The sequence below is a fragment of the Prosthecobacter sp. genome (assembly GCF_044227185.1).
Classification (GTDB): Bacteria; Verrucomicrobiota; Verrucomicrobiia; order Verrucomicrobiales; family Verrucomicrobiaceae; genus Prosthecobacter.
This window is the reverse complement of the sequence record NZ_JBGAFO010000012.1, coordinates 57,672-112,995: the sequence shown is the minus strand read 5'-3', so window position 1 is coordinate 112,995 and position 55,324 is coordinate 57,672. Positions and strand designations below refer to the sequence as shown.

Sequence of the window (55,324 nt, the reverse complement as noted above, 5' to 3'; positions counted from 1 at the left end):
ACCGTTGTTCAACGAATTCAGCCAAGGCAGGATTGTCGTCAGGAGTGTCGTCCATCACATCTTTCCAAAGCTCTGCCATCAGAGTCATTTTATCCTCATCGGGCAGTTGCGCGAGTCCAGGAAAGCGTTCGGCGATCATGACCGAATGTTATGGCGTCGAGTCCGGCACGTCAACTCAGGACGGATCGAATGAACTGGAGCCCGCCCGGCTGCGGTGCCGCCGGGTTGCCATATCCAAGAGTCTTAGTGATTGAACAGGAACGCCGGGGAATTGATCAGCGCCCAGGCAAGATCCTGCGCGGCCGTGAGCCGCTTGTTGCCAAGCTGCTTCTGGCTCAGGTCGGCGTCGCGGCGGAGCTGGACGAGCTTGGGATCAAGCGCGATGGGCTTCTGGCTGTCGCTGTAGGAGGCTTCAAGCGCAACGAGCTGGGGATCGACCGGCAGAGGACGGCGGGCATTGGCCAGCACTTTCTGCTGGGTCTGGAACTCCTTGAACTGGTTGAGGAAGTGCTGGGCCAGCAGCGCCTTCTGCTCCGGTTTACGGGCGGCGGCGGGAGTCTTGAGGGCGGCAATCACTGTGGCGGGAGCACCAAAGCGCACGGTGGGGCTGGTGGTGACCCAGAGGCGGAAGCGGCCGGGGTTGTACTTGCCGTTCTGGAAGTTGGAGGTCATCACGATGGTGAACTGGGAACCGCCTTCGTTGGACACCGGCTTGGCGAATTCAAAGGTGGCCTCGTGGCGGAAGCCGCCCTGCGGGCTGACAGCCCAGCCGCGGTCGCGATTGCCTTTTTTGAGGGCTTCGATGACGGAGAACTTATCCTGCTCGAAGTCAGCCTTCGGATTCTTCAGCAACTGTTCCTCGCCACCACGCTTGCTGCGCTTGGCGTCGATGGGGTCCGTGCGCACGGTGATTTCGCCCAGCACAAAGTTGCCGTCGGGAGCGAGGCCCGGCCCGTTGCTGGGCAGACGCTCGTCCGGGAGCATTTCCAGCTTGATGGCGGTGATGTTGCTCAGTGTCGTCTTGCCGATGAGCACGTAGGAGCCCGTGGATTCACGGCCCGCGGGCATGGCGGTGGCAAACAGGCTGCCGTCCGGCTGAAGCTCGAGTTTTTCCACACCGCCCGCACGCTGCACCTTGATGTTGTCAAAGGGCTGCCACTCGGTGGTGAGGTCGAGGTAGTTTTCCCAGGCAGGCTGGTTCGCGGCAGCCGTGTCCTTCACCGTTTTTGACCTGGCTTCAGCAGCCGTGACGGCAGCTTTGCGTGCGGCCTCCTTCTTGGCAACCTCGGGAGCGATTTTCGCTTTGTAAGCCTCCAGTTCCTTCCTGGCCGCGTCGATGGCAGCCAGACGTTCCTGCTCCGCTTTTGCAATGAGCGGCTTCTGCTCCGCTTCCTTGACCTGAAGCGTGGCTGCAAGCTGCTTGTTCTGCGGATCAAGCTCCTGCATGGATGCCAGCGCCGCATTGATTTCTTTCTCGGTCGCGTGGCTGTTGAGGACGCGGAGGAAGATGGCATCGACGAGCTGGCGATCGTCCTTGATCTCGTTCGTCAGCTTGGCGATGGCGTTGTTCGGGTCGCTGATGGCATCGCCCACGGTCGGGCCGCTCATCAAGGCCATCACGGGGCCAAGGTTCACCTCATTGCTGCGCTCGCACTCGCACACAGACTCACGCGCGGGCTTGCCGAAGTTCGCCAGGAAGCCGTCCTGCAGCTTGATCTGGCCGTCAGCGAGGGCGGCGGCGCGGGTGCCCTTGGGCACGCCGGGGATGTTGGGCATGCTGCCGGTGACGGCAAAGACGGAATCAAACAGCACCTCGGCCGGCAGGCGGCGCGCCTTGGCATGGCTGTAGTTCGTCTTGTCGTCTTCGTTCCACTTGTTGGTGCCGAGGCTCAGATTGTAGGTGCGGCTGTTGGCGATGATCTTCATCAGGTGGCGCACATTGAAGCCGCTCTGGATGAACTCGTTCGTCAGATACTGCAGCAGCTCGGGATTGCTCGGCGGATTGCCGGCGCGGATGTCATCCAGCGGCTCGATGACGCCGGTGCCCGTGAGGTAGCCCCAGATGCGGTTGGCATAGCTCATGGCGAAGTAGTCGTTCTGCGGGCTGGTCATCCAGGTGGCGAACTGCTCACGGCGGGTGTTCGCGGTCTTGCTCACGAGCTCGGTTTCATACGGCACGCGGGGGGCCACAGGCTTGTTGGTGCGCAGATGCAGCACGTCACCGTCTTTCTTGTCGCTGACGATTTCATACAGCGGCTTGGCGCCCTCAACGGCGGTACCACCGATGGTCTGCCCCTTGGCGGCGGGGTCGCCCTTCAGATCGATCTGCGCGAAGTAGGAGGCCGTTTCATAATACTGGTCCATCGTCCAGCGCTCGAAGGGATGGTCGTGGCACTTGTTGCAGTTGAAGCGGGTGGCGAGGAAGAGGTGTGTGGTGTTTTCGCTGATCTCCTCCGCCGTGCGCACGGTCTTGAAGTAGGCGGCGGCGGGGTTCTCCTTGTTCGAGCCCGTGGCGGTGATGATGCGATAGGCAAAGCGGTCATACGGCGTGTTGTCAGCCACCTGCTGCTTGATCCAGGTACGCAGGCCCATGGCACCTTCGGCACCGAGGAATTTGGAGTTCACCTGCAGCATGTCGGCCCACTTGTTGGCCCAGTGCTCCACAAAGTCAGGGTTGCCGATGAGCTTGTCGATCAGCTCGCTGCGCTTGGTGCGGGTGTCGCGCTTGTCAGCCAGGAAGGCGGTCACTTCCTCGGGCTTCGGCGGCAGGCCGGTGAGGTCCAGATGGATGCGGCGCACGAAGTCTTCATCGCTGCACAGGCCGCTCGGCTCGATCTTCATGCGCTGCCACTTCTGCGCCACGAGTTCGTCGATCTTGTTCCACTTTTCGGGCTCCTTCCAGGCGAAGCCGGTGCGGTCACCCATCACCGTGATGGTCGTCGCTGCATAGGCTCCTTCAAAGCGGGCCAGGATGGGTGCCTCGCCGCGGCGCAGGCTGGTCATGAGCCCCTTCTTGTCCGCTTCAATCACATCGCCATTGCCGCTTTCCAGGAAGGCTTCAGCGGTGACATCCTTCACATAGCCATCCGCATAATGGGCGATGACACGGAGCTGCTGGCGGCCACCGATGCGCTCGATGACCGGGTTCTTTGGAGACAGCTCGATGCTGGCCACGCGCGGCGTTTTGAGGTCCAGCTTCGCACCCTGGCCGATCCAGGCCTTCAGAGACTCATAGTAAAGCTCTCCCGGCACGGTGAGCTGGCCGCCTTCATGCGGCACGCTGCCGCTGGCCTTCAGCAGCATCAGCGAATGCTCGGGAGAGGCCACATTCGCGCGACGGCTGGCCAGGTCATCGGTAAAGGCCAGCACGTCATAGACGGGATCATAACCACGCAGAGAGAGCTTGAAGCCCGCTTTGCCTTCCTTGGCACCGTGGCAGGTGCCCTGGTTGCAGCCCAGCTTCGACATGATGGGCATCACATCCCGCACGTAGTCGGGTTTCAGGGCCACGTTCATGCCGGCCACGGTGACAGGAATGTTCGCGGTCTTGCCCTGGAAGGAGATTTTCACATTCGTGGCGCCGTCCTTGTCCGGGCGTACCATGCCGCGTGTGTTCACGTCCACCACGTCCGCGTTTTCAGAGGTGATCTTCGCCATGCGCGTCACATCGGCGCGGGTGCCATCGCTCATGCGTGCCGTCACCAGAAGCTGGGCATATTCCGTCGGCTTGCCGATCTTGATGGTCATCGGCTCGACGTCGATGGAAACCACCGTCGGGCCTGTGTGCAGGGTTTCGACCTTGCTGCTCTTTTCCACCACGGCGCGCACGCTGTCATCCACGATCACGTCCGTGGCCGCGAGCACCTGCTCCTTCACCAGCGGCACGGAGACAAACTCCTTCGAGATCGCGCCATTCGCCGCGTCGATCAGGCGAATCTGCCCGTCCTGCCCCGCCACGGCCACGGTCTTGCCGTCCGGGCTGAAGGTCACGCTGAAGATGCCGCATGGCACCGGCGTGCTGCTGAGCTGCTTCACGCCTTTCACCACCCACTCGTCCAGTTCCGGGCCTTTGCCGTTCACCGTCTCCACGATCTTCTTCACGCCCTCGGGCATGGTGCTGTCGTAGTCACTGGCGTAGATGTTCACCATGCCGGCGCCTTCATTGGAGGAGCCCGCGGCGATGCGCTTGCCATCCGGAGCGAAATCCACGCCAAAGATACGGCCCTGCATCGCGGGGAATTTGCGGATGAGGTTCGCGTTGTCGCCGATCACGCGCTTCGTGATGCGCTCCATGCGGTAGATCGCCGGCACGCCATCTGTGCCGCCGATGAGCACTTCATTGCGCAGCGGATGCCGCGCCAGCACCTGCACACCGCCTTTCAGGGCACCAGGCGTGATGGAAGTGATGTTGTCCACAAAGCGCTGCGTGGCCACCTCGGTGAGCTTCACGCTCATGTCACGGCCACAGGAGGCCACATGCTTGCCATCCACGCCCCACACCGTGTCCAGCACCCAGTCGCTGTGGCCGCCCATGAAGAGCGTTTCCTTGCCGGTGGCCGCCTCAATCGCACGCACGGCATTGTCTCCACAGCCGAAGGCCAGGTATTTGCCATCCGGCGACCAGCTCGCGCCATACAGGGTGTCAAAGGTCAGCGACTTGGAGAGCTCCAGCTTCTTGCCCGCCACGTCCCAGATCTGGATTTCTCCCATGCGCGCCGGGCTGCCGCCCGTGACCGCGATCTTCTTGCCATCCGGCGACCAGGCCAGCTTCTGGATGCGCTCCGCCAGACCCACCAGACGCGCCACGATGCCGCTGCCATCGGCTTTGTGGACGAGAACTTCGTGGTAACCCGCGACGGCGATCATGCTGCCATCCGGCGAATACTCGATGGAGGTGATGGCCGGAGCCTTCACATACACCGGCGGGTGGGCCATGTCGTATTGTGCTTTCGCAGATGCAGGCGTGTCATCCTTCGCCCCTTCGGCGATCCAGCGCTCAATCAGAGCGATCTGCGTCTCATGCAGCGGGTCCGCCTTCTGCGGCATCTCCACCTTGCCCTTTTCGTCCGGCTTGATCAGCTTCAGCAGGTTCGACTCCGCAGGTTTTCCCGGCACCACCGCGTGACCTTCCTCGCCCCCTTTGAGCAGGGCAATGAAATCCGTCATGATGTAGTCGCCCTTCTTTTTGGCGGGCTGGTGGCAACCATTGCACTGGGCCTGAAAAATGGGGCGGATGTGCTTGTAGAAAGAGACCGGCTTGTTCGGGTCGATGCCTTCCTCCTTCTTCGGCGGTGCGGCATGCACGGCGGCGGCGAGGAAGAGCGCAGGGATGAGGAGACGTGTCTTCATGGGGTGGGCTGGGGCGTTTTTGGCAAAATTAGGGCAGCCTTGCACAACGCAGTGTCACCGGCACCTCTTGCGCACCCGCCGCCCAGGGCGGAATCGTCCATGCCCTAGAGTAGTCATCCCCATGTCACATCCGGCGGCGGCTCCGCCGGAAGGCCAGAAGGCCCAGGGAAAGCAGCAGAAAGGCCATGCGCCCAGGCTCGGGCACCACCACCAGCGCGCCATAGCTCAGGAAAAGACTGGTATCCCAGGCATAGCCGGCAGCGAGGGAGGGAAGGATGAGATCACCTCCTGAGACTGAGGCGTTGAAGCCATTGTTGATCAGCGTGCCCCAGTCGAGCACGTTAAAAACGTCTCCAAAAACCGGCGTGTAGCCCGAGGAAGTCACGCTGATGACTCCACCCGCATTGAGGGTCAGCGTACCCGTGACGCTGATCTGGTCATGATTGCCCGCGCTGCCCGTGAGCAGGCCGGCATTGGTGGTAGGCAGTGCCGCGATCCACGCAGCAAGATCGCCGCCGTAACTGCCTGCAGCGTTCCCCGTGCTGCCGGTGATGGTGAGGTCCAGGCGGGTCGCTCCTGTGGCGAGCGTCAGATTGTTGGCAAAAGTAAGCGTGCCATTTTGGTCGCCCGCTGTGCCCAGAGTGGCGGGGTCGCTGCTGCCGCCGGCGTGGATGGTGCCGGTGCCGCTCGCCGCGCCAATCCCATCGGTGATGGTAAAATTGCCGCTCACCGTGCCGCTGCCGGAGAGCGTGCCGTCATAGGAGTAGGTGCTGCCGGTGCTGTTCTGAAAGGTGGCGCCGCTGGCGACATCCACCCACGCGGAATCATTGATGGCACCTGTGATCGTGGTGGCGGTCGGAGTGGTGGCTATGGTGGTGGTGCCCAGGCGCAGCGTTCCGGCCTGCACGGTGGTCTTGCCCGTGTAGGTGTTGTTTTCATTGAGCACGAGAACGCCCGCGCCCGTCTTGTTGATCCCGCCTGCGGTGACCGTGGTCGTGGTGGTGGCGATGGTGTCCTCAAGGTTGTTGCTGACGATGTTGAGGTTCACGGTCGTGGTGCCGCCCGTGACGTCAAAAATACGCTCGGCTCCGTTAAGGTTCAGATTGGTGACACCGATCGTCGAAGTGTCCCGCGTGATGGTCGTTGTCCCGGAGGAGGTAAGCGTGCCCTTGAGGACAAATTCACTGCCCTGATTCCCCGCCGTGGAGGCGCGGTTGAAGGTGAGCGTGTTTCCCTGCAGCGTGATGCCGCCGCTGCCGACGACAAACCGGGTGATGCGGGTGGCTCCGTTGCCGCCCACCAGCAGAGCACTGGTGCCCGCACCGACAAACGTCACCGTATTCGCAGTCGTGACACCGTTGGAATTGATGGTGTAGCGGTTCCCCGTCTCAGTGAGTGTGGCTGAGTTGCTGCCGCCACCCGTCACCGTCATGGTGCCGTTGATGGTGATCAAGCCCCCGGTGCTCTGCACGGTGCCGCCGGTCTTGGTGAAGTTGTTGAAGGTTTCGGACTTGCTGTTGAAGTCCAGGTAGCCGCCCGTGGCGATGATGATGTCGGAACTTGCATCATTGAGCTGATTGTTCTGCGACCACTGCACGTAGCCACCGCTGTTGACGTAGAGATCGCCGGCCAGCGCATCGCTGCCGGCGGTCTTGTTCAAGTACAGGCGGCCGGCGTTGACGTTGGTGTCACCCGTGTAGGTGTTGGAATTCACGCCCGTGAAAACCAAATTTCCCGCCCCCGCCTTCGTGATGCCGCCGCTGCCGCTGATGACCAGATTGATGGTCGTTGCATCGCTTGAGTCACCGGTGGTGGGCGGAAGAGTGGGCGTCGGGTCGTTGAGAGTAAACGTGCGTGTGGTGGAGCCCAGGTTCAGCGTTCCCACGGAGCCCGCCACCAGGGTGCCGTCCGAGGTCTGGTAGCTGATCAAGTTGGTGCCGCTGGCCGTGAAATCACCGCCCAGATTGATGCTGGCGCCAAACTGCCCGGCCGCAGCACGGCTCATGTTGATGGTCTGTCCGCTCATGATCAGCCCGCCGGAGCCGATGTTGAACTGGCTGACGCTGACCGTGCCCACGCCACCGATCAGAACCGCGACTCCTGTGGCACCGGTCAGATCCACCGATGCCGCGCTGAGACTGGAACTGGAGCTGATCGTAATGGCGGAGGTGGTGTAGCCATTCCCGGAGACCTTGAGAGCACCGGTCAAAGTAACATTGCCACCAATGCCGGTGAGCAGACCCGTGGTAAGGCTGGTGGGACTGGCCGTGGTGGTGGTCTGCGTGTAGGAGGCCAGGGTTTCAGTCTTGGCGTTGAAATTCATCTGGCCGCCGCTGTTGGTCATGACCATCGTGTCCTGCAGCTGCTCGTTCGTGCTCAGGGTCACAGTGCCGCCCGTGATGCTGAAATTGGCCAGCTTGATGGCATTCGTTCCCGCGGTGACATTGAAAGTCAGCGTGCCCGTGCCGCTCTTCACCGTGGTGCCCGTGCCGAGCACGGTGAGTGAGTTGCTGAAGGTGAGCGTGCCCGCGGTGATGTCGAGAATGCGGTCCGCTCCCAGATCGACCTGGGTCACGCTGCCCGAAAGGGTCGCGCCGGTGGAGTCCGCCTGGATCACACTGCTCCCGCCCGTGTTCGTCAGCGTGCCCTGCAGGTTGAGACTGTCTCCCTTGCGCCCAGCGGTCGTGGTGAGGTTCAGCTGAATGGTCCGGCCGTTCAACGTAAGACCTCCGCTTCCGATGTTCACATTGGTGACCACCGTACCATTTCCTCCCACCAGCAGGCCGCTGCCTCCGGTCAGGCTCATGCTGCCAACGCTGAGCTGGCCGCCGCTGTTGATGGTGAACTGATTGCCACCAGTGATATTAAAGGCCCCGGTCACGGTGATGCTTCCGGCGTTGGTGCCCGTGTAGCCTCCGGCGCTTTGAGTGTAGGTGGCAAAGGTTTCGCTGAAGTTGTTGAAGTTCACCAGGCCGCCGGAGACAACCACGTCTGCTGCATTGGCGATCTGGTTGCTCGCGTTCCACACCACGCTGCCGCCCGCGATCGTCAGGTCGTCTGCGATGGCATCGATCCCCGCCGTCTTGTTCAGAGTCAGGGTGCCCGCATTGACCGAGGTGGTTCCCGTCACGCTGTTGGCACCGCTGCCCCCCAGTGTGAGTGCGCCCGCCCCGGCTTTCGTCATGCCCAGAGTTCCGGTGAGGGCGCTATTGATCACCGCCGTGGCGCTGTTCACGGTGATGGTGGGACTGGTGCCATCCAGCGTGATGGTGCCGCCACTGAGCGTGTAACTCCCGGCATTCGGCGTGTTGAAGGTGATCCCATTGGCCAGCACGGAACCCACGGTGACCGTGCCCGCTGTTCCCGCTCCTCCACCCGCGGTTCCACCGCCAAAGATCGCAATGTCCGTGTTTCCGCCGGGCCAGGCGCTCAGGCTGCTGCCGTCATTCCACACAGCATTGGTGCCATTCCAGCCTGTCGTTCCCTCCGTAATCACTCCGCTGACCGTGCCGTCGGTGTCATAGGTGTAGGTGGCAGCCATGGCCACGCCCAGGCTGTGCACGATGAGCGCAGGCACCAGCAGCTTTCGCAGCCGCTTGAAAATAAAATTTGGGATCATCATCAAAGAAAAGAGCTCCGCTTGGACGCTCTGGGGGGCGCGTATGTTGAAAGCGCCCGCCGCTCACGCAACCGGCGTTCTCCTTTTTCATCTAAGCCTTTCCTTTATCAGCAGGCCCGCTCGCATACGCGAAAAGTTGCCCCCACCGTGTTGGAGAGCGGTGCAGGACGGGCAGTTGCCTCCACGTGAAGTCTCCGCATGGTGGGCGGCTCCCCCCATGTCCGAACTCCTTTCCACCAGCCTCTACCGCGAAGTGCGCGATCCCGCGTTCTTCCGTGTGCTGGCGGGAAAAAACGCCCCCACCTACGTGGATGTGCTGGACGCCCTGGACCGCGAGTGCGGGGAGCAGCCAGACGGCCTGGAGCGCAGCGACGCCATCGAGATCATCGCCGAGGTGCTGGCCCGGCACCCGGAGTTCCAGCCGGAAGAAGACGAGCAGCCTCTGGAAGGCGAGCAGTCCGCCGGCTCCCTGCCTCCCCGTGAAACCTCCCGCCGCGTGCTGGACCACCTGGCCCGCTGCCGCTGGCTGGAGGAGCCCCCGCGCAAAGACTGGCGCCGTCGTTTATATTTTGACGCCCACGGCTCCACGCTGATTGCCGCACTGCGGCAGATCGCCCACCCGGAGGCCGCCGTGTTTACAGACAAGCTCACCGCCGTCTGCGCCGCCCTGGCGAATGAGCCCGAGCTCATCGAGCGCCCGCTGCAAACCGTGGACGTCTGCCTGGCCAACACCCGCCAGGGCCTGGGTGAGCTGCGCACCATGCAGAAGTCCGTGCAGCGTCTCACCCGGCGGCAGCTTGAGGAGGACACACTCAAAGGAAACCTTGCGCTGGTGTTTGAGGACTACGCGGAGCAAATCGCCCACGGAGCCTATGCCGAGCTGATCCGCGCCCGCCTGCCCGCCCGCCTGCCTGAAGCCGTTCGCCGCATCAGCGACCGCCTGCAGGACGACTCCAGCGTCATCGCCGAAATGCAGACGGAGCTGCTGCGCCGCGAACCCACCCTGAGCGCCGAAACCGCCCGCGCCCGCGTGCGCCAGCGTCTGGATGATCTCTCGCACCTGCTGGAGCTCGTGCAGCCCATGGCGGATGAAATCGACCGCCGCACCGCCGACTTCACCCGCCGTTCGCTGGCCCGCTTCCGCTACCTGCAGGACGTCACCGGTGAGCGCCGCAGCGAGATCCGCGACTTCTTCCAGACCATCAATGGCCTTCTCTCAGGCAAGCGCCTCTCCAGCGCCTGGGAGGTTCCCGAGTTGCCCGCCCTGCGCCTGCCCGAAACCAAACTGCCCGCCGGCCTTGACACTCTCTATGTGCAGTACACCCGCCGCACCGCCACCGAGCAGGCCGCCCTGGACGATGAGGTCACCGATGCCGAACGCGACGAAGGCCTGCGCGGCATGGCGCGTGCCTTGCGCGATTCACTCTCCGTGCGCCGCGCGAACGAATTCGTGCAGCGCATCCCCGGTGAAAAGGGCGCGCGCATTTCCAGCGCCGACCTGCCCGTGGCCTCTGAGGCCGACCTGACGGAGCTCATCGCCCTGCTGCTGCACGCGGAATCCAGCGAGGCCTCCTACAAAATCGAAAGCACCCGCGCCAAAGCCCGCGACGCCGCAGACGGCATCCCTCTGGACGATCTGCCCGGCGCGCGCGTGGAGCACTTTGACCTCATCAAGAAATGACCCCGACCGCATGAGCGAAGCCGAACCCAACCTTCACGAACCCTCCGCACCCGAGCCTCTGCTGCGGCTGCAGGAGCAGGATCGCAACCGCCTCGCGGAGGCGCTGCAGGAGCTGCTGGCTCACGGTTCTCTGCTTGGGCTCGAAAGCGGCCAAAGCGGCCTCTACACCTGGTGCCGGCAGAACTTCGAGTGGCTGCGTGAAACCGCCGCTCTGGTGGGCCTGGACGTGGCGCTGCTGCATGAGGAGCGCATGGTGCAGGCCATCCCGCGCGTGCCTTCCATGGTGCTGCACCTGAAGCAGGACGCCACACTCGTGTGGCTTGCCCTCTGGTATGCTGGCGATGTGCGCTGGCGTGATGAAGGTGAAACCCAGGCCTTCCTCACCGTGGCGGAGCTGAACGCCCTCATGAAGGACCAACTGCTTCCAGATGCTGTGGGCCAGATCTCACGCAACCGCCTGCGTGAAATCCTGCGCCAGGCCGCCCGCTTCAATCTCATCAAGTTTCAATCCGCCGAATCCTTCGAAGACTCCGGCATCGAAGTCCTGCCCGCCATCCGCCGCGTGGTTCCCTTCCGCGAGCTGGCGGAGTGGACGGAGTCGGCCAATGCGCTGAAACGCGGTGAATCGGCATTGGTGGAACCCCCAGAGGACTCATGAACACGGGTTGTCATTACCATCCACCCAGCTAGCATAATAAACATGATTTCCAGTTTGAAGCTCACCAACCTTGGCCCCGTAACACCGGCTTTGGACATGCAGTTCACTCCGCGACTGAACATGATCACCGGGGACAATGGCCTGGGGAAGAGTCTCATTCTGGACACAGCGTGGTATGCACTCACCCGGACATGGCCGCATGACGATGCGCCAAAAGCCGAGGGAAAGCCTGTCTTGCACGGGGAGCCTGCTCTGCCGAATCACGATGCATCGCCGAATGAGGCAAAGATTGAAGCGATGGTGTTCGGAGCGTCGCCAGGCAGCAAAAGCTTCGAAGCAAGCTATGAGGCCAAATTGCAAAATTGGAAAAACTCACGCGGAGCTCCTGTAAAGCCGGGACTTGTGGTTTATGCGCAAGTGGATGGCGCTTTCAGCATATGGGATCCTGCCCGCGATTACGGCACCGAAAATAATGACGGCGATGTCCCGGACGCCCTGCGCTTAACGACCCAGAACCTGTGGACAGGCCGCGGAGTGTGCCCTGGACTGATTGTTGACTGGGAAAATTGGCGGTCGAACAACAATGGAGCATGGAAGCTCTTTTGTTCGGTTTTGAGGGAGTTTGCGCCCTTAAAAGCGCCTGGAAGTCAGGATGCACTCGGCTTTTTGGCACCGCTGCCTGCCAGGCGTATTCGCGTGCGCGATGCTTCTCCGACTCCCATGGTTCGGACAATCATCGGCGAAGTGCCCATCACCCAGCTCTCAGCCGGGGCCAAACGCATTTTGTCCCTGGCATACGCCCTTGTCTGGACCTGGCTGCGTCATCGGGAAGATGCTAAGATTGTCGGCCAGCCACCAGCAAAAAACCTTGTGCTACTTTGGGACGAAGTCGAATGCCACCTGCATCCCACTTGGCAGCGCTTGATCCTTCCGGCGTTGATGAGGGTTCTGTCCTCTGAACTGCTGACAGCCAGTGGCAGTGACTTTCAAATCATTGCCACCACTCATGCCCCCCTCGTGATGGCCTCCATCGAAACCACGGTTAATGAACAGTACGACCGCCTGTTTGACCTCGATTTGGAAGCAGAGACAGGCAAAGTTGTCATGACAGTGCGCCCCTGGGCAAAATTTGGTGATGCCAACGGCTGGCTGCAGTCACCCATCTTTGACGAGATGTCAGGAGGCTATTCAGTAGAGGCCAGCCGGGCGATGCAGGCCGCCGATGATTTTATGGCAGGTAAAATAGATAGTCTTCCTGCGGGACTAGGCACGGCAGAGGATATTCATCAAGCTTTGTTGAAATCTCTTGGCGGCTCCGACCCTTGGTGGCCTTTTTGGATGAGTTTCTACCGTGAGAAAACAGGACAGTTATGATCCGAGTCCTCCAAACACCAGCACCAGAGAACTTTGAGTTAAATTGTGCTCAGCCAGGAGCAGATTGGCTTCGATCTCCTCATAATGACAACAAAGATCCGCATGAGCAGGCGGCTTGGTGGCAGGCATATAAACCCCATTTGGCGGAAGCTTTTCATCAACGCTGTGGTTATCTGGCCATGTTCATCACCGACGGCGATGTGGATCATTTCCTCGCATGCGGGCACCGCCAAGGGCAGCCATCGCCGCATCGTCATCGTGCTTTTGACTGGACGAACTACCGCTACGCCGACGGAGCTACCAATGTCCGCAAAGGAACACTGGATGATCAAATTTTGGATCCGTTCGAAATCGAAGAAGGATGGTTCGAGGCCGATTTGCATTCGTTCCAGATCATTTGCACGGAACTTGTTCCTGAAGCACTCAGAAACAAAGCGCAGAAGACCATCACTGAACTGTGCTTGAACACGGACCGCCGGATCAGGCTTCTTCGTCGGCACTTTTATGAGTGTTATTGGGAAGACCCCACGCAGAAAGCATTCGTTCGATTGGAAAAAGATGCTCCTCTGATCGCGTTGGCGGTTAAAAAAAGGCTTCAGGCTGGTCTGCCGTTGCCTGACCCAAATCTTTACCCGGTTCCGCTTGATCCCGTGCCAGACCGCCAGCGAACCTACGCCCCCCGTCCGCGACGTGCCAGAGCCCCATGAGCACCAAAAGCCGCGCCATCCGCCTCTCCCGCCTCCATGCCATAAACTGGTATGGCTACCAGGACACGCTTCCCGTGCAGGGAAATCTGGTGCTCGCCGGCGTCACCGGTTCGGGCAAATCCATCCTGATGGACCTCCTCATGCTCGTGCTCGTGGGCCCGGAGCGTGCCCGGCACCACTTCAACCGCAGCGCCACCGGCGCACAGTCAGACCGCACTTTGAAAGGCTACTGCCTGCTGGACACCAAGCAGCAGTCCGAAAGCGGCCAGCCGCAGTTTTTCCATGACAAAGGCGTGACCACCTACGTCGCCGCGGAGTTTGCCTGGCCCGGCAGCAAACGCGTGGAAACCTGGGGCCTGCGCATCGAATTTCGCAACACCGCAGAAAGCGACGGCCACATCACGCCTTTTTTCTACCCCGGCTGTTTGGAGAAAAACGACTTCATCCAGGTCTCGGCCGAAGATGGCAAACGCCGCACGCTCGACATCCTCGGTTTCCGCCAGCTTGTGGAAGGGCGCGAGGGCCGCGTCTTCGCCTCATCGCGTGAATACCTGCGCGACATGAGCAGCGGCGCGCATCTGAACTTCAACCGCGAGGTGCTGGACCGCCTGCTGCCCAGCGCCATGTCCTTCACCAACCTCAAGAGCTTCGACGACTTCTGCCGCCGCTTCGTGCTCCCGGGTGAAGCCGTTCCGGTGGATGATGTGGTGGCCAGCTACCGCGACTTTGAATCCTACGAGAACGAGCTGCGTCTCCTTCGTGGCCAGCTCACTCGGTTGCAGACCATCCGCCAGCTTTCCGAGACACGTGTAAACGCCCAGCGTGACCGTGATGTAGCCAAATTCCTCGCCACCGAGCTCCAGCACGAGCATGCCCAGGGCCTGGTCACCAGCATGGAAAAGCGGCTGGCAGAACTGCGCGAACGCTTCTCCGTGGACGAGCAGCGCCTGCTGGAGCTGGAGAGCGAAATCGCCCGCTGCCGCAGTGAGCGCGAGCGCCTGCTGGGGCTGATGCACGAGTCCTCCGAAGGCCGCCTCTACCACCAGCTCACCGAGCAGGGGCGCAAGCTGGAGACCGAGCTGCTGCGCCTGCGCGAACTAGGCACCAAGCTCAGCGACCGCCTGCGCAAACGAGTCAAGGATGCCAAGGCCTGGCTCAAGGACGTGAAGCACGCGCCGCTGCCGCGCCCGGTGGACACCCAGCGCTTTGAAACTGCCCTCGAACTCCTGGAAGGCTGCGACGAAGCCGCCACAGCCAACGCTCTCAGCCTCCTGCGCGATGCCGCTGATCAAGTGTGCAAAAACCTGCGCCAGGGCTTTGCCGCCGATGCCGAGGAACTGCGCCGCCTGCGCTCAGAACGCACCGACCTCGAGGCTCAGATCAACACACTCAAGGCCGGACTGCCCCCCATCGAGCAGCCGCTGCTGCATGAGCTGAACAGCAAGCTCCTGCATCTTCAGGGCCGCCCCGCTGCACGCGCTCTGCGCGAGCTTTGCGAAGTGGCTGATGAATCCTGGCGCGAAGCCGTCGAGGTCGCATTCACTGAAAAGTTTGCCGTGCTGGTGAGCGAAGAACACCACGCCGAGGCGCTGCGCCATTTCCACGAACTGAAAGCCGGAAGCCAGGGCCCCAAGGCCGCGCTGGAGTCTCTCGTACATCCAGCGCGCATGCTCGCGCTCAAGTCCAAAGCCACCAAGGGATCGCTGGCCGAAAAGATCGAGACCGAGGACCCTGTGGCACGCGCCTGCGTCGATCATTGGTTTGGCCACGTAAAGTGCGTGCAAAAACTGGCAGACTTCGAGAAGCACGATGCCGCGATTTTGCCCGACGGCCTCATGCTGAGCGATGGCGTCACGCACCGCGCGCGCCGCTATGATGGCGTCCCCTTCGTGGGCAAACGCGGCCTGCAGCGCCAGCAGGAGATCAAGCAGGCGCAGCTCCAGGAAATCGTCGCAGGCATCCGCCGCCTGGAGCCGCTGGAGACGGAGATCAACGCCCTCATCGCCGACAAAGACACGAAGCTCCCGGATCACGGCACGCTGGCTCAGGACCTCGTACGCGTGGAGTCGCTGCCCAAGCTGGAGCAGGACCACGAAGAGCTCATGAAGCGCCTGCAGGAGATCGACACCGGCTCCCTGCACGAGCTGGAGGCACAGGCACACGAGCTGAGCACTCAGGCCGAGTCCTTCGAGAAAGAGCGCCTCGAAATCGCCCGCAAAGGTTTGCAGCGCGAAATCGAGCAGATCGAAAAAACGCTCACCACTCGCCGCGAAGAAGCCTCCAAGCGCGAAGACGAACTGCTGCGCGTGCGGCGGGAGATCGACATTTCCGCACACCTGGAGCGTTACCAGTCCTGGAAGCAGGACATGCTGGAAAAATACCTCACCGCCGATGTGGTGGCCCGCGAATTTGAAAAAGAACAAAGCAAGGCCGCTGTGAGCGCCGCCCAGGCCGAAGGCGACCTCAAGGCTGCCATGGTGGAGTTCAAAAAAACCTTCTCCCCGCGCTTCGACGACCTGCCGGAAGATGGCCGCAGCACGAAAGACTACGAGAAGCTGCTGCTGCGTATCGACGGCCAGGGCATTCCCGAATTCGAAAAGAAGGCCGAGGCCGAGCGCAAACGCTGGGAGGGACTCTTCCGCACGCAAGTGCTCAGCCGCATGCAAAAGGCGCTGAAGGAGATCGACAACATCATCTTCCTTCTCAACAAGCAGCTCAAGCGGCAGATCGGTAATGATGTGTATCACATCAAGAAGGACCCCAATCCCGAGTTCCGCTTCTACCGCCATCTCATCGATCTCAACTCCACCCGCGATCCAGACGACCTCTTCTTCTCCAGCCTGGAAGGCGATCTACGCACCGCGCTCGATCACTTCCTGCAGACCCTCGTCAAACAAGGCAGCAGCCCCGAGGCCGCGCGCCTGCTGGACTACCGCCAGTACTTCGACTACGACCTTCTCGTCTCCGATGTCCGCCACCCGGACGCAAAGCCGGTGAGCGTGGACAAGCAGAGCGGCAAGATGAGCGGCGGCGAAAACCAGAGCCCCTACTTCGTGGCCATCCTCGCCAGCTACCTCCACGCCTACAACCGCCACGAAACGCGCTGGAAAGAGCCCAGCCTTGCTCTCGTCCCCATCGATGAAGCCTTCAGCAAGCTCAGCGGCGAGCGCATCCAGGACTGTCTCGCCGCCATGCAGGAGCTCGATCTCCAGGGCGTCTTCAGCATGTCCAGCGGCAACATCCCCTTCGCCTTCAGCCTGTGCGACGAACTCATCGTGGTGACAAAAACGGAAAAACGCGAAGGCGGCAAAACCCGCATCCGCAACATCCCCGCCGTCCTCTTCCGCGACACCCCCGAAGGCCGCGAATGGATGGACAAGCATGGCTCGTGAACATCCAGACATCCTGAAGGTCTTCGCCGACCGTTACCGGGCTTCTCAAGCCGGGCGCACCGGCGTCAGCAGCGGCGACTTCACGCTGGATTATCTGGACCTAATCAAAGCAGCCGGCATCGAGAAGAGCGCTGATGGACGTCGTCTCGCTGAAGACCGCCTTTGTGTGGCAAGGCGGGTGTCGCAGGGCTTGCTGGGCCTCAAAACACATCCACACGATGAACGAATCATCGAGCTGGTGCGCCTCGCGCGCGATGGCGGCGAGCCATGGCTCTTCACGCACCTCGGCGAAACTTCGCCCACCGAAGAGCGCCATCAACTGGCGTCCTTGTTCGAGTCCTTTTCCGATGCCGAAGTCCCCGCCGCATGGCAGGAGCCGTGGCGTCAATGGTGTGCTCTCCTCGTCTCCCAGGCCCGGCAAGGCACCACCGTTTTGCCCTTCGTGCGCAATGATCCTGCCGCCTGCCGCGAGCTCATGAGCGTAACCGCCCGTGTGCTCAACTGGCAGCAGGGCGAATCCCTTCTCCGTTTCGCGAGCTGCCTTATCTGCGGAAACTCCAAACGGCTCGAACAACTGGAGAAGAGTCTGGAGAAAACGCTCTCTCAAATCACCGGCGGTGCCATCCAGTCGCTCAAAGACCTGGGCCTTCTGGAAAAGCCGCGACGTGTTCTGCTGCACGGCCCGCTTCGCCTGGAACTGCCCGCCGGTGCTCTCGATCTCGGTTTGCTCTCCGGACCGCTCACGCTTTCAGAGACCGACATCCATCTCGCCTCCGCCATTCACACCGCAGCACAACGCGTACTCACGGTGGAAAACGAAACCACCTTCTGGGAGCTCACGAAAACAAACCACGACACCCTGCTCATCCACACCAGCTTTCCCGGCCGCGCCGTGCTGGCCCTCATCACACGCCTTCCATCGGACATCCCGCTCTATCACTTCGGCGACACCGATCCCGCGGGCTTCGACATTCTCCGCGATCTGCGCGAGCGCTCCGGCCGCACCATCCAGCCTCTGCACATGAGCCTGCGCGCCAAAGGAAGCTCGGAAACACTCACGGCCAGTGAATTGCGAATGCTGAAATCTCTCCTGTCACATCCGCTCATGCATGACTGTCGTGAGCAGCTTCAGGCCATGCTGGATGCAGGCACAAAATGCGACTTTGAGCAGGAAACTCTGGGAGTGCCCCCGCTGAAAGAATGGCCCTTTTATCGCACGGCATGAGTTGACCTAAAGCCTGCGAGCGCGGACCATGCCCCACCATGGCCGCCCCCACCACCGACCGCACTCACACCATCGCCGTTTTCTGCGACTTTGAAAACCTGGCCATCGGCGTGAAGGACGCGCAGTACGACAAATTTGACATGACCAAGGTCCTCGACCGCCTGCTGCTCAAGGGCAGCACTGTCGTCAAGAAAGCCTACTGCGACTGGGACAGGTACAAAAGCTTCAAGGCCGCCATGCACGAGGCCTCCTTCGAGCTCATCGAGATCCCGCACGTGCGGCAGAGCGGCAAAAACTCCGCGGACATCCGCATGGTCGTGGACGCGCTCGATCTCTGCTACACCAAGCCCCACGTGGACACCTTTGCCATCGTCAGCGGCGACTCCGATTTTTCCCCTCTCGTGAGCAAGCTGCGCGAAAACAACAAGACCGTCATCGGCGTCGGTGTGAAGCAGTCCACCAGCGGCCTCTTCATCGACAACTGCGACGAATTCATCTTCTACGACGACCTCGTGCGCGAGGAGGAAAAGACACGGAAGCGCCTCGCCCGTGCCAAGCCCGCTCCCGCAGCCGCCAAACCCGCCGCCCAGGAAAAGAAAGCCGGCGGTGATCCTGAGAAGGCCATTCAGATCGTCGTGGAAACCGTCGAAGCCATGCTCGCCCGCAGCGGCAGCGACACCGTGTGGGCCGGCCCCGTCAAGCAGGCCATCCGCCGCCGCCAGCCGCAGTTTGACGAGCGCTTCTACGGCTTCAGCTCCTTCAGCGCCCTGCTGGAGGCCGCGGCGGATCTCGGCCTCATCAAGCTCGAGAAAAACGAAAACGGCTACCGCATCAAGATGTCCTCCTCCGAGGAATGATAAAAACGACGGCACTGCCGGCCCTTCACTGCGCACTCCTCTCAAACGCACCCGCCCTGTTCTCCAGCAGCGCCAGCGTTTCCCCCGCCAGATAGAGCGACCCCGCCACCAGCACACGCGCATTCTTTTCCACAGCGCCCAAAGCATCCGCAATGCGCGCATGCACGCTCACAGGCCGTTCGTTCAGCCCCAGGCCGTTCCAAATCTCACGCAGTGTCTCCGCACCCAGCGCACGCGGAGATTCAAAACCGGTGAAATGCCATGCTGCCGCGATGGGCGCGAGCTCCCTCAGCACCCCGGCCGTGTCCTTGCCCGCCACCGCGCCGAAAATGATCTCCGCCTTTTCATTCGGAAACTGCTCCTGCCACGTCTGCGCCAGCACACATGCCGCATCAAGGTTGTGCGCCCCATCAATGATGCAGCCGCCCGCTTTTTGAAACCGCGCAGGCCACTGCACCTCCCGCAATCCACGTGCGATCACCGCATCATCCAGCTCAAAGGCCGCCGCTCGCAGCGCCGCCACGGCCAGCGCCGCATTCCAGCGCTGGTGCGGTCCTGCAAGCCCCAGCTTTCCATCCCAGGGAACATCGATCACCGTCAGCGCCGCGCCGCGTTCCTCCGCAGTGCGCGCAATCACCTGCATCACCTCTTCGCTCTGCCGCATCGTCACCACCGGCACCCCCGGTTTGATGATCCCGGCTTTCTCCGCCGCAATCTTTGCGAGCGTGTCTCCCAGCATCTCCATGTGGTCCCAGCCGATCGGGGTGATGACACTCACCGCGGGCGTGATGGCATTCGTCGCATCCAGCCGCCCACCAAGCCCGGTCTCCAGGACCACCCACGGATTCCCACGCTGCGCAAACCACTCAAGAGCCAGCGCCAGCGTCAGCTCAAAAAACGTGGGATGTGGCTCCCACCCCGCCACGCGCGCGCGCAGCCGGTTCACACCCGCCGCAATTTCATCCGGCGTGATCATCCGCTCCGCATCACAAATCCGCTCCCCAAAATGAACCAGATGAGGTGAGGTAAACAGCCCCGCGTTGACGCCCGCCGCCTTCAAAATCGAATGCATGAAGGCGCAGGTGGAGCCCTTGCCGTTCGTGCCCGCCACATGGACGAGCCTCTGCCCCGCCCTGGGCAGCTTCATCTCTTCCAGCAGCCGTCGCACGTTGTCGAGCCCCAGCTTGATGCCGAAGAGCTGCGTACTGTAGAGCCACTCGATTTCTTTTTGCGCCGTGTCGTTGGTCATTCCTTGGGCGCACGGTGCCTGCGCCGCAGCAGCGTGCAAGCCCCGAGCAGCAGCAGCAGGGCACGCGAAGGCTCGGGCACGGCGGAGAAGTCGATGCCGTCCGCCGTCATGTCATCGAGATACAGCGGCATGAAGGTGTCGATGGAATAGGGCACGCCGCCGATCGTCGTGGTGCCGGAGTGGGTGCCCAGCAGCGCCAGGCTGCCATGCCAGGGCACGAAAGTCGGGCTGCTGGAGTCTCCACCTTCAAACATGGAGTCCCCCTGCTGGTTGCTGTGGTAGCTGTAGCCGATCCCGTAGTTGTCAGCGATGGTGTCGCCGCTCAAATCATACGCACCGTAGGCGTCCACCACATTGGCTCCCAGCCGCGGACTGCCGCCCCCGTGGCCGTAAAGCAGCACCGGCAGCCCCAGATAATCCTGGATGGTGGGCAGGTCGAGCACCGGATAGCTTGCGATCCCGTCCGCCGGATCGATGGCCGAGGTGAGCATGCCCACGGAAAAGTCGCTCGTCTGCCCGTTGTAGGTGAAGTGGTAGCTCGTGGCGCTGACCCCATAGCTCACCACCGTTCCCAGCGCCGGGCTGTAAAAGTCCATCGTGGACCCCGGCCCATAGTGGCCGGAGTACACAAAATACTGGTCGCTGATCATGGCAAAGCTTTGCGTCACATTCGCCGGGTTCCAGCCCACGCCGGAGAGATCATATCCCGCGCCCAGAAACGAGGCGGAGCCGTTCACCACCGGGCTGTCCGGGTAGCCCGAGCTGAAACGGTCGTTGGTGGCGGCGTCGTAGCCCACAATCGTCAGCGCCCTGGCCGCCGGGGCGGACAGAAGAAGAAGCGTGAAGATGATCCGTTGCAGGGACACGGGGGCAGCATGGTGTCTTTTTACAGGCTGCCAAGAAACAAGAATAACAGATTGGATTCCCGTTTCCCACCCCGCCGTCACGGCTATCATGCCCGGGCATGGCTGTGATTTCCGCTCCCGACTCCTCAATCTGGATCAAACGTTTCTGGTGGCTCCTGGCCGCCGTGTTCATCGCGCGGATGGGGATCATGCTGTTCTTTGTGCAGAATGCGGACCTCATCGGAGATGAGGCCTACTACTGGGACTGGGGCCGCAGGCCGGACTGGTGCTACTACAGCAAGCCGCCGATGATCGGCTGGATGATGGGCCTCATCGGCTGGCTCACGGGCGATGCGGAGTGGGGCATCCGCTTTGCCTCCCTGCTCCTGGGCACGGCCACCCTGGTCATCATTCACCGCATCGCCCTGCTGCTGTTTGATGCCCGCACCGCCTTCCTCACCGCCGTGCTCGTGCTCGTCACCCTGGCCAATGCGGCCCTGAACCTCCTCCTCACCATCGATGCCCCCCTCCTGCTGTTCTGGACGCTCGGCCTGCTCCTCTTCTGGTGCGCCGCGGAAAGGCCGGAGAGCGTTTTGCCCTGGCTCGCTCTGACCCTCGTCATCGGCCTGGGTACTCTGAGCAAGCAGATGATGCTGGCCTTTCCCGCCCTCATGCTGGTCTTCGCCCTGGTCTCGCCCCAGGACCGCCCCCTGCTGCAAAATCCGCGCATGTGGCTGGCCATCCTCTGCGGCATGACCTTCATCATTCCCGTGCTTCTCTGGAACCAGGAGCATGGCTGGATCACCCTGGAGCACACCAAGCACCACTTCGACGCCAGAAAGGACCTCGAATTCGACGACTGGCTGGGCCGCACCTTTGAAAACCTCGGCCTCCAGGCTCTCATCTACACTCCGGTGATCTTTGCCGCGCTGGTGGCCGCCATGCTCGCGGCCTGGAAGCTGCGCCGGCAGCTCACGCGCCCCGTGTGGTTCGTCATGCTGGCCTCCGCCCCGGGCCTCGCCTGTTTTGCGCTGCTCGCTCTGCGCCAGCGCATCAATCCAAACTGGCCCGCCGTCTTCTTTGTCCCCGCTTTCGTTCTCGCTGCCGCGTGGCTGCGGGGCCTCCCTCCCTTCACCGCGCATCCCGGCTGGGAGCGCTGGTCCCTGCGGGTGGGAAAGACCCTCACCTTCACCTCCTACCTGCTCCTCATCGGCATCCTGTCGGCCCCCGTTTCATTCTGGGATGCCACCTTCCAGCATTCCCGCTCCTGGTTCGGCGACAAAGCCACCGAAAAAGCTCTGGGCTCCATTCACAAGCTCGCAGACATGCTCGGCTGGCGCGAGGCCGGCATCGAGGCCCAGGAATATCTGGAACTCGTCCCCGATCCGCAGAACACTTTCGTCATGGCGCTCGGCCACCGCTACACCGCCGCCGAGATGGGCTTCTACATGCCCTCCCATCCCCACGCCTATCGCTGGGAGCCCAGCGGCACGGTGCAGTCCCAGTATGAAATCTGGTCCGGGCCCGAGGAGCGCATTGGCTTCGACGCCCTCATCCTTGATCCCGGTCCCGCCGAGGTCCTGCTGCAAAACCCCGTCTTCACCACCGCCTTCGAAAAACTCGAGTACCGCGGCAACATCCGCATCCCCCTCGGCCTGGTCACGCGCGAGCTCAGCGTCTATCTCGGGCGAAATCTCAAAAGCTGGAAGCCCGTGCGCGCGCAATGAACGCCTGGGATCTCACTCTGCTGCATCAGATCAACACCGCGTGGTCCAGCCCGGTGCTGGACTGGCTCATGCCTGCCCTCTCCGCCATCGAGGCCTGGCTGCCGCTCATCATTGTCGCCGCCCTCATCGCCGCCTGGCGTGGCGGCAGGCGCACGCGCATCATGCTTCTCTGCGCCGGCATCGCCATCGCCCTCGGTGATGGTGTGGTTTCCAACACGCTGAAAAAGACCATCGGCCGCGTACGCCCCCGCGATGCGCGGGCCGATGTCATCGTGCGGGATCTCGGCACCGCCTCTCCTGCCTTCATGCGTCTGTTTGAAAAGCCCGTGGTCAAGCCCAGCGAGCCCAATGGCGCCACTCACGGCAAATCCTTCCCCTCCAGCCACACGGTTAACATGTTTGCCGTCGCCACCGTCATCGCCTGCTTCCGTCGCCGTGCCGGCATGCTCATGTACCTGCTCGCTGCAGCGGTCGGCTGTTCACGCGTCTATTGCGGCGCCCACTGGCCCAGCGACATCCCGCCCTCCATGGCCATTGGCGTCCTCGTCGGCCTGGGGGTGGTGGGTCTCGCCCGGCGAATTTTTCAAAAGGTCTGACGAAAATCCGCCCCTCCTTCCGCGCTCACTGCGCATGCAGTTCCGTGCCGGCCCACTTGAGGGCAGGAGGCCGCCCGTTCTCACCTGGCGAGAGTTCGAAGAACACCGTGCAGTCAAAGTAGGAGTCGTCCTCTCCGCTCTTCGGCACCTGGCCGTACACGCCCACCTGCAGCACCTGCGAACTTCCGCGCAGGGCGATCCTCACCTCGCTCAGCGTGATGGCGAAATCATCCGCCTTGAATTTCTTGAGCTGCGCGCTGCCCTTCAGCTTCTTCAGGGCTGCCGCGGTGGTCGGAGCGATGAGATCGACCCCCGCGGACACCGCCGTGTCGTCCTGAACTTGGTAAACAAAAGCGCTCATGGTGGCCCATTTGGCATTGCAGATCTGCGCCACGAACGCTGAATCGCCGGACCACTCGGTTTCTGTGGTCATGTGGTTGTAGTGCGTCTTGTCGCCAAAATGCCTGCCCTGAATCGCACCGACAATCTTCTGGGTGCGCAGATTGACGACATAGTTCATCAGGTCCGGATCATCGGGATCTACGGAAAGGCGGCCGTCATCATCGCTTTCGCCCTCCGTCACAGATTTCCCCTTCAGCCCCCAGGCCAGCGCGTAGTCACCGTCCCGGGAGCCTGAGCCGGCGATCATCCGCCAGCCTTCTCCCGTGAGAACCCCAGCAGAGGCGGTTCCAGTTGATTCTCCAGGGGCCGGTTCTTCCTCCAGCTTTCGCGCACGCTCGATGACCGCGGCGGCCATCTCATGCTGCGTCGTGTAGGTCTCGCGCGCGGTCTCGTCCGCGTTCACAGGCAGCTCGCGGTTTTTCAGCGCGGTGGTGTCCGTGGCGGCCCCCTCGGGAAATCTGCCCTTCTTCTCCAGCAGCCGGATCAGCTCATGGTTGGCAAAGTAATAGCGCTTCTCCACCACATCCGTGGGCGCCTTCGGCATCGCCAGGGTGGTTTCTGCCCGGTCCAGTGTGAAAAGCAGGCGGTCGCCTTTGAAGTAGTACTGCACCTTGGTCTGCCCATGCTCGTCGGCATTGAGCATCTCCACCTTCACATAGCCCTGGTCCCCGTCGCTCTTCCATACCTGGTGCAGAAACGAGTTCCCGCCTTCCAGGTTTTCCCCGCCATAGGAGTAGTGCGGCCAGTCATTGAAATGCCCGTCGATCTCGTCAAACACAGCGATGACCTCGTTCAGCGCGGCCTTGTCCTGCGCATGCAGGGTCATGCCCAGGATGAACATGGAGAGGACTGCGAAAATGGCTTTCATGCTTTTTGACTCTTCGTTTGCGGACTACTCAAACAACACCCACGGCGCCTTTGGATATTTCTCCTTCGCCTCCTCCATCACGCCGATGTCTCCGGCAAAGCCCTTGTGCAGCACCTTCCATGCCCCCTTGGCGTCCTTTTGCAGCAGCGCTGAGAAATCCAGCTCCAGCGCGGCGGAAACATCCTCGTTCTTCGCCTTGCCGTTGGCGGGGTCCACATGGCCGCTGAAGCGCGCCCACGCCCCGCTCACGCGCACCGTTCCCGTAAACACCACCTCCTGCCCCACCTCCGCGCTAACCGGCACGCGCATGGCGTCCATGATCGCCTTTCGTTCCGGCGTGCCCGCCTTTGGCTCGTGCGCGGGCACTTTCACCAGCGGCTTCTTGAAGACCACCTTGCCCGGGTCCTGCAAACGCAGGCGGCTCTCGTTCTTCGGATCCGCCAGCAGTTGCCCTTCGCCGATGTAAAGCTTGTCCCCGTCCAGCTTCAGCACCTCCTCCTCGGACTGCTCCGAACCTTCGATGGTGTATTCAAAAAGAACCTTCATGATGCCGCCTTCGCCGAGAGTGCCGTTGATGACGCCGTGCGCGCCATGCCCGTCAGGCGCCTTCGGCAGCCAGTTCTGCGTTCCGGAAACCTTGTTGCCCTCCAGGGTCAGCACAATGCGCGTGTACTCCTTCGAGTTCTCCTCCGCAAAAAACAGCGTCTCCGCTTCCGCAGCGGAAAGGATGTGACCTGACAGGAGGATTCCAAAGACAAGAAGCTTGTTCATCGCATGGAGGAAAAGAATGAATACAGCACACCACCCTGGATCAATGCCCCGGGCAAAAACAGCAGGGCAGACAGCCAGAGCAGCAGTTTGCGTTTGCGCCGCCAGAAAAACGCCAGCCCCGCCGGCACGCCCGCCGCCCCACACAGCAGCTGGCCGCCCATCATGCCAAAGATCAGCGTCTCATGCACCCCCTCGGGCGCCCTGCCCGAGTCATTCGCCATCACATCCGCAATGAAGGACACCCCCGCCCAAAGGATGTGGCCGATGATCCAGAGAATGATGAAGAGAATGCCCAAGACCACCCACACTGTGGACACACCTTCCTTCACAGGGATGGGGGGCGGAGCTTCGCTCATTTGCCTTTGATGGAGTTCAGAATCTTCCCGACTTCCTCACCATGCTTCTTCAGCGACTCCAGCGGCACCACGTTGAAGAGCATGAAAAACGTGTCCCCGGTCTTCGGCGCAAACACGGCGCAGTTAACCGCCACCTTGACCCCCTCCAGCGTGGCGTTGCCGTTGAGGAAAGTGGCCTTCAGCCCGTTGAGCTCGCCCTTCTCCGGCTCACTCAGCCACTTGATGTCCTTGAACTCCTCTTCGACACTCTCCTTGGCGGCATCAATGGCGAGGCCAAGCTCCGCCGCATCCAGGGCCAGCAGCTCCATGTTCACCAGTTCATCAGGGGAGGAGGCGGAAAGCGACTGGTCGCCAGCTTCAATCTTCCACGCGTCAGGAAAGGTCATGGAGAAAACGGGATCTTTTTCCGGATAGTCAAACACCTTGTCCGCGCGCAGCGCGGGGGAAAAGGCAAGACCAAGAAGGATGAACAGCAGGGATGTTTTCATGCAGTGGGGTTGATGAGAGAGGCGCTTTAAACGAGCAGCCCCTTCTTCGTATTCAGAAAAAGGGGCTGCTCGGAGAAACGATCTGTCTGGCGTGGCTTATTTGGCCTTGATCGAGCCGATCACGCCGCTGATGGCGGCGCCATGCTTGTCACTGCCCTCCTTCGAGGAGATGCAGGAGAGCAGGACGAAATTCTTGGATCCCGGCTTGGCCAGCAGCACCAGATTGATGAAGGCCTTGCCGTCGTCATCCTCGCCCTCGGCATTGAGGATGGCGATGCCCAGGCCGTCTTTTTCGCCCTTCTGGATCTCGTCATACTTCACGTTCTTGAAGTCGGAGATCGTCTCCTTCGCTTCCTTCACAGCGGCGTCAAAGTTGTCAGGCCCGGCTTCCATTTCATCCACCTGGAGGATCACGCTTTCATCGTCCCCGCCCGGGGTCGCCATGAGCTCCCCGTCTTTGTAGTCCACCTTCCAGGCCTCGGGCAGCGCAAACGTCAGGACCGGAGCTTCTTTGGGGAAATCAACGGCCTTGTCAGCCGCGGAAGCCAGGGTGGCGGCAGTCAAAAGGGACAGACACAGAAGGAGAGATGTTTTCATGGGATTTGAGTAGGAGATGCGGACGCCGCGATTGAACGGCTGGCCGGAATCTTGTCAACAGCGGCTCAGTGACTGTTTCACTTTCAAGCCACGATCCCACCGCTGCCGGGAGCTGAAGACCTCCCGCCTTCACAGCGGCCACTCCATCTCCGTCTCCCCGTGCATGATCTCCGCCAGCACCGGCACATCCAGGAAATGCTCCAGCACCATCCGGTTGCTGATGCTCGCCGCGTCCCGCTCCTCCTGCACGTAGTTCAAGATCACTCCCGCGCAGGTCAGGCCCCGCGCCTGGATGTTGCGCACGGTCAGAATGGTGTGGTTCAGGCAGCCCAGTTTGTTGTTCACCACCACGATCACCGGCAGCGCCAGCCGCTGCGCAAAGTCGGCCATCGTGGAAAATTCATTCAGCGGCACCTCCCAGCCGCCCGCACCTTCCACCAGTACATGCTCGTGCCGCTGCGCCACCTCCTGAAACCGGGAGATGACCTCGTTCAGCTCAAACCGCCGGTTTTCCATCATCGCCGCGGCATACGGCGCCGCGGGCACCTTGAACCACACCGGATTCACCTCCTCCACGGTCAGTCCTTCGCTGCTGGCATTCGCGAGATGCACTGCATCCTCACGCCCGCCGCACACGAACGGCTTGAAACCCGCCACGGTCTTGCCCTCACGTTTCAAAGCCTCCAGCAGCAGGCAGGTGACGTAAGTCTTGCCAGCATCGGTATCAGTTCCGGTGATGAAGTAATGCATGCTTGGTTGGGCGGCCGCTCAGTCTTGAGTCTAAAAGGGGATCACTACGATCTGAACCATGATTGAAACAACCTGCAAAAAGTACAGAGAAGAAAACAGGATGGCTAGCACTCTCCAGCTTTTCTGCTCTCGCGATGTCCAGTAGCCGGCCCTCCGCCCGTAGTGGTAAATGAGAAACAGTTCCGTTGAGAAGACACCAACTCCCAGGTGGAGGAAGAGCTGCTGCACCACTATGCCGGCATTGGCTTCCTCCAAATGCGCCATTCCACGCGCAAAGCCGAGAGTTAATCCAATATACAGCAGGAACCACGCAACCGCCTTGGTCCACGAAATGACCCTTCCCGTTGCAAGCGCGAGAAAAAAGCCGGCGGGTAAAAAGACAACACCGAGCGCCCAGCCAGGAGCTGTGATCGGTCGGTGAGCCGGTGTCATGAGGATCAGCCGATCTGCGCCAGCACCGCCGAAGCAATCTTGTCCGCCTGCGCTTCGAGATACTCCACATCACGCCCTTCCACCAGCAGGCGGATCAGCGATTCCGTCCCGGAGTAGCGCAGCAGCACGCGGCCGTAGTCGCCCAGCTTCTTCTCCGTCTCCTTGATGATCTTCTGCGCGTCCACGAGCTGCTCGATCGGCGGCTTCATCCGCACATGCAGGTTGCGCGCGCACTGCGGGAATTTTTTCAGGCACTTCCTCAGCTCGCTCAGCGGCTCCCCCGTCTCCTTCATGATCCGCAGGATCTGCAGGCCCGCGATCAGCCCGTCTCCCGTGGTGGCCCAGTCGCCAAAGATGATGTGCCCGCTCTGCTCACCGCCAAAGTTCAGCCCTCGCGCCCGCATCTCCTCCAGCACATAGCGGTCGCCCACCCCCGTGCGGATCACCCGGCCGCCCAGGCGCGACACCAGGTCATCCAGCCCGTAGTTGCTCATCACCGTCACGGCCAGCGTGTTCTGCTTCAGCGAGCCCTTGCGCAGCATCGACTCCGCCGCGATCGCCATCAGCTCATCGCCGTCCAGCGCGATGGCCTGCTCATCGCACAGCGCGCTGCGGTCGGCGTCGCCGTCATGCGCGATGCCGGCCTGCGCCTGGCACTGGCGCACGATGCGCTCGATCTCTTCGGAGTGCGTGCAGCCGCACTCTTCGTTGATGTTGAAGCCGTCCGGCTCCGAGTGAAACACCTGCACATCCGCGCCCAGCGCAGCCAGCGCCAGTGCGCTGGTGAAAGACGAGGCGCCGTGCGCATTGTCCAGCGCCACCCGCATGCCGTCCAGCCGCACGCCTCCCATCGAGCTCACCGCGTGCGCCACGTACCGGTCCACGCCATCCGCCAGCTTGGTGATGCGGCCGATGCCCCGCCCTTCCGGACGCGGCGTCTCCTCATTGCCCAGCACCAGCCGCTCGATGGCCACCTCCGTCTTGTCGTTGAGCTTGTGGCCGTCCCCATGCACAAATTTGACACCGTTGTCCTTGAAAGGATTGTGCGAAGCCGAAACGATGACGCCGAAATTCGCGCCGAGCTGCGCGCTCAGCATCGCCACCGCCGGTGTCGGCACCTGGCCCGCGAGGATCACATCCACCCCGGCAGAATTCAGGCCCGCGGCCAGCGCAGACTCCAGCATCTCCCCCGAGGCACGGGTGTCGCGGCCCAGCACGGCCTTGGGGCGTTCGCCGCCCTCCGCTTTGCCACCGAGCACGACGGCGGACGCCTGCGCGAGGCGCATGACAAACTCGGGGGTCATGGGGTGACGGTTGGCCACGGCACGAACGCCGTCGGTGCCGAAGAACTGGCGCTTTTCAGACATAGGACGGCGCTTCTAGCGCAGGACTCCCGAAGTGTCAAAGCCCGGCGGCGCCCCCGATGGCCTCCTTGGGCTTCACCGGAGGCGTCGTGGTGGCGCCCGGCGGCGAAAGCGTGGGCTCCAGCTCCGAGGGCACCTGCACCGGCGGGGGGATCACCGGCGTCAGTTGCGGGGGCGCCGGGGTGCTCGGCACCGGCATCCTCACCGTGGGCGGCATCGGGTAGGCCGGCGTGTGGCGCGCGTCCTGCGCCTTGATCATGAACCAAAACAGAAACGCCAGCACCAGGGAGATGATTTTCTCCCGCCAGTTCAGCGTGATGAGTTGTTTAACTTGATGCCCCCAGCTCATGGCTGCCCTCCGTTGCGGTTTCTTCTCCGGCCCCTCCGCCGTCGGTCAAGATTTCATTGATGCGCTGCCTCAGCTCCTCCGGCTCCAGATCGTGCTCCAGCCGGCCCTGAAAGCAGAGCGACAGCGCCCCCGTCTCCTCCGAAACCACCAGCGCGATGGCGTCCGTCTCCTCGGAGATGCCCATCCCCGCGCGGTGCCGCAGCCCGATGGCACGGTCCTGTATCTCGCGCTGGCTCACCGGAAACACACAGCCCGCCGCCGAGATCCGCCCCTGGTCGATGATCGCCCCGCCGTCATGCAGCGAGGTCTTCGGCTGGAAGATCGTGGTGACCAGTTCATTGGAGATCACCGCATCCAGCTCCACGCCGGACTCCGCATACGGCTTGAGGTCAATCCCCCGCTTCAGTGCAAACAGCGCGCCGCAGCGCCGGGAGGAGAGCTGCTGCATCGCCTCCATCAGCACGTCCAGCGCCTCCGGGTCGGGGCGGTTGAAGGAAAAAATGCGGCTGCTTCCCAGTTCCGCCAGCACGCGCCGCAGCTCCGGCTGGAAGATGATCACCAGCGCGATGGCCAGGAACACCGAAAAGCGCTGCAGCAGGCTGCTGATCACAGAGAGCTCCAGCAGCAGCGAGATCAGCGCCAGGCTCAGCAGCAGCACCAGCAGCCCGGTCAGAATGCGCGCCCCGCGGGTCGCGCGGAAAAACAGATACCCATGATACGCCAGCGCGGCGAGGATCAAAATCTCCACGCCGTCGCGCCAGTGCTCTGTCAGAAAGTTCCACATGCCCTTCGTTCCGTGCTGCTGCCTGGAAACCATCGCACGGCCTGCTTTGTTTCTCAAAAGAAGAATCGTTTTGGCCTCTGATTCACGGCGTCTAGGATGCACCGCATGCCACCCGCCAGCTCGAACACCACCCCCGCACCGACACAGAGTGATCTGTTCGGCATGCCTGTGGTCGAGCCGGCCGCTCCGCAGGCACCCCTCCACATCGCCCGTGTGCAGTTGGAAGGCGCCGCCGCCATGGCGCTGGACTACGCCATTCCCGAGTCTCTGGCCGGCAAGGTCGTGGTCGGCTCACGCGTCACCGTCCCTCTGCAAAACCGCCGCACCGAGGCCGTGGTCCTGGAGCTGCTGGACCATTCCTCCCATCGCGGCAGGCTCAAAGAAATCGCCACCCTCGTGACCCGGCGGCCCATGTTCACCCCGGGCCTGCTCAGGCTCGCGCGCTGGATCGCTGATTACTACCTCGTCTCCGTCCACACCGTGCTGCGCACCATGCTGCCCCAGGCCGTGCGGGACAAGCCCGGCAGCTTCGTCATGGACAGCCATCTCAAACTCCTGCGCGAGCCCCCGCCGGACGAGTTTGAAAAACTCCATCACAAGGCGCCCATGCAGGCCCGCATCCTCGACATCCTGCGCAGCTATCATGGCGAGGCCACCCTGAGCCAGATCCGGCGCGACGTGCCCCGTGCGGCCACCATTCTCAAGCCCCTGCTCAAGGCAGGCTGGATCACCCGCAGCGAGGTGCGCGTGGAGCGCGATCCCTTTCACGATGAAGCCTTCCTCCCCAGCCAGGCGCTCACGCTGACTGCGGAGCAGCAGGCCGCCTACACCCGCGTTTCCGCCGCGATCGACTCCACCGAAACCACCAGGCCCCTCCTGCTCCACGGCATCACCGGCAGCGGCAAAACCGAGGTCTATCTCCAGGCCATCGCACGCGTGCTGGAGCGCGGGAAAACGGCGCTCGTCCTGGTGCCGGAAATCGCGCTCACCCCCCAGACCATCGAACGCTTCAAGGCGCGCTTCTCTGACCGCAGCGAGCGCATCGCCGTCCTGCACAGCCACCTCAGCGACGGCGAGCGCCACGACGAATGGTTCAAGATTCACGAAGACCGTGCCGACATCGTCATCGGCGCCCGCAGCGCCATCTTCGCTCCGCTGGAGCGCCTCGGCATCATCATCGTCGATGAAGAGCACGAGCCCTCCTTCAAGCAGGACGAAACCCCCCGCTACCACGCGCGTGATGTGGCCGTGGTCCGCGGCAGCATCGAGAAATGCGTCGTCCTGCTCGGCAGCGCCACTCCCAGCCTCGAATCCTTCGAAAACGCCACGAGCGGGAAGTACGAGCTGCTGCAGCTCATGCACCGCACCGATGGCCGCACCCTCCCCCTCATCCGCATCGTCGATATGCGCATGGAGCGCCGCAAAGGCACCGGCACCAGCGTGGCCAATGCCGGCATCCTCTCCGAAAAACTGCGCGCCGCCATCACCGCACGGCTGGAGAAAAAAGAGCAGACCATCCTGTTTTTGAACCGCCGCGGGTTCAACACCTCCCTGGCCTGCCTGGCCTGCGGCGAAACCGTGCAGTGCCAGGACTGCAGCATCCCCATGACCCTGCACAAGCACGAGAACCGCCTCGTCTGCCACGTCTGCGGTTCGCGCCGGCTCCCGCCCACGAAGTGCCCCTTCTGTCATGAGCCCGGATTGAAGTTCGCCGGCTTCGGCACCGAACGCGTCGAAACCGTCGTGCGCGAGGTCTTCCCCCACGCCCGCATCGCCCGTGTGGACACGGACACCATCCAGCGCAAAAACCAGCTCCGCGACCTCCTGCGGGATTTCCGTGCGCAGAAGCTGGATCTCATCATCGGCACCCAGATGATCGCCAAGGGTCTCGACTTCCCCAATGTCACCCTCGTCGGCGTTTTGAATGCGGACCTTGCGCTGAACCTGCCGGACTTCCGCGCGGCGGAGCGCACGCTGCAGCTCCTCGTCCAGGTCGCCGGCCGCGCCGGCCGCGGCGAGGTCAAAGGCGAGGTGGTGGTGCAAACCTACGCCCCTCACAGCCCGGCCGTGCAGTTTTCCCGCCACAATGACTTCGAGGGCTTTGCCCAGCAGGAGCTGGAGCAGCGCCGCGCGTTTCACTACCCGCCCTACACCCACGTGGTCCTCCTTGCCAGCCGTGGAAAGCACCAGGCCATGGCGGAATTTGCCCTGCAAACCCTCCACCGCCGCCTTCTGGAGGGCCTGCCGGAAGACGTCCTCATGGGCGAACCCGCCCCCTGCGCCATGGCCAAGGCGCACGGCCAGTTTCGTTTCCAGCTCCTCCTCCGCGCCGCCAAAATCCGCCCCCTCTGCCGTCACATCCAGCAGGTTTTCCAGGCCACCACCCTCCCGGCCGACGTGATCGTCACCTGGGACGTCGATCCCGTTTCACTTCTCTAAATTATCCCTTGCGGTCAATTATCCTTTGGAAATTCGAAGAATCGAAGGGAACATTGACATCAAGCGTCCCGATTTAATATTCCCATTCTTCATGACGAAAGAGACACGCACCTCCTGCCTCCGCCTCGGATGCCTTGCCATCCTGGCTTTGGCGCTTTCCGCGTGCTCCACTGCCGCCAAAGGTCCGGGTGGAAAAATCTCCAAGGTGAAGTATTATCATTTGATGCCGTTCTTCACGCCACAGACGACCAATCCGACGATTCTGTTTGAGCGCCAGCATTTCATTTACGGCGCGGTGACCAAGAAGGAGGTCGTGGACCGTTTCGGCCACTACTACGCCTTCTTCTGGAAGGCCGATGACCGCTCCACTCCGGTGACTGTGCGCTTTGAGTACATGCAGGCGCAGTCCGGACTCCGCAAACACGTCCAGGAGCAGGTGGTCGATGACATCCGCCGCAGCAACGTTTCCAAATTCCAGGTCACCGGCCCCGAATACCAAAAAAGCGGCCGTGTGCTCGCATGGCGCGTCAGTGTCCTGCGTGGCAAGGAAGAGCTGGTCAGCCAGCAGTCCGCGCTCTGGAACTAACCCCGCAACGCATGACTCCCCCCACTCATATTCTTGTTGGCACCATCGGACGCGTGTTCTGGATGAGGGTCGATGGAAGGGGCACCTTTCAAAACAGCCTCCAGGCCAAAAAAGCGCTCCAGCGCGTCGTCGCACAGGGCATGCGCAATCTCGTCGTCGATCTCGAGCGCTGCCCCATGATGGACTCCACCTTTCTCGGCATGCTCACCGGCGCCGCCCTGAACCTCCGTGAGACCGGCGGCGGCTCCCTCAGCGTCGTCAATGCCAACCAGCGCAACCTGCAGCTCCTCACCAGCCTCGGCCTCGATCACATTCTCGATCTGGACCGCGACGGCAAGCTCTGGGAGGCCGAGCGCAAGGAGGTCTGCGACGCCCTGCAGCATTGCGGCGAGGCCACTGCCGAATGCAAGGAGGTGCAGACCCAGCACGTCCTCTCCGCGCACCAGGCGCTCGCCCATCTCAGCGATGCCAATGAGAGCCGCTTCCATGATGTGATCGAATTTTTGGAAAAGGAGCTGGAGGCTGGCACATCGGCTGTACCAGCCTGAGGCGTCCTCGGATGAGCCGGGCCGCCGTTTAATCCCATGATCATCGCACTCCTTGTCCTGATCGTTCTGCTGATGACGGCGGGGCTGGTGATGCTGTCGAAGATTGCACGTCAGCAGAAGCACGCCATCGCCGCCCTCCGCGCCGAGGAGGAGGCCATCGTGGCCGAGGAGCGCCGCATGTTTCACTACCTGCATGACCTCGGCGAGGCCATCTGGCGCGACGACCAGCAGGCCTCCATGTACCGCCTCATTGTGGAGGGCGCCATCCGCGTCACTCAGAGCACCGGCGGCGCCCTCTACCTCTATGACGAGGCCTCCCAGCAGCTCGTGCCCCGTCACTATTCCGACTTCTGCGCCCCGCTCATCAGCCTGCCCGAGCGCGTGCGCCAGCAGATGAAGGAGAACTCCGCCACGCTGCTGAGCACTCTGCGCATGCACGCCGAAACGGTGCAGTCAGGCCTGCTCGGCGGCATTTTCATGCAGCAGAAAACCGAGCTCCTGCCGGATCTCGGCGCGGACCACCGCCTGGGTGAAAACCTCGTCCCCTCCCAGCAGCACGTCACCGCCATGATCGGCCCCCTCAGCTTTGGCGTGCGCAGGCTCGGCATTCTGGCCGTCACCTCGCCCAAGGAAGGCCGCAGCTACAACGCCAACGATTTCGAGGTCTTCAACTCCCTCATCGAGCAGTCCGCCTTCGCCCTCGCCAATGCCATGTCTCATCAGGAGGCGGCCAAAAACCGCATGGATCAGCAGGAGCTGCAAAACGCCAGCCAGATCCAGAAGGTGCTCCTGCCTGACCGCGATCCCCAGGTGCCGGGCTTCATCGTCGCCGGCAAAAACATCCCCGCCCGCACCCTCAGCGGTGACTACTTTGATTACTTCAACCTCTCGGGAGGCCGCTTCGGCGCGGTCATTGCAGACGTCTCCGGCAAAGGCCTCGGCGCCGCCATGATCACCGTCATGTGCCGCACGCTCATGCGCGCCCAGTCCCAGACCTCCGCCTCTCCCAGCGCTGTCCTCGCCGCTGTGAACCGCCTCATCGCCCCGGACATCCGCGAGGACATGTTCATCACCATGTCCTACGTCGTCGTCGATGAGGACGGCTCCAGGCTCACCCTCTCCCGCGCCGGGCACAATGCCGCCCTCCTCTGGCGCAAGGCCACCGGCAAGGTGGAGACCATCCACCCTCCCGGTCTCGGTGTCGGCATCGACAAAGGCGCCGTCTTTGAACGCGTCACCAAGGACGCCTCCTTTGAGATGCAGGCCGGCGACTGCCTCCTGCTCTACACCGACGGCGTGAATGAGGCCATGGACCCCAAGGGCGTCGAATTTGGCGAGGAGCGCGTCGAGGAGGAGCTGGCCAAACATGCCCCGAACGGCCCCAAGGCGGTCATCGGCGGCATTATCCTTGATTTGGAGCACTTTCTCAAGGGGCGCCGCTCCCACGACGACATCACCTTGATTGCCATCCAGAAAACGGCATAGTCGCGGCCCCCCAAAAACCCGCGAAACTTATGACCGAGCCGAGTCCCGACCCGACCCAGCAAGCCCCCTTTGAAGAAATCCCCGCCTCTGACACCCCGGCGGAGGACACCACACCGCTTGACCCCATGACCGCCCTGGCTCAGGAGGCCGAGCGCTGGAAAGACATGGCCTACCGCAGCCAGGCGGAGCTGGACAACTTCCGCAAACGCTCCGCCCGGGAGGCCCAGGAAACCCGCGCCTACGCCAATGCCGACCTCCTCCGCGCCCTCTTCCCCATCCTCGATAATTTCGACATGGGACTGGAGGCCGCACGCGCTGAATCCGAGAAGTCCATGATCTTCATGGGCATGAGCATGGTCAGCCGCCAGCTCCAGGATTTCCTCCGCGAGAGCGGCGTGCAGGAGATCGAAGCCCAGGGCAAGCCCTTTGACCCCAACCTTCATGAGGCCGTGGCTCAGGAGGCCAGCGCCTCCGTTCCAGAGGGCACCATCATCCGCGTCACCCGCCGTGGCTACAAGCTCAAGGACCGCCTCCTGCGTGCCGCCAGCGTCATCGTTTCCAGTGGTCCTGCGGGCACCGCACAGGCGTAACCCCCTTCCCCCCAGTTATGGCTGACAAACGCGATTATTACGAAGTCCTCGGCGTCTCACGTGACGTCTCCGCCGAGGATTTGAAAAAAGCCTACCGCAAGCTCGCGGTGAAATATCACCCCGACAAAAACCCTGACGACAAGTCCGCCGAGGCCAAGTTCAAGGAAGTCGGCGAGGCCTACGACGTGCTGAGCGATGAGCAGAAGCGCGCCGCCTATGACCGCTACGGCCATGCCGCCTTCGCCGGTGGCATGGGCGGCCCTGCCGGCGGTGGTGGCTTCCACGATCCTTTCGACATCTTCCGCGACGTCTTCGGCGGCGGTGGCGGCGGCATCTTTGAGCAGTTCTTCGGCGGTGGTGGCGGTGGCGGCGCTCGTCGTCGCGACGGCCCCCAGCGCGGCAGCGACCTGCGCTACGGCATGGAAATCTCCCTCGAAGAAGCCGCCCACGGCGTGGAGCGCGAGATCGAGTACGAACGCAGCGCCTCCTGCAAGACCTGCTCCGGCTCCGGTTCCGCCAGTGGTGGCGGTAAAAAGACCTGCCGCACCTGCGGCGGCGTCGGCCAGGTTATCAGCTCGCGCGGCTTCTTCCAGATTCAGCAGACCTGCCCGGACTGCAGCGGCACGGGAGAAACGATCAGCGATCCCTGCCGCGCCTGTCACGGCACCGGTCGTTCCAAGGAACGCACCAAGGTGCGCGTCAAAGTCCCCGCCGGCATCGAAGACGGCTCCCGTCTCCGCTCCACAGGCAACGGCGACCTCGGCATCAAGAATGGTCCCGCCGGCGATCTCTACATCGTCGTCCAGGTCCGCGCGCATGAGATCTTCGAGCGCGAGGGCAACGACCTCCACTGCGACATGCCCCTCTCCTTTGCCACCGCAGCCCTCGGCGGCGAGATCACCGTGCCCACCATGGAGTCCAAGGCCTCCGTCAAAGTGCCCTCCGGCACCCAAAACGGCACCACCTTCCGCCTCCGCGGCAAAGGCATGAAAATCCTCGGCGAAGACCGCTACGGCGACCTTTACGTCCACGTCCAGATCGCCGTCCCTACCAAGCTCAATGCGGAACAGCGCACGAAGCTCGACGAATTCGCCAAATCCCTCGGCGAGCAAACCTCCCCCATGGAGGAAAGCTTCTTCGAGAAGGCGAAAAAGTTCTTCCGTTAACCGCTCATGACCACCCGCGACCTGCTGACCCTGACGAAGTTCCGCCTCAGCGCGCTCGTCATTGTCACCACCTTGGTGGGCTTCTGGCTGCGGGCGCCGAAGGGCTTCGACTTCTGGCTGCTCTTCCACACCATCGTCGGCAGCACCCTCGCCGCCTTCGGTGCCGCCGTGTTCAATCAGCTCATGGAGATCGAGCCCGACTCCCGCATGCAGCGCACGGCGGACCGCCCTCTGCCCTCCGGGCGCGTGAGCCCCTCCGCCGCATTCGGCATCGGCTGGCTCCTCAGCGCCTGGGCCCTCATCCATCTGACCATCCGCGTGAACATGGAGGCCGCCGCGCTCACCGCGCTCACGCTCGCGGTGTACCTTTTCATCTACACCCCGCTCAAGCGCCAGAGCGCCACCAACACCCTCGTGGGTGCTGTCTCCGGTGCTCTGCCGCCGCTCATCGGCTGGGCGGGTGCCGTCGGCCCGCTGCCTCCGGGTGCCACGCCGCATTTCCGCTGGGAGCTCATGCTCGAGCCCGGCGCCATCTACCTCTTCCTGCTCCTCTTCCTCTGGCAGCTCCCCCACTTCCTCGCCATCAACTGGATGTACCGCGACGAGTACCGCAAAGGCGGCTTCGTCATGCTCGCCAATGACGACGAACAAGGCGCGCGCACTTCCAAGCACGCCCTCGCTTACTCGATCAGCACCGTGCTGCTCATGTTTTACCCCGTTTATGCCGGGGTCGCCTACGCCTGGTGGTTCCTTCCCCCGGCCCTCCTCCTCAGCGGCTGGCTTTGCATGCTGGCTCTCCGCTTCAACCGCCAGCCGGAGCGCCCCGCCGCGCGCAAGCTCTTCTTTTGCACGCTGATGTATCTCCCCGGCATTCTGACCGTATCCATCCTTGCCTGGAAACACGCGTGACCGCACCGCCATGAACGATTCCCCCCCCTCCGCCAAGACTCCGCTGAACCCCTGGACCATCTGGGTCCCCATCATCATCGCCGCCCTCGGCATCGTCGTCTTTTACAACTACCTCATCTACCGCTCCCGCATCGACAATGACGTGAATCGTCCGCCCATCTACGGCCGCCTGGAAAAGGATCTGGAACTCACCGAACGCAGCGGCAAAGCCGTCCATCTCTCCGATCTGAAGGGCAAGATTCTCGTCATCTCCTGGGTCTTCACCCGCTGCCCCCGTGGCTGCGCTGCCGTCATCGCCAAGCTAAAGAAACTGCACGAGGAATTTGGCAACGAGCCCGGCCTGCAGTTCGTCAGCGTCACCCTTGATGCCGACGACACTCCCGAAATGATGCAGAAATTCGCCCGTGGCCTCGGCATCAAGGACGACGCCAACTGGTGGTTCGTGAATGGTGAAAAAGAAGCCGTGCGCAAGTTCATGACCAGCCAGGTGCAGTTCCGCCCCGTGCAGGACATGCCCGAGGCCGACCGCCTCTCTCCGGACGACAAATACATGCACGACCTCCGCGTCGCCGTCATCGACCACCGCGGCCATGTCCGCGGCCTTGAGGACATTTTGAATGCAGATCCCGAGGCCCAGAAGTTCTGGGATGAAAAGATCCGCAAAGACCTGCGCTACCTTCTCAACGAGCAGAAAAAATCCCCCTACAATCCCGCTGCGGCGAATTAAGCCATGGACGTCACCGAACTCCCCAAGCTCTACACCATTTTCAACGGCTGTGCGCTGTTCCACATTCTGCTCGGCCTTACGCTGATCAAAGTGGCCGCCCGCCAGGCCGCTGTGGTCACTCCCTCGGGGGGCACGGGGCCAAACCCGATAGTGGAGGGTCTGCGCAAAGGCCACATCGTCAGCATGGTCATCGCCCTGCTCTTCTCCACCGCCTTCCTCGGCTGCTATCTTTATTACCATTACCACGCCGGCCACGTGAAGTTCGCCGGCACCGGCCTCACCCGCCCCATCTACTTCACCATCCTCTTCACGCACATCCCGCTCGCCATCCTCAGCCTGCCGCTCATCATCATGACCGTCGTCCCCGGCCTGCGGAACCGCTTCGACCGGCACAAGCGCATAGCCAGATGGACCGTCCCCGTCTGGCTCTACGTCTCCGTCACCGGCATCATCGTCTATCTCATGTGCTACGTCTGGTACGGCCCGCCGATTCGTGCGTAATGTGATCACGTCGCGCCGGCATTCTGGCACCTCAGCAATCAACAATCGATTGCTCTTCAATCGTCAATCAAGCACGCCCCAGGCTGGCGAAAGCCATTGATGTGCGAAGGACTGAAAATTGCCGGACATTCGATTTTTGATTGCTGAAGGAAGAGCCCCCTCACTCCTCAAACTTCCACGACTTCTGCTTCATCGGCTTCAGGTCCGTCCTCCCCCGCTTCTTCCGAAACACATCGAACACCACGTCCGACCCGTCCGCCTTCATCTGGTGCACCATCTTCAGCAGCACTCCCAGCCGCCCCTTCGGAAACCCTGCCTTGTTTGCAAACCACCCCAGATACTCCGCCGGAATATCATAGATGGGCACCCCGTTCGGCGGAAAATGCTGCGGCCCATACTTCCCAAACGGCATAAACGTCCGCCCGATCTCCTCAAGATCAGCACGCATCCGTTCAGCCAGGTCGTCCATACTCAGACCATAAATGACGAAACCAGAATGGCGAATGACGAATGAAATCCCAATGACTCAATCGCCCAATTTGGAGCTTCGTCATTCATTCGTCATTCCTCATTCTGGTTTCGTCATTTGAGCGCAGCGAACGCCTCCCTCAGCAGCCCCTCCGTCACCTCCCAGTCAATGCACGCATCCGTGATCGACTGCCCGCGCACCAGCTTCTCCAGCGGCTGCGGAAACTTCTGGTTCCCGCCCACCAGGTTGCTCTCCAGCATCGCGCCGATGATCGCCTTCTGCCCCGCAGCGCGCTGGCGCACGATCTCCCGAAACACGTCCGGCATCCTGCGATGATCCTTCGCGCAGTTGCCATGGCTCGCATCGATCATGATCGCAGCCTTCAGCTTTGCCGCCTCCAGCCCGTCGATCGTCTCCATCACATTGTCCGCGCCATAGTTCGGCCCGTCTTCACCGCCGCGCAAAATGATGTGGCAGTCCGGATTCCCGCTGGTCGTCACCGCGGAGGCGATCCCGTCCTCGCTCACCCCCAGAAAAGTCTGCGGCTGCATCGCCGCCTTGATCGCATTGATCGCCGGCGCGATGTGCCCAAACGTCCCGTTCTTGAAACCCAGCGGCATCGACAAGCCCGACGCCATCTGCCGGTGCGTCTGCGACTCCGTCGTCCGCGCCCCGATCGCGCTCCAGCTGATCAGATCCGCAATGTACTGCGGCGTGATGGGGTCCAGCAGCTCCGTCGCTGTCGGCAGCCCTAGATCCAGCACATCGCGCAAAATCTTCCGCGCCAGCCGCAGCCCTTCCGGGATGTCGCAGCTCCCATCCAGCCGCGGGTCCATGATCAGCCCCTTCCAGCCCACCGTCGTGCGCGGCTTTTCAAAATAAACCCGCATCACGATGCAAAGCCGCTCCTTCAGCTCTCGTGCCAGCCCCGCCAGCTTCCCCGCATACTCCAGCCCCGCCTCGGGATCATGGATGGAGCACGGCCCCAGAATGACCAAAAAGCGCGGGTCCTTCCCCGCAAGAATGTCCCGGATCTCCTGCCGCGACTGCGCCACAAAAGCCGCCTGCGCCTCCGTCGGCGCAATGTCACTCATCATCCCTCGCGGAGATGGCAGCGGAACATTCGAAGCAATGTGAAGATTGGCGGTCTGGCTCATAGGGGGTGGTTTCATAGCACCACGCGGCCCCCTGCTCACCCAATTTCGCACCGCAAAAGCTCCTCGCCCATTGCATCTTTCCCGCCTCAGCCCTGAAGGGGCTGCGGAATACAGCCCAGGGCCGCCGAGCCTCAGCGAGGCCGCCCTGGGTTTGCGCAGCAGCTCTGGGAAGCAAACTCATCGCTCCGCCACACCCCGCGTTCACCAGCAGCGTCCACAAAGAGCCCCGCCGCACGCTTGCCGCGAGACTTTCCTCCGCGCCTCAGTCCTCCTGCACCACCGGATTCTTCGGCTTCAGCACCACATACAGCACCACGCTGATCACAATGATCGCCCCCGCAATCAACGGCGCGGTGTGCATCGACGTGTCGGTGCTCGTCACCGCGCTGTGAATCCGCGTGTAAATCAATGAGGCGCATGTCACTGCCCCCAGCACCGGCACAAACATCGGCGGTTCAAAACCACCCTTCGGCTCCTCCGGCTTCCGCTTCAACACCACCAGCGCGATGTTCACCACCGTAAACACCGCCAGCAGCAGCAGCACCGTCGATTCCGCGAGCTGCTTCACCCCGCCGCTGAGAATAAGAATCGCCACGATGCCAAACAGCACAAACACCGCCACATGCGGTGTGTGTCGCTTGGGGTGCACGCGCCCTAGCACCGAAGGCAGCAGCCCCTGCCGGCTCATCCCATACAGCAGGCGCGAGCCCATGATGTAGTTCAGCAGCGCCGTGTTCCCGATCGCAAAAATCGTGATGCCCAGATACAGCCGGTCGATGCCTCCCAGCCACGGCGCCGCCTTGTGCGCCACATCCATCAGCGGTGTCTTGCTCGCCGCCAGTTCACGCCAGGGGATCACCGACACCGCAGTGATGGCCACCGCCATGTAAATCAGCGTGGCCAGAATCATCGCGCCGATCAGGCCAAACGGCACATTCTTCCGCGGGTTCTTCACCTCCTCGCTCACATTCAAAATATCTTCAAAACCGATGAACGAGAAAAAGGTCAGCACCGCCCCCTGCATCACCAGCGCCAGCGTGATCCCGGATCCAGGCCCGCCCGCCACCGTGTCCTTCGCCGTTTCCAGATAGTTCACGCTGCCCCAGTAGCGCACGCCCACCGCGATGATGAACAGCAGCCCGGAGGCTTCCACCACCGTGCAGAGAACGTTCAGCCACATGCTCTCGCGCAGACCGCGATAGATCACGCAGCCCACCAGAAACACGATGCCTATGGCCACCAGCTTGATGTCGAGCGCAAACCCCAGCGCCTTCTCCAGCTGCTCCGCGATCGCCTGCGACCCCGTGGCCATGCTGGTGAGCCCGCTCATCATCACCGCAATTCCGACCACATAGCTCAGCAGCGGCTTTCTCAGTCCGTGCTGCGTCACATACGCCGCGCCGCCCGCCTTGGCATAGCGGCTCCCTACGCACGCGTAGGAGAGGCCCGTCAGCATCGCCGCGATCATCGCCGTCAGAAACGCCAGCCACACTGCATTTCCCAGCGAGTCCGCCGCACGTCCGATCAGCGCGTAAATGCCCGCGCCTAGCATCGAACCCAGCCCATAAAACATCACCTGCCACCCGCCGATGGTTTGCTGCAGGGAGGGCGGGGAGTCGGTCTTCGAAGAAAGGGCGGCAGGTTCCATTCCCCGCTACTAGCCGAGATGATGCCGCGCGGGAAGATAAAAAAGAGCCGCCCGCATCGCTTGTTTTGGCGATACGGGCGGCGCGGAGCTCGGACGCTGGACTTTTACAGCACCGGAATCTGGCGCGGCTTGGCCGCTTCTTTGAGCGGCAGGCGCAGCATCAGCACACCGTCTTCGAGCTGGGCGGTCATCTGCTCATCGTTCACCGGCGCGTTCAGGCGCAGGCGCAGCAGGTAGCTCAGCGGAGACAGCTCCCGGTGCAGCACCTTCATGCCTTCCGGCACTGTCGTGCTGCGTTCGCCGCGGATCGTGAGGATGTTTTCCTCAAGGTCCAGCTTCACGCCGCTCTTCGGCACACCCGGCAGCTCCACGCGGATTTCATACGCGTCGGCGTTGCCATTGATGTTGTAGAGCGGTTTGCGCAGGGATTCGGTGACGCCGGAGGTGGCAGGGGCGCAGGAGCGGGGGGAACAGGTCGTATTCATGATGGATTTGGGAATGGGTGTTTGATGTTGGGTTTGTTAAAGTGGGGGCTGGGGATGAGGATCAGTTCAGAGCGATGGTGCGCGGCTTGCTGCGCTCCTGTTTCGGCAAAGTCACACTCAGGATGCCGTCGGTGAGTTTCGCGCTGATCGCCTCTGCGTTGACGCCATCAGGCACGGACACGGAGCGCGTCATGCTAAAGGAGCTTTCCTTCTCGCCGTCCTTCGCGCGTTTCTCGGCCGTCACGGTCAGCAGGCCGTTGTTCAGCTCGATCTTCACATCTTCCTTCTTCACGCCCGGCACTTCAAAGCTGGCGAAGTAGTTGTCTTTGTCTTCATGCACGTCCACGGCCAGCTTGTCGCCCGTCATGCCGGGGAAAACTTCGCCGAGGTTGCTGATGAAGCTGCTCAGGGAAGGCAGGCTGGAGAACGGATGGCGAAACCATTCGTCGAAATCAGAGACACGGTTAAGGCTGAAGGGATTGGATCGGATGAGTTTCATGGTTCGGTAGGTTTGAGTTGAGTTTTGGGAGTCGGAATGTTGTTCCGCCTTTTACTTATGCATCAGCCGTGCCAGGCCTCTTTTGCCGTGATTCAACTCATTTAAAATCAACGAGTTAATCAGCGACGCCGCTTTTCGCTACGGCTTAAAACCACGCCACTTTGTGCCAAAAATTGGCACCTCTTGTCACACCACTGCGCCATTTTTGCCTACCCGGCATCATTGTCTTTTCAGGGCGCAACATCCGTCCCCTCGCTCACGGGCCGACCCCCGCCGCACCCCATGCCACGCCGCCTCAATGCGCCTTGGCCACCGCCTTCTTCGCCTTCAAATTCAGCAGCTCCACCGCCATCGAGAATCCCATCGCGCAGTAGATGTAGCCCTTCGGAATTTCGAAGTGAAACCCTTCGCCGATCAGCGCCGTGCCGATCAAAATCAGGAAGCTCAGCGCCAGCATCTTCACCGTCGGGTGCCGCGCCACAAACTCGCCCACCGCCCTCGCAAACAGCATCATGAAGCCCACGGAAATCAGCACCGCCGTCACCATGATGGAGATGTGCTTCACCATCCCCACCGCCGTGATCACCGAGTCCAGCGAGAACACAATGTCCAGCAGGGCGATCTGCACCATCACCGCTCCAAAGGCCGCCTCCTTGCCAACGCTTCTGCGCACGTCGCCTTCGGGGTCCCCTTCCAGCTTTTCATGAATCTCCCGCGTGCTCTTGTAAATCAGAAACAGCCCGCCCAGGATCAGCACCAGGTCCTTCCCCGTGATGGCATGCTCCAGCACCGTGAAGAGCGGCTTCGTCAGTGACATCACCCAGGTGATGGAAAGCAGCAGCAAAATGCGCGTCACCATCGCCAGTCCCAGCCCCAGAAAGCGCCCCCGCGCACGGTCCTGCGCCGGCAGCTTGTCCACCAGGATCGAAATGAACACGATGTTGTCGATCCCCAGCACAATCTCCAGCACGCACAGCGTCAGCACCGCCACCCAGGCCTCCGCGGAGGTGACCCAGGAAAAGTCGAGCACGTTCAAATTGGCGGTTACAGCAGCGGCGGCGTTGGCAATCATCGGGCGGCGACCCTAGCGGAAAATGCCCTCTCGGCAATCACCGGGGACAAATTTTGCTGCGGACACTCCGCGCCTCCAACAGCAAAAAATTTTCCATTCGCCAAAACCCGTTCATAGGTGCGCCCCATGCCTCCCCAAAGCCTCGAAGATCTCGAAGAACGCCTCAGCCGCCCCACGCCCGCCGTGATCGAAATGATGACCCGGCTTCCCGGCGACATCATCATCCTCGGCGCTGCCGGCAAGATGGGCCCCTCCCTCGCCCGCATGGCCAAGCGCGCCAGCGATGAAGCCGGCACCCAGCGCCGCATCATCGCCGTCTCCCGCTTTAGCACCCCCGGTTCCGCCGATGAATTTCAGCGGCACGGCATCGATGTCATCTCCAGCGACCTCCTCGCCGCCAATGCCGTGGCCTACCTCCCGCACGCGCCCAATGTCATCTACATGGCCGGCATGAAGTTCGGCTCCACGGGGCAGGAGGCCATGACCTGGGCCATGAACGCCTGGCTGCCCGGCCTCGTGTGTGAGCGCTACCACCGCAGCCGCATCGCCGCCTTTTCCACCGGGAATGTCTATGGCCTCGTCCCCGTGGAGCGCGGCGGCAGCCACGAGGAGGATGCCCTCAACCCCAAGGGCGAGTACGCCATGAGCTGCATGGGCCGCGAGCGCATCTTTGAATACTTCAGCCAGACCCGCGGCACCCCCGTCTCCCTCATCCGCCTGAACTACGCCTGCGACCTCCGCTACGGTGTCATGGTGGACATCGCCCGCCAGGTCTGGAATGGCGAGCCCGTCGATGTCACCATGGGCTACTTCAACACCATCTGGCAGGGCGATGCGAATGCCCTCTCCCTCCTCAGCCTAGCCAAGGCCCAAAGCCCCGCCTGGCCCGTCAACCTCACCGGCACCGCCACCCTCAGCGTCCGGGAAATCGCCAAGCGCTTCGGCGAAATCTTCGGCAAGCCCGTCCAGATCACCGGCCAGGAAGCCCCCGACGCCCTCCTCAGCAATCCCTACCGCAGCTTCGTCGAACTCGGCATCCCCTTCATCCGCGACGAAGAACTCACCGAATGGGTCGCCCACTGGATCTCCACCGGCGGCTCATCACTTGGGAAGCCCACGCACTTTGAGTCGCGGGATGGGAAGTTTTGAGATTCACCATGAGCTACTGGTCTCAATTCAAAAAGTGGCTCGGAGCAAAACCCGCCGATTCTACTAAGTCTGTTCCACCCAGTCTTCAAACAACACAGAAGTCGGAGCCGAACGAGACAGACCAATACATTCTCGACGCCATCCACACCTGGGTCTGGTCAGGATTTTACTCTCCCGAAGAGGTGGAACAAATGATTGACGACATCCTCGAGGAGGATGCCAATGAGGAGATGCTGCGCAATGCCGTCGAACCCGAGTTTAATAGAAAAGCGGAAGCGGAAAAGCTTTGGCCAAAGGTCACCGACTGCGACCACCTGAACACAGCCTTTCACGCATTGGACAAGCGGGGCGTGCTTTGTCTGCACAACGCCGGTTACACCATGTCAGACGGACACTCCGATGCACGTGAAGCACTTTCGAACCACCCCAAGGGTCGCTACTTCGGCTACTGCTTCTATCACGGACAAGATCTTGAACGGGCAGTCGCCAATGAGGGCTTAACTCTGGCCTTTGATCATGTGGATGGCGATGTCCCCGACAAACTCAAGGTGGCCTTGACCTTGAAAGAAGAACTGGAACGCGCTGGCTTTGCCTTGGAGTGGGACGGCACAAGCAACCACCGCATCCACATTCCAAAATTTGACTGGAAGCGCCGATACGAGCGATAGTTCAACCTTCCCTCACCGTCTTTGACCTCAAAAAATGAAATCGCTCCCTCTCAAAGTTGCGCAGGCTCTTAGGGAATCGAACAGTCTGAGCACAGCCATTTCCAAGACGCTCTCACCAAACCAGCGCGTGGCCTACTGTCGCCTCTTCGCCAAGCGCAAAAGCGGTTCACTCACTCCTGCCGAACACCGCAAGCTCTTGAAACTTTCTGACGCGATTGAGTTGCTGCATGCAACTCATCTCCAAAGCCTGATCACCTCATTGACGCGCCCAGAGAAGAAGTAACATCCGTCCCAACGCTCACCTTCAGACCAATTTAAAATTCCCAGTTTTCAGTTCCCAGTTTACAATCTCTGCGCGCCTTCCAACCCCCCAGCGCCCCCACTACTCCGCCGCACCCGGCCGCAGCCAGTACAGCACGCTCATCCGCACCGCGATGCCATTTTCCACCTGCTGGTTGATCAGGCACTTCTCATAGTTCATCCCCGCATCCGTGATCTCCACCCCGCGGTTCACCGGGCCGGGGTGCATCAGGTGCAGCCCGCGCTCGCGCAGCACTTTCACCCGCTCATCCGTCAGCCCGTAGTTGCGGTGGTACTCCGCGGAGCTCGGCACAAAGGGTTCGTCGATGCGCTCCCCCTGCACACGCAGCAGATAAATCACATCCGGCTTCCAGTCGAAGGCATCCGTCCAGTTTCCAAACTGCGGAATCTCCTGCGGCACTTCGCGCGGCATCATCGAGCCCGGCGCCAGATACGCCACCTGCATGCCCAGCCGGCGGAAGATAAGGCTGGTGCTGCGCGCCACGCGCGAGTGCTGGATGTCTCCCACGATCAGCGCCCGGCATCCGCGCAGATCCTTATGAATCTCGCGCAGCGTGAAGGCGTCCAGCAGCGCCTGCGTCGGGTGCGCATGCCAACCGTCACCCGCATTGATCACACTCGCACGCGTGTTCCTTGCGATGAGATTCGGCGTGCCGGACTGCTTGTGCCGCACCACGATGTAGTCCACCCGCATGGCCTCCAGCGTCTCCACCGTGTCCAGCACGGACTCACCCTTCACCACGCTGCTCGACTCAATGTCAAAGTGCGTCACGTCCGCGGACAGGCGGCTCGCCGCCACCTCAAAGCTCGAGCGCGTGCGCGTGGACGGCTCATAAAACAGCGTCAGCATCGTCTGCCCCTTCAGCGTGGGCACCTTCTTCACACTGCGCTTGAAAAGGTCTTTAAACGGCCCCGCGTTGTCCAGCACGAAGGCGATTTCCTCATCCGTGAGCGAGGCGATGTCGAGGAGGTCTTTGCGCGGGGTCATCTATCTCGTTGAGGTTTGGGTTTGCACGGTGCAGGCGTCCTGGCCGTCCACTTCTTCAAATCGCACGGCCACCCGCTCCCCCGGCCCCAGGCTCACCTTCAGGGCCGAAAAATCCGGCTGCACGGGAAGTTCACGCCCGCAGCGGTCCACCAGCACCGCCAGTTGCACGCGTTTCGGGCGGCCAAAATTCAGCAGCTCATCCAGCGCCGCACGCACGCTGCGCCCGGTGTAGATCACCTCGTCACACAGCACCACGGTCAGGTCGTCGATCTCAAATCCAATGTCCGAGCCCTCCAGCTTCGGCACCATCTGAAACGTGTTCAGGTCATCGCGGTACTGGGTGATGTCGATCGTCCCCACAAAAACCTTCGGCCCGCCCAGCCTGCCGATTTCCGCCGCAATGCGTTTTGCCAGCGGCACCCCGCGTGTGAATACCCCCACCAGTGCCAGGCTTTCCGCACCGGCATTGGCCTCCAGAATGCTTTTCGCCAATGCCTCCACCCCGGCGGCCATCTGGGCCTGTGTGAGGAGCGTGCGTTCGTTGCCGGGCATGGTGGAAAAGGGTGCGCGGACAGTCCGGTGATTCGCGAGGTTGTCAATGCGCCGGATGCCAGCGCCGGCCCGGAAGTTTCGCCCCGCTCGTGCCTCCAGGGTTGCAAACCGTGCGCGTCTTTGGTTTCATTCTCCCATGCACCGATTTTCCCTCGCCCTTTCCATCCTGGCCCTCTCAGCACTGCTGACCAGTTGCGACACCCTCCGTGAAAACAAACTGATCATCACCGCCCATGTGCAGACGGACCAGATCGAGCATCCCCGCGAGATCATGAAGCTTCCCATCCTCGGCCATCAGTTCACCTTCAAAAAGAGCCCCGAGTTCAGCCAGCGCAGCATTTCCGCCTTCGAACCCTTCCCGGCGGAAAAGCCTGAGGATGGCTTCGGCGTGGTGCTGCAGCTCGATACCAAGGGCAAGCATGCCCTCGATCTCGCCTCCCGCGACTACCACGGCATGACCATGCTCACCATGGTCAATTTCACCCCCGTTGACATGGTGGAGCTCGACCAGCCCATCACCGACGGCCGTTTCATCATCTGGCGCGGCCTCACCCAGAAGACGATTGATTACATGGACAAGTTTTACCCGCGCCTCAAATACCTGAAGTCCTCCTCCCGCATGATGGAAGACATGATGCCTTCCACCGACACGGAAAAAATGAACTCGCGCAGGGATGCCAAGGCTCTCGAGGCCGCGGAAAAGGCCGCCGCTCGTGACAAGGAGCGCGGCAAAGTCCGCGAGCCCAAAAAGCGCACGGACATCATCCCGCTGGAAAACTTCTAACCACCCGGCGCCGGATGACACGTCTCGTGCTTTCACTCTCGCTGCTCTGCCTGCTCACGCGCGCCCTCCCCGCGCAGCACCTGCAGCTCCCCACCGCCAACCACGCCCTGTTCGACGCTCCCTCGGAGTTTTTTCAGTTCGTGGACCGCGATTTCGAAGGCTCCAAAACCACCCCCTGGGAGGGCGGCCAGTTTGGTTTCGTGCGCGATCCCCGCCGCATCGGCAGCCGCATCGCCTACGCACGCTTTCACGAAGGCCTCGACATCAAGCCCCTCCAGCGCGATGCCAGAGGCAATCCACAGGACACCGTCTGCGCCATCGCGGATGGTGCCGTTGTCTATGTGGCTGCTGCCTCCGGCCTGAGCAATTACGGCCGCTACATCTTCGTGCAGCACAACTTCGGCGGCAGCCCCTATTTCTCCCTCTACGCCCATCTGGCCTCCGCCCAGGTCAGCGCCGGACAGAAGGTGCAGGCGGGCGCTCCGCTCGGTGTTCTCGGCTACACCGGCAGCGGCATCGACCAGCGCCGCGCCCACGTCCATGTGGAGCTGAATCTCTTCCTCTCCAGCCGCTTTGAAGCCTGGCACAATGCCAGCTTCAACACGCCCAACCACCACGGCGTTTACAACGGCCTGAACCTCATCGGGCTCGATCTCCAGTCCCTCTACCTCGCTCAGAGGAAAAACCCCTCCTACAGCGTCGCCAGCGCCGTGCAGTCCACCGAGAGCAGTTACCGCGTCGCCGTTCCAGGAGACGCCGAAATGGAAATCCTCAAAAACTACCCCTGGCTTCTCGATGGCCCGCGCCCCGTCGGCAGGCCCGCGGCCTGGGAGGTCACCTTCAGCCGCTGGGGCCTCCCCCTCGCCGTGAAAGCATCCGCCACCCCCGTTTCAGCCCCCGTCGTCACTTGGATCAAGGACACCGGCATCCCCCACTACACCCACACCCGCGGCTGCGTCACCGGCAGCGGCCCCACCGGCAAGCTCACCACCGAAGGCCTCCGCTTCGTGAAGCTCGTCTGCGGCTGGTTTTAGTGTGGACAGTCGGACTCGGGTATTCCACCATGCGGAGCTATGAATGATCCTGTCAATCCATACGCGCCTCCTCAGTCAAACCTACTGCCTGCGGACTCCTCCGGTGCCAGCGAGCTTCTCGCCACTCCATGGCAGAGGCTGGGAGCCAGCCTCCTGGATTCGCTGATCCTGATGGCCATCAACCTTCCCCTCATGTGGTTCACGGGTTATTTCGACCGTGCCATGGAGCAGGCGGCCAGAGGAGGCGGTTCCTGGGGGCCTGAGCGGCTCCTTTGGGGGCTCGTGGGCTTCATCGTGATGCTGGCGTTGAACTGGAATCAGCTCGGTCGCGGTCAGACCATCGGCAAAGGCGTTGTGAATCTCCGCATTGTCCGGAAAAACGGCTCCCCGGCCGCAAGGTCTCACATCATCCTCAAGCGCATCCTGCCACTACAGCTCATTGTTCAGATCCCCATTTTGGGTGTGGTGGTTGCCGTCATCGACTCCCTCCTGATTTTCCGCTCCCAGCACAACACTCTTCACGACGACATTGCGGACACCAAGGTCATCATCACGCAATCTTAGCCCGTCGCGGAAAGTCCGCGCCTACGCTGTCACCGCTGTTTCACTTCCGGCTCCGGCTGATAAAACCGGCCCATAAACTCCAAAATCTTCTCCCGCAGCTCATCACCATCAATGGGCCCGTTGTGGCGGTAGATCACCTCGCCTCCCGGCGCCACCACCAGCGTGTGCGGGATCGGCCCCGGCCACTCGGTATCCAGCGCTTTGATCAGCGCATCCTGGCTCGCCTCGCTGAAGACATACGCATTCCCCTTGCGCCCTTCGGCCTTGAGCGAGGCCTTCAGCTTGTCCGGCACCACCGCGTTGTTCTTTTCCAGAAACGCCTTCACCTCCCCCATGTCCTTCGGGTCGTCCATGCTGATGCTGATGAACTCAAACTCGCGCAGGCCAAACTTCCGTGAGGTGGCCACCAGCTCCGGAAACTCCGCCACGCACGGCCCGCACCACGTGGCCCACACGTTGAACATCCTTACCTTCTTCGTGTCGTTCTTCCGCAGCGCCACGACGCCCTTCGCATCGATCAGCTCCACCTCCACCTCGCCCTTCTCCCACTTCTCATTGTCCGCCGCGAGCTGCTTGCGTTTGTCGATCCACTTGGTCGAGCAGCCATGCGGCTTCGTCACCTCCACCGGCACCGGCTTGCCCGCCACCAGCGCCTCGATCGCATTCCGCGCATCCGGCGCCGTCACCGTGCTTTCATCCGCGTAGCGTGAATCATCCAGCCGCCCCTGGTATCTCAGCTTGCGCTCCTTGTCGAAGATGAACACATGCGGCGTCGCCAGGCAGCCATACGCCAGCGCCGTCTTCTGCGTGTCGCCATCATAGAGATAGGGAAACGTGAAGCCCTGCTCCTTCGCATGCAGCTTCATCTCCGGAAAGCTGTCGTTGTACTTCGAATAGCCCAGCTCGTCCGGTCGCAGCGCCGCGGGATCATTCGGATTGATCGCCACCACCTTCAGCCCCTTCCCCTTGAACTCCTTGATCAGCTTCTTGATCCGCCCCTCCACCGCCTGCGAAGTCGGGCAGTGGTTGCTCAGAAACGCGATCATGAGCAGGTCCGCATCCGCATACTCCTTCAGCGTGTGCTTCTCCTCATCAATGCCCACCAGATCAAAATCCGGCGCCGCATCCCCGATCTTCAATTCATGAAACCCCTCCGGCCCCGCCGGTTTTTTCCCCTTCGGCGTCTCAGCATTCGCCAGCGCCGGAAGCAGCACCGCCAGCAGGGTGAGAGCGAGCTTGTTCATGGATTTGATCGTCATTCAGGTTTCGCCGTCTGGCATTTCCAACACACTTCAAACGAGGCCGGATTCGATTCTTTGCACGCAGGGCAGAGCCAGTCCTCCTCTGCGGTGAAATGCGTTTCGTCAGACATCTGGTGCGGCCTCAGCAGCGCGCTGGCCTGCTCGAAATCAGCCTCGTCCACCAGGCACAAGGTCGGCTGCAGCGGACCGATAAAAATGTTCGTGAGCTGCGCGGTCGTTTCATTGCGGATGAAGGAGACAATGCCGGCCTCATCCAGGATCGACTTGTAGAAGCCGAGCCTCGCCGAATCGAGACTGGTGATCAGGTCGCGCATGGCTTTGGTCCTCACACCTCAAATTCATCCGCCGGATCAAACGGCGGCATTGGCACATTGATGATTTTCAGCTTTCCCACCGCCCGGTGCACACACCCGGGCCGGATCATCACCGTCGTCATCGGCTTCAGCGGCACGATCTGCCCGTCCACCTCCAGATGCCCCTCTCCTTCGAGCACGATGTAGATCTCCGTCATCTTCTTGTGGTAGTGCGCCTTGGAATCCGCATGGATGTCCGTCAGGTGCACCGTCGCCAGCGTGTTCCAGTCCTCCTTAAACGCCCGCCGCGCCTGCCCACACGGACACGGCGTCGGCGTGATTTCATCCAGCTGGGCAACGGCAAAGCGAGGTTCACTCATGACGGACAGCCTACTGGCGCTGATGCTCCTTGGCAAATGCTGCGGCATCCCGCGCCCCATGCAGCACATAAAGAATACGCACCCCGGCATTCTCCGGCAGCGGACGGTAATAGATCAGGTAATTGGGATATTCCGTGACCGTGATCATGCGGATGCCTTCCAGCGTCCAACGTAGAGGGTGATACTCAGTGCCCATCTGCGGTTGTGAAGCAAGAACGTCATACATTCCGGTAATCACTCCGACAACCTCGTCGGCTGCTCTGGGATTGCTCCGAGCAATGTAAGTAGCGATCTCTTCGAGATCGATCATTTCCACCTCAGGATGGATCTGATAGTGCATGTCAGCTATGAAGGGATTCACTCTGCACTCGAGCCAGAGCCCTTGCCATGACGCGTTCCTTCAATGCCTTGGTGTCCGTAATCGTGATAAACGGCCCCTTGTCCCTCTCTTCAAGAATATCTTCCAACGCCTCGCGTGTCGCATTGGTTTCTGCGTTTTGGGATGTCTCATCCTCACTCTCAAGGAAGTTCTCGACATAGGCCGAAAGAAAATCCTCTGGTGACTTATTCCACCCCTGCGCTTTGCGGTTCAGCGCGGGCATGACGTCTTCAGAAAGTTCTATGGTGAACTGCGGCATAGAGTTAGGTTACCACACCACCGCCTCCGCGACAAGTCTCCCTGTTCGTCCCATGGGTCCTGTCAGTCCTATTCCGCCAGCAAGCCCAGCAAAGGATCAACTGTGTGCTTCCCGCTCGCGAATCCCCGCTACGGCCTGCTCCATGACTCTCTCCACCAAATCATCAGGCACCCGCACAAACGGCCCTTTGTCTCTCCCCTCCAAAATCTCTTCCAGGCGCTCTTTCATAAGCGTTTCAGGCACATCAATGATGACCTGGGGCATGCTGATCAGCATACCCCGCCTCCCGCTGGACTCACCCCCTTCCTACAGCGCCCCCAGCGCTGCCGCCGCCACCTCCGCCGTCTGCTCCAGGTCATCCCGGCTGTGCGCCATGCTGATGAATCCCGTTTCAAACTGGCTCGGCGCAAAGTACACCCCGTGATCCAGGCAGTAGTGGAAAAACTTCCGAAACGCCGCCAGATCGCTCGTCTTCGCATCCTGCAGGCTGTGCACTTCCTTCTCCGTGAAGAACAGGCAGAACATGCTCCCTCGGCGGTACCACCGGTAGTTCAGCCCCTTCTTCTTCAGCACCTCCAGCACCGCGTCCTCCATGATCTGCCCCAGGTTCTCCAGCAGCGCGTAGCCGTTCTTCTTCTCAATCTCGCGCAGCTGTGCCAGCCCCGCCGCCAGCGCCACCGGGTTGCCGCTCAGCGTGCCCGCCTGATACACCGGGCCGATCGGCGCCAGCTTGTCCATCACGTCCGCACGCCCGCCAAAGGCCCCCACCGGCAGCCCACCACCAATGACCTTGCCCAGGCAGGTCAGGTCCGGCGTGATCTTTTCCAGCTCCTGCACCCCGCCACGGGCCAGGCGGAAGCCCGTCATCACTTCATCAAAAATCAGCAGCGCCCCGTGCTTCGCGGTGATGTCCCGCAGCTTCTGCAGGAATCCCGGCTTCGGCAAAATCAGCCCCGCATTCGCCGGATACGGCTCCACAATCACACACGCGATCTCATGCCCCTGCTTCTCAAACAGCTCCTCCAGCGCCGCCTCATCATTGAAAGGCAGCACGCTCGTCAGCTCCGCAAAGCTCTTCGGCACTCCCGCGCTGTCCGGGTTCCCATGCGTCAGCGCCCCGCTGCCCGCCGCCACCAGCAGGCTGTCCGAGTGCCCGTGGTAGCATCCGTCAAACTTCACCAGCCGGTCTCTGCCTGTAAACCCGCGCGCCAGCCGGATGGCCGACATCGTCGCCTCCGTCCCGCTGCTCACCATGCGCACCTTCTGGATGCTCGGCACCCACTCGCAGATCGTCCGCGCCATCTCCACCTCATACAGGTTCGGAATGCCAAAGCTCACCCCCTCCTTCGCCGCCGTGTGGATCGCCTCGATCACCGGCACGGGCGCATGCCCCAGAATCGCCGGGCCCCACGTTCCCACGTAGTCGATCATGCAGCGGTCATCCACATCGTAGATGCGGCACCCTTTGGCGCGCTTCACGAAAAACGGGTCGCCCCCCACATTGCGGAAGGCGCGCACAGGGGAGTTCACTCCGCCGGGGATGTACTGCTTGGCGAGGTCGAAAAGCTTGGTGGAAAGGGGTCCGTTGGGCATGGTTTGGGGTGGAAAGGGATACGCGGGAGACTTTAGGCGTCGAACAAAAGGTTGCCCAGAACCGTCAGACTCGGCTATTCTCCGCCCAATCCCCGACCACCCTGCCTATGAAAGCGCTCTGTTTGGTTCTCCTCGCCCTCTGCACCGCCCAGGCCGCCCTCGCTCAGTCGGCCACCCGCTCACCCCGTGGCCGCTCCACCCTGGACACGGTCGAGCCCGGCACCTTTGCCGTGGAGGGCATGACGCCCAGGCCCATCATCCTCAAAGTGCAGATCGAGGCCCCCGTCTATCCCACCAGCAAGCTCCAGGGCGCCCTCGGCTCCTTTGCCCCCGGCACCGTCGTCACTCTGCTGGCCATGTCTGACACCGCCTACCGC

55 protein-coding genes (2 of these 55 only partly in view) are annotated in these 55,324 nt (G+C 61.9%); 25 read left to right on the top strand and 30 right to left on the bottom strand.

Features of this window, described 5'->3' with window-relative positions:
* The 3 genes from ACILSQ_RS24865 to ACILSQ_RS24855 all read right to left on the bottom strand — a co-directional run.
* Positions 1-139: the 5' portion of an addiction module protein gene (locus ACILSQ_RS24865; RefSeq protein ID WP_395746382.1), read on the bottom strand. The gene continues 80 nt to the left of window position 1, outside the view; the window shows 139 of its 219 coding nt (coding positions 1-139); its start codon is at positions 137-139; the stop codon falls past the left edge of the window.
* Positions 140-243: 104 nt separating this feature from the next.
* Positions 244-5,349: a DUF1549 domain-containing protein gene (locus ACILSQ_RS24860; RefSeq protein WP_395746381.1), complete on the bottom strand. Its 5,106-nt coding sequence runs from the start codon at positions 5,347-5,349 to the stop codon at positions 244-246.
* A 124-nt stretch (positions 5,350-5,473) separates the two neighbouring features.
* Positions 5,474-8,968, bottom strand: a complete 3,495-nt coding sequence (locus ACILSQ_RS24855; RefSeq protein WP_395746380.1) for a beta strand repeat-containing protein — start codon at positions 8,966-8,968, stop codon at positions 5,474-5,476.
* Positions 8,969-9,185: 217 nt separating this feature from the next.
* Between ACILSQ_RS24855 and ACILSQ_RS24850 the strand changes: the two genes are divergently transcribed.
* From ACILSQ_RS24850 to ACILSQ_RS24820, 7 genes are read left to right on the top strand one after another with little or no spacing between them, the layout of a single operon-like run.
* Complete coding sequence (locus tag ACILSQ_RS24850) at positions 9,186-10,649, top strand: Wadjet anti-phage system protein JetA family protein (protein WP_395746379.1); 1,464 nt, start codon at positions 9,186-9,188, stop codon at positions 10,647-10,649.
* Positions 10,650-10,659: 10 nt separating this feature from the next.
* Positions 10,660-11,307, top strand: coding sequence for a DUF4194 domain-containing protein (locus tag ACILSQ_RS24845; RefSeq protein ID WP_395746378.1), 648 nt, complete (start codon positions 10,660-10,662; stop codon positions 11,305-11,307).
* 42 nt (positions 11,308-11,349) lie between these two features.
* Positions 11,350-12,681 (top strand): AAA family ATPase, encoded by a 1,332-nt coding sequence (locus tag ACILSQ_RS24840; RefSeq protein WP_395746377.1) that lies wholly within the window; start codon positions 11,350-11,352, stop codon positions 12,679-12,681.
* Positions 12,678-13,388, top strand: coding sequence for a hypothetical protein (locus ACILSQ_RS24835; RefSeq protein WP_395746376.1), 711 nt, complete (start codon positions 12,678-12,680; stop codon positions 13,386-13,388). The genes ACILSQ_RS24840 and ACILSQ_RS24835 overlap by 4 nt, the downstream gene beginning before the upstream one ends.
* The gene (locus tag ACILSQ_RS24830; RefSeq protein ID WP_395746375.1) at positions 13,385-16,780 is read left to right on the top strand and encodes an SbcC/MukB-like Walker B domain-containing protein; all 3,396 of its coding nucleotides are present in this window, start codon (positions 13,385-13,387) and stop codon (positions 16,778-16,780) included. The genes ACILSQ_RS24835 and ACILSQ_RS24830 overlap by 4 nt, the downstream gene beginning before the upstream one ends.
* On the top strand, positions 16,770-18,005 hold the full coding sequence (locus ACILSQ_RS24825) for a Wadjet anti-phage system protein JetD domain-containing protein (protein WP_395746374.1): 1,236 nt from the start codon (positions 16,770-16,772) through the stop codon (positions 18,003-18,005). Before ACILSQ_RS24830 ends, ACILSQ_RS24825 begins: the two co-directional genes overlap by 11 nt.
* A gap of 38 nt (positions 18,006-18,043) precedes the next feature.
* Positions 18,044-18,862, top strand: coding sequence for an NYN domain-containing protein (locus tag ACILSQ_RS24820; RefSeq protein ID WP_395746373.1), 819 nt, complete (start codon positions 18,044-18,046; stop codon positions 18,860-18,862).
* Between the two features lie 25 nt (positions 18,863-18,887).
* Here the strand turns inward: ACILSQ_RS24820 and ACILSQ_RS24815 are convergent, their stop codons facing one another.
* Both ACILSQ_RS24815 and ACILSQ_RS24810 read right to left on the bottom strand, forming a co-directional pair.
* Positions 18,888-20,111, bottom strand: a complete 1,224-nt coding sequence (locus ACILSQ_RS24815; protein WP_395746372.1) for a bifunctional folylpolyglutamate synthase/dihydrofolate synthase — start codon at positions 20,109-20,111, stop codon at positions 18,888-18,890.
* Positions 20,108-20,977, bottom strand: a complete 870-nt coding sequence (locus ACILSQ_RS24810) for a PEP-CTERM sorting domain-containing protein (RefSeq protein WP_395746371.1) — start codon at positions 20,975-20,977, stop codon at positions 20,108-20,110. Before ACILSQ_RS24810 ends, ACILSQ_RS24815 begins: the two co-directional genes overlap by 4 nt.
* Before the next feature lie 98 nt (positions 20,978-21,075).
* Between ACILSQ_RS24810 and ACILSQ_RS24805 the strand changes: the two genes are divergently transcribed.
* Both ACILSQ_RS24805 and ACILSQ_RS24800 read left to right on the top strand, forming a co-directional pair.
* The gene (locus ACILSQ_RS24805; RefSeq protein WP_395746370.1) at positions 21,076-22,683 is read left to right on the top strand and encodes an ArnT family glycosyltransferase; all 1,608 of its coding nucleotides are present in this window, start codon (positions 21,076-21,078) and stop codon (positions 22,681-22,683) included.
* Complete coding sequence (locus ACILSQ_RS24800) at positions 22,680-23,279, top strand: phosphatase PAP2 family protein (RefSeq protein ID WP_395746369.1); 600 nt, start codon at positions 22,680-22,682, stop codon at positions 23,277-23,279. Before ACILSQ_RS24805 ends, ACILSQ_RS24800 begins: the two co-directional genes overlap by 4 nt.
* Before the next feature lie 25 nt (positions 23,280-23,304).
* Here the strand turns inward: ACILSQ_RS24800 and ACILSQ_RS24795 are convergent, their stop codons facing one another.
* The 10 genes from ACILSQ_RS24795 to cdaA all read right to left on the bottom strand — a co-directional run bounded on the left by ACILSQ_RS24795 (position 23,305) and on the right by cdaA (position 30,497).
* Positions 23,305-24,549 (bottom strand): hypothetical protein, encoded by a 1,245-nt coding sequence (locus tag ACILSQ_RS24795; protein ID WP_395746368.1) that lies wholly within the window; start codon positions 24,547-24,549, stop codon positions 23,305-23,307.
* A 24-nt stretch (positions 24,550-24,573) separates the two neighbouring features.
* Entirely contained in the window at positions 24,574-25,320 is a 747-nt protein-coding gene (locus tag ACILSQ_RS24790) for a hypothetical protein (RefSeq protein ID WP_395746367.1), read from the bottom strand.
* Positions 25,317-25,676 (bottom strand): hypothetical protein, encoded by a 360-nt coding sequence (locus tag ACILSQ_RS24785; RefSeq protein ID WP_395746366.1) that lies wholly within the window; start codon positions 25,674-25,676, stop codon positions 25,317-25,319. The genes ACILSQ_RS24790 and ACILSQ_RS24785 overlap by 4 nt, the downstream gene beginning before the upstream one ends.
* Positions 25,673-26,164: a hypothetical protein gene (locus ACILSQ_RS24780; protein WP_395746365.1), complete on the bottom strand. Its 492-nt coding sequence runs from the start codon at positions 26,162-26,164 to the stop codon at positions 25,673-25,675. Before ACILSQ_RS24780 ends, ACILSQ_RS24785 begins: the two co-directional genes overlap by 4 nt.
* A 96-nt stretch (positions 26,165-26,260) precedes the next feature.
* Positions 26,261-26,761, bottom strand: a complete 501-nt coding sequence (locus ACILSQ_RS24775) for a hypothetical protein (RefSeq protein ID WP_395746364.1) — start codon at positions 26,759-26,761, stop codon at positions 26,261-26,263.
* Positions 26,762-26,890: 129 nt separating this feature from the next.
* Positions 26,891-27,511, bottom strand: coding sequence for a dethiobiotin synthase (bioD, locus tag ACILSQ_RS24770; RefSeq protein WP_395746363.1), 621 nt, complete (start codon positions 27,509-27,511; stop codon positions 26,891-26,893).
* Positions 27,512-27,541: 30 nt separating this feature from the next.
* Complete coding sequence (locus ACILSQ_RS24765) at positions 27,542-27,943, bottom strand: hypothetical protein (RefSeq protein ID WP_395746362.1); 402 nt, start codon at positions 27,941-27,943, stop codon at positions 27,542-27,544.
* Between the two features lie 5 nt (positions 27,944-27,948).
* Entirely contained in the window at positions 27,949-29,310 is a 1,362-nt protein-coding gene (gene glmM, locus ACILSQ_RS24760) for a phosphoglucosamine mutase (RefSeq protein ID WP_395746361.1), read from the bottom strand.
* A gap of 34 nt (positions 29,311-29,344) precedes the next feature.
* Positions 29,345-29,656, bottom strand: a complete 312-nt coding sequence (locus ACILSQ_RS24755) for a hypothetical protein (protein WP_395746360.1) — start codon at positions 29,654-29,656, stop codon at positions 29,345-29,347.
* Positions 29,634-30,497 carry a diadenylate cyclase CdaA gene (gene cdaA / locus ACILSQ_RS24750; protein WP_395746359.1) on the bottom strand — a complete coding sequence of 288 codons (864 nt, stop codon included), beginning with the start codon at positions 30,495-30,497 and terminating at the stop codon, positions 29,634-29,636. The genes ACILSQ_RS24755 and cdaA overlap by 23 nt, the downstream gene beginning before the upstream one ends.
* 48 nt (positions 30,498-30,545) lie before the next feature.
* On the opposite strand from cdaA, the gene priA reads away from it, so the two are divergent.
* From priA to ACILSQ_RS24705, 9 genes are all read left to right on the top strand, one after another.
* Positions 30,546-32,879, top strand: coding sequence for a primosomal protein N' (gene priA, locus ACILSQ_RS24745; protein WP_395746358.1), 2,334 nt, complete (start codon positions 30,546-30,548; stop codon positions 32,877-32,879).
* Positions 32,880-32,970: 91 nt separating this feature from the next.
* On the top strand, positions 32,971-33,465 hold the full coding sequence (locus tag ACILSQ_RS24740; RefSeq protein WP_395746357.1) for a hypothetical protein: 495 nt from the start codon (positions 32,971-32,973) through the stop codon (positions 33,463-33,465).
* Positions 33,466-33,476: 11 nt separating this feature from the next.
* A complete protein-coding gene (locus tag ACILSQ_RS24735) occupies positions 33,477-34,013 on the top strand; it encodes an STAS domain-containing protein (protein WP_395746356.1) in 537 nt (178 codons plus the stop codon).
* 36 nt (positions 34,014-34,049) lie between these two features.
* Positions 34,050-35,498 carry a PP2C family protein-serine/threonine phosphatase gene (locus ACILSQ_RS24730; RefSeq protein WP_395746355.1) on the top strand — a complete coding sequence of 483 codons (1,449 nt, stop codon included), beginning with the start codon at positions 34,050-34,052 and terminating at the stop codon, positions 35,496-35,498.
* A gap of 29 nt (positions 35,499-35,527) precedes the next feature.
* Positions 35,528-36,088 (top strand): nucleotide exchange factor GrpE, encoded by a 561-nt coding sequence (locus tag ACILSQ_RS24725; RefSeq protein WP_395746354.1) that lies wholly within the window; start codon positions 35,528-35,530, stop codon positions 36,086-36,088.
* Positions 36,089-36,105: 17 nt separating this feature from the next.
* Entirely contained in the window at positions 36,106-37,254 is a 1,149-nt protein-coding gene (dnaJ, locus tag ACILSQ_RS24720; RefSeq protein ID WP_395746353.1) for a molecular chaperone DnaJ, read from the top strand.
* A gap of 6 nt (positions 37,255-37,260) precedes the next feature.
* Positions 37,261-38,163 (top strand): heme o synthase, encoded by a 903-nt coding sequence (gene cyoE / locus ACILSQ_RS24715; RefSeq protein ID WP_395746352.1) that lies wholly within the window; start codon positions 37,261-37,263, stop codon positions 38,161-38,163.
* A gap of 10 nt (positions 38,164-38,173) precedes the next feature.
* Entirely contained in the window at positions 38,174-38,890 is a 717-nt protein-coding gene (locus ACILSQ_RS24710) for an SCO family protein (protein WP_395746351.1), read from the top strand.
* 3 nt (positions 38,891-38,893) lie between these two features.
* The gene (locus tag ACILSQ_RS24705; protein ID WP_395746350.1) at positions 38,894-39,391 is read left to right on the top strand and encodes a DUF420 domain-containing protein; all 498 of its coding nucleotides are present in this window, start codon (positions 38,894-38,896) and stop codon (positions 39,389-39,391) included.
* Positions 39,392-39,551: 160 nt separating this feature from the next.
* Here ACILSQ_RS24705 and ACILSQ_RS24700 read toward each other — a convergent pair whose 3' ends face one another.
* From ACILSQ_RS24700 to ACILSQ_RS24675, 6 genes are all read right to left on the bottom strand, one after another.
* On the bottom strand, positions 39,552-39,860 hold the full coding sequence (locus tag ACILSQ_RS24700; protein WP_395746349.1) for a putative quorum-sensing-regulated virulence factor: 309 nt from the start codon (positions 39,858-39,860) through the stop codon (positions 39,552-39,554).
* Between the two features lie 113 nt (positions 39,861-39,973).
* On the bottom strand, positions 39,974-41,017 hold the full coding sequence (locus ACILSQ_RS24695; protein WP_395746348.1) for a 3-deoxy-7-phosphoheptulonate synthase: 1,044 nt from the start codon (positions 41,015-41,017) through the stop codon (positions 39,974-39,976).
* Between the two features lie 262 nt (positions 41,018-41,279).
* Entirely contained in the window at positions 41,280-42,665 is a 1,386-nt protein-coding gene (locus ACILSQ_RS24690; protein WP_395746347.1) for an APC family permease, read from the bottom strand.
* A gap of 104 nt (positions 42,666-42,769) precedes the next feature.
* On the bottom strand, positions 42,770-43,150 hold the full coding sequence (locus ACILSQ_RS24685) for an Hsp20/alpha crystallin family protein (RefSeq protein ID WP_395746346.1): 381 nt from the start codon (positions 43,148-43,150) through the stop codon (positions 42,770-42,772).
* Positions 43,151-43,211: 61 nt separating this feature from the next.
* Positions 43,212-43,649 (bottom strand): Hsp20/alpha crystallin family protein, encoded by a 438-nt coding sequence (locus ACILSQ_RS24680; RefSeq protein ID WP_395746345.1) that lies wholly within the window; start codon positions 43,647-43,649, stop codon positions 43,212-43,214.
* A 295-nt stretch (positions 43,650-43,944) separates the two neighbouring features.
* Entirely contained in the window at positions 43,945-44,721 is a 777-nt protein-coding gene (locus ACILSQ_RS24675; RefSeq protein WP_395746344.1) for a TerC family protein, read from the bottom strand.
* Between the two features lie 126 nt (positions 44,722-44,847).
* On the opposite strand from ACILSQ_RS24675, the gene ACILSQ_RS24670 reads away from it, so the two are divergent.
* Genes ACILSQ_RS24670 through ACILSQ_RS24660 form a run of 3 tightly spaced genes read left to right on the top strand, consistent with a single transcriptional unit; the run spans position 44,848 to position 46,821 of the window.
* Positions 44,848-45,870, top strand: coding sequence for an NAD-dependent epimerase/dehydratase family protein (locus ACILSQ_RS24670; protein ID WP_395746343.1), 1,023 nt, complete (start codon positions 44,848-44,850; stop codon positions 45,868-45,870).
* An 8-nt stretch (positions 45,871-45,878) separates the two neighbouring features.
* Entirely contained in the window at positions 45,879-46,538 is a 660-nt protein-coding gene (locus ACILSQ_RS24665) for a DUF6891 domain-containing protein (RefSeq protein WP_395746342.1), read from the top strand.
* A 34-nt stretch (positions 46,539-46,572) separates the two neighbouring features.
* Complete coding sequence (locus ACILSQ_RS24660) at positions 46,573-46,821, top strand: hypothetical protein (protein ID WP_395746341.1); 249 nt, start codon at positions 46,573-46,575, stop codon at positions 46,819-46,821.
* A 99-nt stretch (positions 46,822-46,920) separates the two neighbouring features.
* Here the strand turns inward: ACILSQ_RS24660 and ACILSQ_RS24655 are convergent, their stop codons facing one another.
* Both ACILSQ_RS24655 and pyrR read right to left on the bottom strand, forming a co-directional pair.
* Positions 46,921-47,847, bottom strand: coding sequence for an aspartate carbamoyltransferase catalytic subunit (locus ACILSQ_RS24655; protein WP_395746340.1), 927 nt, complete (start codon positions 47,845-47,847; stop codon positions 46,921-46,923).
* Positions 47,848-48,399, bottom strand: a complete 552-nt coding sequence (gene pyrR / locus ACILSQ_RS24650; RefSeq protein WP_395746339.1) for a bifunctional pyr operon transcriptional regulator/uracil phosphoribosyltransferase PyrR — start codon at positions 48,397-48,399, stop codon at positions 47,848-47,850. It lies immediately after the preceding gene.
* A 136-nt stretch (positions 48,400-48,535) separates the two neighbouring features.
* Between pyrR and ACILSQ_RS24645 the strand changes: the two genes are divergently transcribed.
* Genes ACILSQ_RS24645 through ACILSQ_RS24635 form a run of 3 tightly spaced genes read left to right on the top strand, consistent with a single transcriptional unit; the run spans position 48,536 to position 50,781 of the window.
* Positions 48,536-49,183: a hypothetical protein gene (locus ACILSQ_RS24645; RefSeq protein ID WP_395746338.1), complete on the top strand. Its 648-nt coding sequence runs from the start codon at positions 48,536-48,538 to the stop codon at positions 49,181-49,183.
* Positions 49,184-49,197: 14 nt separating this feature from the next.
* Positions 49,198-50,217: a murein hydrolase activator EnvC family protein gene (locus ACILSQ_RS24640; protein WP_395746337.1), complete on the top strand. Its 1,020-nt coding sequence runs from the start codon at positions 49,198-49,200 to the stop codon at positions 50,215-50,217.
* A gap of 39 nt (positions 50,218-50,256) precedes the next feature.
* Positions 50,257-50,781 (top strand): RDD family protein, encoded by a 525-nt coding sequence (locus ACILSQ_RS24635; RefSeq protein ID WP_395746336.1) that lies wholly within the window; start codon positions 50,257-50,259, stop codon positions 50,779-50,781.
* Positions 50,782-50,810: 29 nt separating this feature from the next.
* On the opposite strand, the gene ACILSQ_RS24630 is transcribed toward ACILSQ_RS24635, so the two are convergent.
* The 7 genes from ACILSQ_RS24630 to hemL all read right to left on the bottom strand — a co-directional run bounded on the left by ACILSQ_RS24630 (position 50,811) and on the right by hemL (position 54,947).
* Complete coding sequence (locus ACILSQ_RS24630) at positions 50,811-52,025, bottom strand: redoxin family protein (RefSeq protein WP_395746335.1); 1,215 nt, start codon at positions 52,023-52,025, stop codon at positions 50,811-50,813.
* Between the two features lie 11 nt (positions 52,026-52,036).
* Positions 52,037-52,357 carry a putative signal transducing protein gene (locus tag ACILSQ_RS24625; protein ID WP_395746334.1) on the bottom strand — a complete coding sequence of 107 codons (321 nt, stop codon included), beginning with the start codon at positions 52,355-52,357 and terminating at the stop codon, positions 52,037-52,039.
* Positions 52,358-52,368: 11 nt separating this feature from the next.
* Complete coding sequence (locus ACILSQ_RS24620; RefSeq protein ID WP_184339700.1) at positions 52,369-52,716, bottom strand: cupin domain-containing protein; 348 nt, start codon at positions 52,714-52,716, stop codon at positions 52,369-52,371.
* Positions 52,717-52,726: 10 nt separating this feature from the next.
* Positions 52,727-53,056 (bottom strand): type II toxin-antitoxin system RelE/ParE family toxin, encoded by a 330-nt coding sequence (locus tag ACILSQ_RS24615; RefSeq protein ID WP_395746333.1) that lies wholly within the window; start codon positions 53,054-53,056, stop codon positions 52,727-52,729.
* 1 nt (position 53,057) lies between these two features.
* Positions 53,058-53,354 carry a hypothetical protein gene (locus ACILSQ_RS24610; protein WP_395746332.1) on the bottom strand — a complete coding sequence of 99 codons (297 nt, stop codon included), beginning with the start codon at positions 53,352-53,354 and terminating at the stop codon, positions 53,058-53,060.
* A 96-nt stretch (positions 53,355-53,450) separates the two neighbouring features.
* Positions 53,451-53,618: a hypothetical protein gene (locus tag ACILSQ_RS24605; protein WP_395746331.1), complete on the bottom strand. Its 168-nt coding sequence runs from the start codon at positions 53,616-53,618 to the stop codon at positions 53,451-53,453.
* Positions 53,619-53,660: 42 nt separating this feature from the next.
* Positions 53,661-54,947 (bottom strand): glutamate-1-semialdehyde 2,1-aminomutase, encoded by a 1,287-nt coding sequence (hemL, locus tag ACILSQ_RS24600; RefSeq protein WP_395746330.1) that lies wholly within the window; start codon positions 54,945-54,947, stop codon positions 53,661-53,663.
* A 107-nt stretch (positions 54,948-55,054) separates the two neighbouring features.
* Here hemL and ACILSQ_RS24595 point away from each other — a divergent pair, with 107 nt between their 5' ends.
* On the top strand, positions 55,055-55,324 hold the beginning of the coding sequence (locus tag ACILSQ_RS24595; RefSeq protein ID WP_395746329.1) for a hypothetical protein. Its footprint extends 456 nt past the window's final position; 270 of the gene's 726 nt are visible here — the first part of the coding sequence; its start codon is at positions 55,055-55,057; the stop codon falls past the right edge of the window.

Bases quoted from the DNA above. Each gene is read 5' to 3' on its own strand.
- ACILSQ_RS24830 (WP_395746375.1), top strand. From the start codon at position 13,385: ATGAGCACCAAAAGCCGCGCCATCCGCCTCTCCCGCCTCCATGCCATA.
- ACILSQ_RS24660 (WP_395746341.1), top strand. From the start codon at position 46,573: ATGAAATCGCTCCCTCTCAAAGTTGCGCAGGCTCTTAGGGAATCGAAC.
- ACILSQ_RS24800 (WP_395746369.1), top strand. From the start codon at position 22,680: ATGAACGCCTGGGATCTCACTCTGCTGCATCAGATCAACACCGCGTGG.
- ACILSQ_RS24775 (WP_395746364.1), bottom strand. From the start codon at position 26,761: ATGAAAACATCTCTCCTTCTGTGTCTGTCCCTTTTGACTGCCGCCACC.
- ACILSQ_RS24630 (WP_395746335.1), bottom strand. From the start codon at position 52,025: ATGAACAAGCTCGCTCTCACCCTGCTGGCGGTGCTGCTTCCGGCGCTG.
- ACILSQ_RS24695 (WP_395746348.1), bottom strand. From the start codon at position 41,017: ATGAGCCAGACCGCCAATCTTCACATTGCTTCGAATGTTCCGCTGCCA.
- ACILSQ_RS24655 (WP_395746340.1), bottom strand. From the start codon at position 47,847: ATGACCCCGCGCAAAGACCTCCTCGACATCGCCTCGCTCACGGATGAG.
- ACILSQ_RS24610 (WP_395746332.1), bottom strand. From the start codon at position 53,354: ATGCCGCAGTTCACCATAGAACTTTCTGAAGACGTCATGCCCGCGCTG.
- ACILSQ_RS24785 (WP_395746366.1), bottom strand. From the start codon at position 25,676: ATGAGCGAAGCTCCGCCCCCCATCCCTGTGAAGGAAGGTGTGTCCACA.
- hemL (WP_395746330.1), bottom strand. From the start codon at position 54,947: ATGCCCAACGGACCCCTTTCCACCAAGCTTTTCGACCTCGCCAAGCAG.
- ACILSQ_RS24825 (WP_395746374.1), top strand. From the start codon at position 16,770: ATGGCTCGTGAACATCCAGACATCCTGAAGGTCTTCGCCGACCGTTAC.
- ACILSQ_RS24780 (WP_395746365.1), bottom strand. From the start codon at position 26,164: ATGAAAACATCCCTGCTGTTCATCCTTCTTGGTCTTGCCTTTTCCCCC.
- ACILSQ_RS24640 (WP_395746337.1), top strand. From the start codon at position 49,198: ATGACACGTCTCGTGCTTTCACTCTCGCTGCTCTGCCTGCTCACGCGC.
- ACILSQ_RS24840 (WP_395746377.1), top strand. From the start codon at position 11,350: ATGATTTCCAGTTTGAAGCTCACCAACCTTGGCCCCGTAACACCGGCT.
- ACILSQ_RS24835 (WP_395746376.1), top strand. From the start codon at position 12,678: ATGATCCGAGTCCTCCAAACACCAGCACCAGAGAACTTTGAGTTAAAT.
- ACILSQ_RS24795 (WP_395746368.1), bottom strand. From the start codon at position 24,549: ATGAAAGCCATTTTCGCAGTCCTCTCCATGTTCATCCTGGGCATGACC.
- ACILSQ_RS24665 (WP_395746342.1), top strand. From the start codon at position 45,879: ATGAGCTACTGGTCTCAATTCAAAAAGTGGCTCGGAGCAAAACCCGCC.
- ACILSQ_RS24685 (WP_395746346.1), bottom strand. From the start codon at position 43,150: ATGAATACGACCTGTTCCCCCCGCTCCTGCGCCCCTGCCACCTCCGGC.
- ACILSQ_RS24805 (WP_395746370.1), top strand. From the start codon at position 21,076: ATGGCTGTGATTTCCGCTCCCGACTCCTCAATCTGGATCAAACGTTTC.
- ACILSQ_RS24675 (WP_395746344.1), bottom strand. From the start codon at position 44,721: ATGATTGCCAACGCCGCCGCTGCTGTAACCGCCAATTTGAACGTGCTC.
- priA (WP_395746358.1), top strand. From the start codon at position 30,546: ATGCCACCCGCCAGCTCGAACACCACCCCCGCACCGACACAGAGTGAT.
- cyoE (WP_395746352.1), top strand. From the start codon at position 37,261: ATGACCACCCGCGACCTGCTGACCCTGACGAAGTTCCGCCTCAGCGCG.
- ACILSQ_RS24755 (WP_395746360.1), bottom strand. From the start codon at position 29,656: ATGAGCTGGGGGCATCAAGTTAAACAACTCATCACGCTGAACTGGCGG.
- ACILSQ_RS24815 (WP_395746372.1), bottom strand. From the start codon at position 20,111: ATGACCAACGACACGGCGCAAAAAGAAATCGAGTGGCTCTACAGTACG.
- ACILSQ_RS24635 (WP_395746336.1), top strand. From the start codon at position 50,257: ATGAATGATCCTGTCAATCCATACGCGCCTCCTCAGTCAAACCTACTG.
- ACILSQ_RS24725 (WP_395746354.1), top strand. From the start codon at position 35,528: ATGACCGAGCCGAGTCCCGACCCGACCCAGCAAGCCCCCTTTGAAGAA.
- glmM (WP_395746361.1), bottom strand. From the start codon at position 29,310: ATGTCTGAAAAGCGCCAGTTCTTCGGCACCGACGGCGTTCGTGCCGTG.
- ACILSQ_RS24615 (WP_395746333.1), bottom strand. From the start codon at position 53,056: ATGCACTATCAGATCCATCCTGAGGTGGAAATGATCGATCTCGAAGAG.
- ACILSQ_RS24730 (WP_395746355.1), top strand. From the start codon at position 34,050: ATGATCATCGCACTCCTTGTCCTGATCGTTCTGCTGATGACGGCGGGG.
- ACILSQ_RS24700 (WP_395746349.1), bottom strand. From the start codon at position 39,860: ATGGACGACCTGGCTGAACGGATGCGTGCTGATCTTGAGGAGATCGGG.
- ACILSQ_RS24620 (WP_184339700.1), bottom strand. From the start codon at position 52,716: ATGAGTGAACCTCGCTTTGCCGTTGCCCAGCTGGATGAAATCACGCCG.
- ACILSQ_RS24605 (WP_395746331.1), bottom strand. From the start codon at position 53,618: ATGCCCCAGGTCATCATTGATGTGCCTGAAACGCTTATGAAAGAGCGC.
- pyrR (WP_395746339.1), bottom strand. From the start codon at position 48,399: ATGCCCGGCAACGAACGCACGCTCCTCACACAGGCCCAGATGGCCGCC.
- ACILSQ_RS24820 (WP_395746373.1), top strand. From the start codon at position 18,044: ATGGCCGCCCCCACCACCGACCGCACTCACACCATCGCCGTTTTCTGC.
- ACILSQ_RS24645 (WP_395746338.1), top strand. From the start codon at position 48,536: ATGCACCGATTTTCCCTCGCCCTTTCCATCCTGGCCCTCTCAGCACTG.
- ACILSQ_RS24680 (WP_395746345.1), bottom strand. From the start codon at position 43,649: ATGAAACTCATCCGATCCAATCCCTTCAGCCTTAACCGTGTCTCTGAT.
- ACILSQ_RS24790 (WP_395746367.1), bottom strand. From the start codon at position 25,320: ATGAACAAGCTTCTTGTCTTTGGAATCCTCCTGTCAGGTCACATCCTT.
- ACILSQ_RS24740 (WP_395746357.1), top strand. From the start codon at position 32,971: ATGACGAAAGAGACACGCACCTCCTGCCTCCGCCTCGGATGCCTTGCC.
- ACILSQ_RS24705 (WP_395746350.1), top strand. From the start codon at position 38,894: ATGGACGTCACCGAACTCCCCAAGCTCTACACCATTTTCAACGGCTGT.
- ACILSQ_RS24845 (WP_395746378.1), top strand. From the start codon at position 10,660: ATGAGCGAAGCCGAACCCAACCTTCACGAACCCTCCGCACCCGAGCCT.
- ACILSQ_RS24670 (WP_395746343.1), top strand. From the start codon at position 44,848: ATGCCTCCCCAAAGCCTCGAAGATCTCGAAGAACGCCTCAGCCGCCCC.
- ACILSQ_RS24625 (WP_395746334.1), bottom strand. From the start codon at position 52,357: ATGCGCGACCTGATCACCAGTCTCGATTCGGCGAGGCTCGGCTTCTAC.
- ACILSQ_RS24860 (WP_395746381.1), bottom strand. From the start codon at position 5,349: ATGAAGACACGTCTCCTCATCCCTGCGCTCTTCCTCGCCGCCGCCGTG.
- bioD (WP_395746363.1), bottom strand. From the start codon at position 27,511: ATGCATTACTTCATCACCGGAACTGATACCGATGCTGGCAAGACTTAC.
- ACILSQ_RS24735 (WP_395746356.1), top strand. From the start codon at position 33,477: ATGACTCCCCCCACTCATATTCTTGTTGGCACCATCGGACGCGTGTTC.
- ACILSQ_RS24710 (WP_395746351.1), top strand. From the start codon at position 38,174: ATGAACGATTCCCCCCCCTCCGCCAAGACTCCGCTGAACCCCTGGACC.
- ACILSQ_RS24850 (WP_395746379.1), top strand. From the start codon at position 9,186: ATGTCCGAACTCCTTTCCACCAGCCTCTACCGCGAAGTGCGCGATCCC.
- ACILSQ_RS24765 (WP_395746362.1), bottom strand. From the start codon at position 27,943: ATGACACCGGCTCACCGACCGATCACAGCTCCTGGCTGGGCGCTCGGT.
- ACILSQ_RS24855 (WP_395746380.1), bottom strand. From the start codon at position 8,968: ATGATCCCAAATTTTATTTTCAAGCGGCTGCGAAAGCTGCTGGTGCCT.
- ACILSQ_RS24690 (WP_395746347.1), bottom strand. From the start codon at position 42,665: ATGGAACCTGCCGCCCTTTCTTCGAAGACCGACTCCCCGCCCTCCCTG.
- dnaJ (WP_395746353.1), top strand. From the start codon at position 36,106: ATGGCTGACAAACGCGATTATTACGAAGTCCTCGGCGTCTCACGTGAC.